46 protein-coding genes and 3 pseudogenes (1 of these 49 only partly in view) are annotated in these 57,671 nt (G+C 71.7%); 21 read left to right on the plus strand and 28 right to left on the minus strand.

Annotation, left to right across the window (positions count from 1 at the left end; translation table 11 throughout):
* From ACFYT4_RS12120 to ACFYT4_RS12155, 8 genes are all read left to right on the plus strand, one after another.
* A protein-coding gene (locus ACFYT4_RS12120) for a nitrate- and nitrite sensing domain-containing protein (RefSeq protein ID WP_389267456.1) crosses the window boundary here: on the plus strand, positions 1-3,007 show its 3' portion. It extends 866 nt beyond the left edge of the window; the window shows 3,007 of its 3,873 coding nt (coding positions 867-3,873); the start codon falls outside the window, past its left edge; the stop codon is at positions 3,005-3,007.
* Between the two features lie 9 nt (positions 3,008-3,016).
* Complete coding sequence (locus ACFYT4_RS12125) at positions 3,017-3,430, plus strand: roadblock/LC7 domain-containing protein (protein ID WP_389267536.1); 414 nt, start codon at positions 3,017-3,019, stop codon at positions 3,428-3,430.
* A 127-nt stretch (positions 3,431-3,557) separates the two neighbouring features.
* Positions 3,558-3,962 (plus strand): DUF742 domain-containing protein, encoded by a 405-nt coding sequence (locus ACFYT4_RS12130; RefSeq protein WP_389267457.1) that lies wholly within the window; start codon positions 3,558-3,560, stop codon positions 3,960-3,962.
* Positions 3,943-4,527, plus strand: a complete 585-nt coding sequence (locus tag ACFYT4_RS12135; protein ID WP_389267458.1) for an ATP/GTP-binding protein — start codon at positions 3,943-3,945, stop codon at positions 4,525-4,527. The genes ACFYT4_RS12130 and ACFYT4_RS12135 overlap by 20 nt, the downstream gene beginning before the upstream one ends.
* Before the next feature lie 337 nt (positions 4,528-4,864).
* Positions 4,865-8,161: a nitrate- and nitrite sensing domain-containing protein gene (locus tag ACFYT4_RS12140; RefSeq protein WP_389267459.1), complete on the plus strand. Its 3,297-nt coding sequence runs from the start codon at positions 4,865-4,867 to the stop codon at positions 8,159-8,161.
* A 10-nt stretch (positions 8,162-8,171) separates the two neighbouring features.
* Positions 8,172-8,585: a roadblock/LC7 domain-containing protein gene (locus ACFYT4_RS12145; RefSeq protein ID WP_026057603.1), complete on the plus strand. Its 414-nt coding sequence runs from the start codon at positions 8,172-8,174 to the stop codon at positions 8,583-8,585.
* Between the two features lie 96 nt (positions 8,586-8,681).
* Positions 8,682-9,260: a DUF742 domain-containing protein gene (locus tag ACFYT4_RS12150; RefSeq protein WP_389267460.1), complete on the plus strand. Its 579-nt coding sequence runs from the start codon at positions 8,682-8,684 to the stop codon at positions 9,258-9,260.
* Positions 9,241-9,822, plus strand: a complete 582-nt coding sequence (locus ACFYT4_RS12155; protein WP_050791473.1) for an ATP/GTP-binding protein — start codon at positions 9,241-9,243, stop codon at positions 9,820-9,822. Before ACFYT4_RS12150 ends, ACFYT4_RS12155 begins: the two co-directional genes overlap by 20 nt.
* Before the next feature lie 440 nt (positions 9,823-10,262).
* Here ACFYT4_RS12155 and ACFYT4_RS12160 read toward each other — a convergent pair whose 3' ends face one another.
* From ACFYT4_RS12160 to ACFYT4_RS12170, 3 genes are all read right to left on the minus strand, one after another.
* Positions 10,263-10,472 carry an acyl-CoA carboxylase subunit epsilon gene (locus ACFYT4_RS12160; RefSeq protein ID WP_389267461.1) on the minus strand — a complete coding sequence of 70 codons (210 nt, stop codon included), beginning with the start codon at positions 10,470-10,472 and terminating at the stop codon, positions 10,263-10,265.
* A gap of 29 nt (positions 10,473-10,501) precedes the next feature.
* Complete coding sequence (locus tag ACFYT4_RS12165; protein ID WP_389267462.1) at positions 10,502-12,085, minus strand: acyl-CoA carboxylase subunit beta; 1,584 nt, start codon at positions 12,083-12,085, stop codon at positions 10,502-10,504.
* 154 nt (positions 12,086-12,239) lie between these two features.
* Positions 12,240-13,088 carry a polysaccharide lyase beta-sandwich domain-containing protein gene (locus ACFYT4_RS12170; RefSeq protein ID WP_389267463.1) on the minus strand — a complete coding sequence of 283 codons (849 nt, stop codon included), beginning with the start codon at positions 13,086-13,088 and terminating at the stop codon, positions 12,240-12,242.
* Between the two features lie 395 nt (positions 13,089-13,483).
* On the opposite strand from ACFYT4_RS12170, the gene ACFYT4_RS12175 reads away from it, so the two are divergent.
* Positions 13,484-14,083 carry a YceI family protein gene (locus tag ACFYT4_RS12175; RefSeq protein ID WP_389267464.1) on the plus strand — a complete coding sequence of 200 codons (600 nt, stop codon included), beginning with the start codon at positions 13,484-13,486 and terminating at the stop codon, positions 14,081-14,083.
* A gap of 160 nt (positions 14,084-14,243) precedes the next feature.
* On the opposite strand, the gene ACFYT4_RS12180 is transcribed toward ACFYT4_RS12175, so the two are convergent.
* The 4 genes and pseudogenes from ACFYT4_RS12180 to ACFYT4_RS12195 form a co-directional block, all read right to left on the minus strand.
* Positions 14,244-15,614, minus strand: a complete 1,371-nt coding sequence (locus ACFYT4_RS12180; protein WP_389267465.1) for a hypothetical protein — start codon at positions 15,612-15,614, stop codon at positions 14,244-14,246.
* 49 nt (positions 15,615-15,663) lie between these two features.
* A complete protein-coding gene (gene cimA, locus ACFYT4_RS12185; protein ID WP_389267466.1) occupies positions 15,664-17,301 on the minus strand; it encodes a citramalate synthase in 1,638 nt (545 codons plus the stop codon).
* Between the two features lie 1,057 nt (positions 17,302-18,358).
* Positions 18,359-19,688, minus strand: a pseudogene (locus tag ACFYT4_RS12190) (MFS transporter).
* 123 nt (positions 19,689-19,811) lie between these two features.
* Positions 19,812-20,429 (minus strand): TetR/AcrR family transcriptional regulator, encoded by a 618-nt coding sequence (locus tag ACFYT4_RS12195; protein WP_389267467.1) that lies wholly within the window; start codon positions 20,427-20,429, stop codon positions 19,812-19,814.
* Positions 20,430-20,937: 508 nt separating this feature from the next.
* Between ACFYT4_RS12195 and ACFYT4_RS12200 the strand changes: the two genes are divergently transcribed.
* Positions 20,938-21,360, plus strand: coding sequence for a hypothetical protein (locus tag ACFYT4_RS12200; protein ID WP_389267468.1), 423 nt, complete (start codon positions 20,938-20,940; stop codon positions 21,358-21,360).
* Between the two features lie 70 nt (positions 21,361-21,430).
* Here ACFYT4_RS12200 and ACFYT4_RS12205 read toward each other — a convergent pair whose 3' ends face one another.
* From ACFYT4_RS12205 to ACFYT4_RS12245, 9 genes are all read right to left on the minus strand, one after another.
* Positions 21,431-22,483 carry an agmatine/peptidylarginine deiminase gene (locus ACFYT4_RS12205; protein WP_389267469.1) on the minus strand — a complete coding sequence of 351 codons (1,053 nt, stop codon included), beginning with the start codon at positions 22,481-22,483 and terminating at the stop codon, positions 21,431-21,433.
* 143 nt (positions 22,484-22,626) lie between these two features.
* Positions 22,627-24,318 (minus strand): urease subunit alpha, encoded by a 1,692-nt coding sequence (locus tag ACFYT4_RS12210; protein WP_389267470.1) that lies wholly within the window; start codon positions 24,316-24,318, stop codon positions 22,627-22,629.
* On the minus strand, positions 24,315-24,923 hold the full coding sequence (locus tag ACFYT4_RS12215; protein WP_389267472.1) for a hypothetical protein: 609 nt from the start codon (positions 24,921-24,923) through the stop codon (positions 24,315-24,317). The genes ACFYT4_RS12210 and ACFYT4_RS12215 overlap by 4 nt, the downstream gene beginning before the upstream one ends.
* Complete coding sequence (gene ureA, locus ACFYT4_RS12220; protein WP_389267473.1) at positions 24,920-25,603, minus strand: urease subunit gamma; 684 nt, start codon at positions 25,601-25,603, stop codon at positions 24,920-24,922. Before ureA ends, ACFYT4_RS12215 begins: the two co-directional genes overlap by 4 nt.
* Positions 25,604-25,698: 95 nt before the next feature.
* Entirely contained in the window at positions 25,699-26,211 is a 513-nt protein-coding gene (locus ACFYT4_RS12225) for a tetratricopeptide repeat protein (protein ID WP_389267474.1), read from the minus strand.
* Positions 26,212-26,264: 53 nt separating this feature from the next.
* On the minus strand, positions 26,265-27,353 hold the full coding sequence (locus tag ACFYT4_RS12230) for a branched-chain amino acid aminotransferase (protein WP_389267475.1): 1,089 nt from the start codon (positions 27,351-27,353) through the stop codon (positions 26,265-26,267).
* A 240-nt stretch (positions 27,354-27,593) separates the two neighbouring features.
* The gene (locus ACFYT4_RS12235; protein WP_389267476.1) at positions 27,594-28,634 is read right to left on the minus strand and encodes a 3-isopropylmalate dehydrogenase; all 1,041 of its coding nucleotides are present in this window, start codon (positions 28,632-28,634) and stop codon (positions 27,594-27,596) included.
* A 236-nt stretch (positions 28,635-28,870) separates the two neighbouring features.
* Complete coding sequence (locus ACFYT4_RS12240; protein ID WP_389267477.1) at positions 28,871-29,002, minus strand: hypothetical protein; 132 nt, start codon at positions 29,000-29,002, stop codon at positions 28,871-28,873.
* Positions 29,003-29,229: 227 nt separating this feature from the next.
* Entirely contained in the window at positions 29,230-30,060 is an 831-nt protein-coding gene (locus ACFYT4_RS12245; RefSeq protein ID WP_389267478.1) for a helix-turn-helix transcriptional regulator, read from the minus strand.
* 165 nt (positions 30,061-30,225) lie between these two features.
* Between ACFYT4_RS12245 and ACFYT4_RS12250 the strand changes: the two genes are divergently transcribed.
* Positions 30,226-31,095: an NAD-dependent epimerase/dehydratase family protein gene (locus ACFYT4_RS12250; RefSeq protein WP_389267479.1), complete on the plus strand. Its 870-nt coding sequence runs from the start codon at positions 30,226-30,228 to the stop codon at positions 31,093-31,095.
* A gap of 169 nt (positions 31,096-31,264) precedes the next feature.
* Here the strand turns inward: ACFYT4_RS12250 and ACFYT4_RS12255 are convergent, their stop codons facing one another.
* Complete coding sequence (locus ACFYT4_RS12255) at positions 31,265-31,828, minus strand: GNAT family N-acetyltransferase (protein WP_389267480.1); 564 nt, start codon at positions 31,826-31,828, stop codon at positions 31,265-31,267.
* Positions 31,829-31,903: 75 nt separating this feature from the next.
* Between ACFYT4_RS12255 and ACFYT4_RS12260 the strand changes: the two genes are divergently transcribed.
* The 3 genes from ACFYT4_RS12260 to ACFYT4_RS12270 all read left to right on the plus strand — a co-directional run bounded on the left by ACFYT4_RS12260 (position 31,904) and on the right by ACFYT4_RS12270 (position 34,844).
* Complete coding sequence (locus tag ACFYT4_RS12260; RefSeq protein ID WP_389267481.1) at positions 31,904-32,479, plus strand: CDP-alcohol phosphatidyltransferase family protein; 576 nt, start codon at positions 31,904-31,906, stop codon at positions 32,477-32,479.
* Complete coding sequence (locus ACFYT4_RS12265; protein WP_389267482.1) at positions 32,476-33,339, plus strand: phosphatidate cytidylyltransferase; 864 nt, start codon at positions 32,476-32,478, stop codon at positions 33,337-33,339. Before ACFYT4_RS12260 ends, ACFYT4_RS12265 begins: the two co-directional genes overlap by 4 nt.
* A gap of 389 nt (positions 33,340-33,728) precedes the next feature.
* Positions 33,729-34,844, plus strand: coding sequence for a lysophospholipid acyltransferase family protein (locus ACFYT4_RS12270; protein ID WP_389267483.1), 1,116 nt, complete (start codon positions 33,729-33,731; stop codon positions 34,842-34,844).
* Positions 34,845-35,115: 271 nt separating this feature from the next.
* Here ACFYT4_RS12270 and ACFYT4_RS12275 read toward each other — a convergent pair whose 3' ends face one another.
* Positions 35,116-35,565: a hypothetical protein gene (locus tag ACFYT4_RS12275; protein ID WP_389267484.1), complete on the minus strand. Its 450-nt coding sequence runs from the start codon at positions 35,563-35,565 to the stop codon at positions 35,116-35,118.
* Between the two features lie 173 nt (positions 35,566-35,738).
* Here ACFYT4_RS12275 and ACFYT4_RS12280 point away from each other — a divergent pair, with 173 nt between their 5' ends.
* Positions 35,739-36,209 (plus strand): SRPBCC family protein, encoded by a 471-nt coding sequence (locus ACFYT4_RS12280; RefSeq protein ID WP_389267485.1) that lies wholly within the window; start codon positions 35,739-35,741, stop codon positions 36,207-36,209.
* A gap of 326 nt (positions 36,210-36,535) precedes the next feature.
* Positions 36,536-36,826: pseudogene (locus ACFYT4_RS12285) on the plus strand (ArsR/SmtB family transcription factor); the annotation flags it as partial.
* A gap of 312 nt (positions 36,827-37,138) precedes the next feature.
* On the opposite strand, the gene pruA reads toward ACFYT4_RS12285, so the two are convergent.
* Together pruA and ACFYT4_RS12295 are read right to left on the minus strand one after the other, a co-directional pair.
* A complete protein-coding gene (gene pruA / locus ACFYT4_RS12290) occupies positions 37,139-38,779 on the minus strand; it encodes an L-glutamate gamma-semialdehyde dehydrogenase (RefSeq protein WP_389267486.1) in 1,641 nt (546 codons plus the stop codon).
* A 39-nt stretch (positions 38,780-38,818) separates the two neighbouring features.
* Positions 38,819-39,745, minus strand: a complete 927-nt coding sequence (locus tag ACFYT4_RS12295; protein ID WP_389267487.1) for a proline dehydrogenase family protein — start codon at positions 39,743-39,745, stop codon at positions 38,819-38,821.
* Positions 39,746-39,926: 181 nt separating this feature from the next.
* Here ACFYT4_RS12295 and ACFYT4_RS12300 point away from each other — a divergent pair.
* Both ACFYT4_RS12300 and ACFYT4_RS12305 read left to right on the plus strand, forming a co-directional pair.
* Positions 39,927-40,574 (plus strand): annotated as a pseudogene (locus ACFYT4_RS12300) (PucR family transcriptional regulator); the annotation flags it as partial.
* 846 nt (positions 40,575-41,420) lie between these two features.
* Positions 41,421-41,687 (plus strand): PucR family transcriptional regulator, encoded by a 267-nt coding sequence (locus ACFYT4_RS12305; RefSeq protein ID WP_389267537.1) that lies wholly within the window; start codon positions 41,421-41,423, stop codon positions 41,685-41,687.
* A gap of 85 nt (positions 41,688-41,772) precedes the next feature.
* Here the strand turns inward: ACFYT4_RS12305 and ACFYT4_RS12310 are convergent, their stop codons facing one another.
* Both ACFYT4_RS12310 and ACFYT4_RS12315 read right to left on the minus strand, forming a co-directional pair.
* Positions 41,773-42,426, minus strand: a complete 654-nt coding sequence (locus ACFYT4_RS12310; protein ID WP_389267488.1) for a response regulator — start codon at positions 42,424-42,426, stop codon at positions 41,773-41,775.
* On the minus strand, positions 42,423-43,787 hold the full coding sequence (locus tag ACFYT4_RS12315; RefSeq protein WP_389267489.1) for a sensor histidine kinase: 1,365 nt from the start codon (positions 43,785-43,787) through the stop codon (positions 42,423-42,425). The genes ACFYT4_RS12310 and ACFYT4_RS12315 overlap by 4 nt, the downstream gene beginning before the upstream one ends.
* A 135-nt stretch (positions 43,788-43,922) precedes the next feature.
* Here ACFYT4_RS12315 and ACFYT4_RS12320 point away from each other — a divergent pair, with 135 nt between their 5' ends.
* Both ACFYT4_RS12320 and ACFYT4_RS12325 read left to right on the plus strand, forming a co-directional pair.
* Entirely contained in the window at positions 43,923-44,831 is a 909-nt protein-coding gene (locus tag ACFYT4_RS12320; RefSeq protein ID WP_389267490.1) for an ABC transporter ATP-binding protein, read from the plus strand.
* A complete protein-coding gene (locus ACFYT4_RS12325; protein WP_389267491.1) occupies positions 44,828-45,658 on the plus strand; it encodes an ABC transporter permease in 831 nt (276 codons plus the stop codon). Before ACFYT4_RS12320 ends, ACFYT4_RS12325 begins: the two co-directional genes overlap by 4 nt.
* A gap of 279 nt (positions 45,659-45,937) precedes the next feature.
* Here ACFYT4_RS12325 and serA read toward each other — a convergent pair whose 3' ends face one another.
* The 6 genes from serA to ACFYT4_RS12355 all read right to left on the minus strand — a co-directional run bounded on the left by serA (position 45,938) and on the right by ACFYT4_RS12355 (position 56,023).
* On the minus strand, positions 45,938-47,542 hold the full coding sequence (serA, locus tag ACFYT4_RS12330) for a phosphoglycerate dehydrogenase (protein ID WP_389267492.1): 1,605 nt from the start codon (positions 47,540-47,542) through the stop codon (positions 45,938-45,940).
* Positions 47,543-47,814: 272 nt separating this feature from the next.
* Positions 47,815-48,816: a ketol-acid reductoisomerase gene (gene ilvC, locus ACFYT4_RS12335; RefSeq protein WP_389267493.1), complete on the minus strand. Its 1,002-nt coding sequence runs from the start codon at positions 48,814-48,816 to the stop codon at positions 47,815-47,817.
* A 294-nt stretch (positions 48,817-49,110) separates the two neighbouring features.
* Positions 49,111-49,635, minus strand: a complete 525-nt coding sequence (ilvN, locus tag ACFYT4_RS12340) for an acetolactate synthase small subunit (RefSeq protein WP_389267494.1) — start codon at positions 49,633-49,635, stop codon at positions 49,111-49,113.
* A gap of 29 nt (positions 49,636-49,664) precedes the next feature.
* Positions 49,665-51,524, minus strand: coding sequence for an acetolactate synthase large subunit (locus ACFYT4_RS12345; RefSeq protein ID WP_389267496.1), 1,860 nt, complete (start codon positions 51,522-51,524; stop codon positions 49,665-49,667).
* Positions 51,525-51,798: 274 nt separating this feature from the next.
* Positions 51,799-54,621 carry a putative bifunctional diguanylate cyclase/phosphodiesterase gene (locus ACFYT4_RS12350; protein WP_389267497.1) on the minus strand — a complete coding sequence of 941 codons (2,823 nt, stop codon included), beginning with the start codon at positions 54,619-54,621 and terminating at the stop codon, positions 51,799-51,801.
* 469 nt (positions 54,622-55,090) lie between these two features.
* A complete protein-coding gene (locus tag ACFYT4_RS12355) occupies positions 55,091-56,023 on the minus strand; it encodes a 2-hydroxyacid dehydrogenase (protein WP_389267539.1) in 933 nt (310 codons plus the stop codon).
* Between the two features lie 133 nt (positions 56,024-56,156).
* Here ACFYT4_RS12355 and ACFYT4_RS12360 point away from each other — a divergent pair, with 133 nt between their 5' ends.
* Positions 56,157-57,281: an aldo/keto reductase gene (locus ACFYT4_RS12360; protein ID WP_389267498.1), complete on the plus strand. Its 1,125-nt coding sequence runs from the start codon at positions 56,157-56,159 to the stop codon at positions 57,279-57,281.
* The last annotated feature ends 390 nt before the right edge of the window (positions 57,282-57,671 follow it).

A 57,671-nucleotide genomic window follows, 5' to 3' on the forward strand; every position in this document is an offset into this window, starting at 1 on the left:
CATGTCGCAGGCGATCATCGCCGCCGCCCTGCCGGGCGGCGGCGAGGGCAAGTCCCTCGGCAAGGGCCCCGGGCTCGCGGAGATCGACCGGCAGTACGGCGGCACCGCCCTGGAGAAGTACGCCAATGAGATGGACACGTTCGACGCCGTCTACGAGTCCTCCGGGGGCAACGCGACCGAGCTGACGGAGCCGCTGGAGAACGGCAACGCCACGATGGAGGCGGCCAAGGACTACTCCCTGCGGGTCCTCAGCACCCCGGGGGCCCTGGAGAAGCTGGAGAAGCGCTCCCACCTGGACTGGACCGACCAGTACGGCGTCCGGATCGACGCCATGGCCACCATCGAGGCCACCCTGCTGGACGAGATGGAGACCCGGGCCCGTCAGCTGCGCGAGGAGTCGCAGCAGGAAGCGATCATCAACGGCGCGCTGATCCTCATCGTGCTGGGTGTCTCGCTCATCGGCGCCTTCGTGGTGGCCCGCTCCATGATCCGCTCGCTGCGCCGGCTCCAGGACACGGCCACCAGGGTCGCCCAGGACCGGCTGCCCGAGCTGGTCAAGCAGCTCTCCGAGTCCGACCCCCAGGACGTGGACACCTCCGTCGAGTCCGTCGGTGTGCACTCCCGGGACGAGATCGGAAAGGTCGCCGCGGCCTTCGACGACGTCCACCGCGAGGCGGTCCGTCTCGCTGCCGAGCAGGCGCTGCTGCGCGGCAACGTCAACGCGATGTTCACCAACCTGTCCCGGCGCTCCCAGGGACTCATCCAGCGCCAGCTGTCGCTGATCTCGGAGCTGGAGTCCCGCGAGGCCGACCCGGACCAGCTGTCCTCCCTCTTCAAGCTGGACCACCTCGCGACCCGTATGCGCCGTAACGGCGAGAACCTCCTCGTCCTCGCGGGCGAGGAGCCCGGCCGCCGCTGGACCCGGCCCGTCCCGCTGGTCGACGTCCTGCGCGCCGCCGCCTCCGAGGTGGAGCAGTACGAGCGGATCGAACTGGCGGCGGTGCCCGCGACCGAGGTCGCCGGGCGCGTCGTCAACGACCTCGTGCACCTGCTCGCCGAGCTGCTGGAGAACGCGACCTCGTTCTCCTCCCCGCAGACCAAGGTCCGGGTGACCGGTCACGCCCTGCCGGACGGCCGGGTGCTCGTCGAGATCCACGACACGGGCATCGGTCTCTCCCCGGAGGACCTCGCCGCGATCAACGAGCGGCTGGCGTCGCCGCCCACCGTGGACGTCTCGGTCTCCCGCCGCATGGGTCTGTTCGTGGTCGGCCGGCTGTCCCTGCGGCACGGCATCAGGATCCAGCTGCGCCCCTCCGACTCCGGCGGCACGACCGCGCTGGTCATGCTCCCGGTGGATGTCGCCCACGGCGGCAAGAAGGCTCCCGGGGCACCCGGCGTCCCCGGCTCGGTTCCGCCGCCACCCGGCGGTGGGCCCGCGGGCCTCGGCGGCAACCGCCCCGGCGGCTCCGGCGCTCCCGGCTCCGGCCGCCCCGGCGGCCCGGGCGCTCCGTCCGGAGGACTGCTCGGTACGGGTGCCCCGCGCGACCAGGTCGGCGCGGGCGCGGGCTCCGGTCCGCGCGCCGCCCTTCCCACGCGCGACGGCGGGTCCGGCCAGGGCAGGCACGGCGGCGGCGGTCTCGCCGGCGCCTTCGGCAGCCGGGGCGCGAACAAGACCCCGGCCCACAACGGCGCCCCCTCCGGCGGTCTGCCGCCGCAGGACACCGCCGACCGCGGCCGTCAGCTGCCCCCGGGGCCCCTCGCGGAGCTGCCCGGCGGCGGTACACCGCGTCCCCAGCCCCCGGGCTGGGCCGGTGAGCGGCAGCCGGGCGTCCGCCCCGACGACTCGGCACGCGGTCACGACGAACGCGGCCACGAGGAGCGCGGCCGTGACGGGCGCGCTCAGGACGACCGGGGCACCACCCGCGGTCCGGGTGCGACGGAGGAGTTCCCCCGTCCGGACTTCGACGCGCCCCCGCCGCCGCCCAGGCGTCCCGCGGGCGCCGGTGCGCCGGCGGGTCAGTACGTACGGCCGGATGTCTTCGGACCCCCGGCTCCGGCACACAGCCCCGCCCATCCCGGCCCTTCGGGCCCGCCGTCGGACCGTTCCGGGCAGTCCGGTCCCACGGGAGGGCCCGGTCTGCCGGGCGAGTCGGGTCTGCCGGACCGGTCCGGTCTCCCGGAGCGGCCCGTCGTGCCCGACCGGGCTCCGGGGCAGTTCGCCCCGGAGCGCGACGGCGCACAGGAGCGGGGGCGGGACGTCGGCCATGACCCGGCCGCCACCCAGCCGTTCCCCCGTCCCGATCTGGTCGCTCCCGCCCCGCCCGCCCCGGGCCGGGCCCCCGCGCCGCGCGGCTACGAGGACGACGCGGACACGGGTACGCACCACGCGCTGCCGCCGCAGCCCCAGCCGGAGGCCCTGCCGCCGGCCGGGCCCGGTGACGGCCGCACCCCGCTGTACGACACCCTGGAGACGGACTGGTTCCACACCCAGGGCAGGGGCGGCCGGGTCGACCAGCCGGGCGCCGGCGACCGGCCGGAACAGGTCCGGCCCGCCGCCGGGCCGCAGCACGCCCAGCAGATCCCGCAGGTTCCGCAGCAGCCGGCGGAACGTCCGCTGCCACCGATGCCGAGGCGCTCCCCCGCCACCGCCCCGACCGCCGCACACGGCACCCACGGCGCCCATGGCTCACCCGGCCAGGGCACCAACGGCAACGGCTGGCGGAGCTCCCCCAACGACGAGCTGGTACGCCAGGCCGAGCGGGTCAGGAAGCCCGCCGCGGGCGGCGTCACCACCTCGGGTCTGCCCCGCCGTGTCCCGCGCGCCAACCTCGTCGCGGGTACGGCACAGGAGCAGAACGCCCAGTCCGGTCCCCAGGTCTCGCGTGCGCCCGACGACGTACGCGGCCGGCTGACCAACCTCCGTCGCGGCATCCAGCAAGGACGTGAGCAGAACAGCTCGACGACCGGCAGCTTCAACCTCGGCCCCACACACCAGCAGGAGCGTTAGTTGAGCCCGATGAGCCAGGCGGCGCAGAATCTGAACTGGTTGATCACCAACTTCGTGGACAACACCCCCGGGGTGTCCCACACGGTGGTGGTCTCCGCCGACGGACTCCTGCTGGCCATGTCCGACGGATTCCCACGCGACCGCGCGGACCAGCTCGCCGCGGTCGCGTCCGGCCTGACCTCGCTGACCGCGGGGGCCTCCCGGATCTTCGAAGGGGGTGCCGTCAGTCAGACCGTGGTGGAGATGGAACGCGGGTTCCTCTTCCTGATGTCCGTCTCCGACGGCTCCTCACTGGCCGTACTCGCCCACCCCGAGTGCGACATAGGTCTGGTGGGTTACGAAATGGCGCTTCTGGTCGACCGCGCGGGCAGTGTCCTCACCCCGGACCTCCGCGCAGAACTCCAGGGAAGCCTCTTGCACTGATCCACCCGGCCCCCACCCCTCATCCAGGTACGCGCTCACCGCGCCGTCCCCGTCAGGTCGCCACAGGCCCCCCCACCGGCCCACGCAGACGGCACGCCGACCACTTGCTGTCCCGCCCGGAGGACTCATGACCCCGCCAACCGCCTCTCACGACCCGTACGGTGCCCACGCCGACCCCTACGGAGACGAGGGCGACCAGCCGCTGGTACGTCCGTACGCCATGACAGGCGGCCGGACCCGGCCGCGCTACCAGCTCGCGATCGAGGCGCTCGTGAGCACCACGGCCGATCCCGCGCATCTCGCCGGGCTGCTCCCCGAGCACCAGCGGATCTGCCATCTGTGCCGTGAGGTGAAGTCGGTGGCGGAGGTGTCGGCCCTGCTGTCCATGCCGCTCGGTGTCGCCCGGATCCTCGTCGCCGACCTGGCGGAGGCCGGCATGGTGGCGATCCACCAGCCGGGCAACGGAGACGCCGGTGGCACGCCGGATGTGACACTGCTCGAAAGGGTGCTCAGTGGACTTCGCAAGCTCTAGCAGCGGTCCGGCCCCCCGCTCGACCACCAGCGCGAAGATCGTGGTGGCGGGCGGATTCGGCGTGGGCAAGACCACGTTCGTCGGCGCCGTCTCGGAGATCAACCCGCTGCGTACCGAGGCCGTGATGACGTCTGCGTCGGCGGGCATCGACGACCTCACGCACACCGGCGACAAAACCACCACCACGGTCGCCATGGACTTCGGCCGCATCACCCTGGACCAGGACCTGATCCTGTACCTCTTCGGCACACCCGGCCAGGACCGGTTCTGGTTCATGTGGGACGACCTCGTACGCGGCGCCATCGGCGCCGTCGTCCTCGTCGACACCCGCCGCCTCGCGGACTGCTTCCCCGCAGTCGACTACTTCGAGAACAGCGGACTGCCCTTCGTCATCGCCCTCAACGGCTTCGACGGACACCAGCCCTACAACCCCGAAGAAGTACGGGAAGCCCTCCAGATCGGCCCCGACACCCCCATCATCACCACCGACGCCCGCCACCGGGCAGACGCGAAGAGTGCCCTGATCACCCTGGTCGAACACGCACTCATGGCCCGGCTCAAGTAGACGACGAGATACGGCAGTTGTCGTAGTTGTGCGGGTGCGGACTGTGTCATGGGACACGGTCCGCCCGCATGTTCATAACGTTTCGACAGAGAATTAACGTGGTCCGGACACTCGACGCATGCGCACGGTGCCACTGTGCTCACATATCTCTCATCTTTTGAAGGGGCTCGCTCTTTATGCCCGTTTTATCTGTCGCTACCATGACTCGGAATGGCTGATTCCAACTGTTTGGAACGGACCCGCTCCGCATGCTGAAATTCGACGAACTTCTGAGTAGTACGGCTCTGAACGAAACACGGCACACCGCAGGTGCCGGCGCCGAGAGGTTGTTGGTCGAGTGAGGCGAAGCACATCGAGCTCCGCGGAACAGCAGGCGCGGGGCAACTTCACCCCGCCGTCGCGCGCGGCGGCATCGCCTGTGGACGAGCCGGGCCCGCCCACGCCCGGCGGCAGCAGCAGCCGGCTGTCCCCGCGCAACTGGCGCGTACCCACCAGGCTGAACGCGATCCTCCTGATACCCGTGCTCGTGGGCCTGGTCATGGGCGGTTTCCAGGTCAAGAGCTCCATCGACACCTGGGACGAGGCCCGGAACGCCGAGCGGACGGCGCTGATCGTGCGCGCCGCCGCCGAGTACGGCCAGGCGCTCCTCAACGAGCGCGACCTCACCGCCGCCCCGCTCCTGCGGGCCACCACCCCGGAGAGCCGCCGGCAGCCGTCCGTCCAGAAGGCCTACGCCACGACGGACGCGGCGAAGCGGAAGTTCGACCAGGCGGTCGCGGACATGCCTCCCGGGCAGGGTCTGGAGCGGCGGCTCGTCCTGTTCCGGAACGAGGAGCCCCGGCTCGCCGAGCTGCGCCAGACCGCGTACACCACGAGCATGGACCCCGTGACCACCGAAGAGGGTTACGTCAAGGTCCAGCACTCGCTCATGGAGTTCTCCAACGAGCTGGGGCTCGGCACCGGCAACGTCACCAGCTTCGGCCGCACCCTCTACGCGGTCCAGCTCGCCAAGGCCGCCGAGTCCCTCCAGCGCTCCATCGGCACCCACCTCCTGGTGCGGCCGAGCGAGAAGCCGGACATCCGCGCCAAGCAGACGATCGCGTTCAACTCCTACAACTACCTGGAGCAGATCGCGATCGCCGAGTTCGTCTCCGGCGGCACCCAGGCCGACACGGACCGGCTCCAGTCGGTCATGTCGCGCAAGGCCACGGCGGGGCAGGAGCGCCTCCAGGCGGCGGGCCTCAATCCGCCGAAGGGCGAGGACGGTTCCGTCTTCACGGGCATGGCGCTGCGGATCGGCACCGGCGTCAGTCCCTCGGCCCTGGCGAAGGAGGACATCACTCCCGAGACCTGGATGGGCGCCGCCACCGCCAAGTTCGAGGGCTACAGCGAGATCGAGAACGAGCTCGTCGACCGGGCCGTGAACGAGGCGGCGTCCATCTCCGACGACGCCCGCCGGGACGCCGTCGTCAACGGCGCCATCGTGGTGATCGCCCTGCTGGCCGCGTTCATCCTGGCCGGGGCGGTGGCGCGGCAGATGAGCCGCTCCATGCACCGGCTGCGCACCGCGGCCTTCGGTATCGCCGAGCAGCGCCTGCCGATGCTGGTCGACCAGCTCTCCCGTACGGAGCCCGGCCGCGTCGACACCCGGGTGCAGCCGATCCCCATCGACACCCAGGACGAGATCGGCGAGGTCGCACGCGCCTTCGACCAGGTCCACCGCGAGGCCGTGCGGCTCGCCGCCGAGCAGGCCATGCTCCGCGGCAACGTGAACGCGATCTTCACCAATCTCTCGCGCCGCAACCAGTCGCTGATCGAGGGCCAGCTGACCCTGATCACCGACCTGGAGAACAACGAGGCGGACCCGGACCAGCTCGCGACCCTCTTCCGGCTGGACCATCTCGCGACCCGGATGCGCCGCAACGGCGAGAACCTCCTCGTCCTCGCGGGCGAGGAGCCCGGCCGCCGCTGGAACCAGCCCGTGCCGCTCGTGGACGTCCTGCGCGCCGCCTCGTCCGAGGTGGAGTCGTACGAGCGCATCGAGCTCACCGGTGTCCCGGAGACGGAGATCCACGGCCAGGCCGTGACCGACCTCGTCCATCTCCTCGCCGAGCTGCTGGAGAACGCCACCACCTTCTCCTCGCCGCAGACCAAGGTCCGGGTGACGGCGACCCGGCTGCCCGACGGCCGGATCATGATCGAGATCCACGACAAGGGCATCGGCCTGACCGCCGAGGACTTCGCCGACATCAACCACAAGCTGGCCAACCCGCCGACGGTGGACGCCGCTGTCTCGCAGCGCATGGGCCTCTTCGTGGTCGGCCGGCTCGCCGACCGGCACGGCATCCGCGTCCAGCTGCGCCCCTCGGGCGAGCAGGCGGGCACGACCTCCCTGGTCATGCTGCCGGACGCCATCACCCACGGCGGCGGCGGCGAGCCCGCGCCCGAGAACGACTTCACGGTCTCGCAGATCATCCCGGAGCAGCCGTCGTACGACGGTGCCCCGGTGCGTACGGCCGAGGAACTCGGCTTCGACGACTCCCGGTACGGGGAAGGCGCGCACGCGTCCGGCGGCCCGGGGCAACTCGACTCCGTGGGGCGCTCACTGGCCCGTGAGGAGCGCCGTGCCGCGCTGGAGGCCCAGTCCGGCGGGGGCCGCCCGCAGATCTACCAGGAGGACGGCCGGCAGTACGGGCTGCAGGAGTACCCCGCGCAGCCCGTGGCACCCCTGCAGCCCGTACAGCAGGCACAGCCCGTGCAGCAGGGTCAGCAGTCCGTTCCGGAGCTGCAGCAGTACCCGGCCGGCTATGACCGGAACTACGCGCCCCAGGGGTACGCCCAGGACACGGCCGGGCAGGCGTACGACGCGTTCCCGGCGCACGGCGGCCATCTGGAGCCCCAGACACACCAGGAGCCCCAGCAACACTCCGAAACCTCATATCCGGAAGCCGGGTACCCGCTTCAGGGAGTCTCCGAGCCGCAGTACGACGGGCAGTTCGCCCCCCAGCCCCACCAGGGAGAGTGGCCGGATCAGAGCACTTACCCGAGTACGTATGAGCCGGAGTACCGCCCCGAATCGGAATCTGCGGGCAGCGCCCCCACAAAGGGCGCCGAGCGCGTAGGCTTCGAACGTCCGGGACCCTCTTCGAGCGGTGGTCACGAGCTGACCGAGGCCGGTCTGCCCAGGCGCGGCTCCCAGCAGAAGTCGCAGCCGCAGCAGTCGCCTCCGGCGCAGCTGTGGCAGCAGCCCGTGGAGCAGGTCCCGCAGGCGCCGGGGAGCACCCGGACCGAGGCCGCCGACGGCAGCGACGGAGCCGCCGGCGCCAAGGACGGGCGCTCGACCAACGACGAGCGCTGGCAGCGGGCGGAGAAGCTGCGCGAGCCGAAGGCGGGCGGGATCACCTCGTCCGGCCTTCCGCGGCGCGTGCCCAAGGCCAACCTCATCGAAGGGACCGCCGAGCAGACCCCCCAGGGAGGCCCGCAGATCTCACGCGCGCCCGAGGACGTGCGTGGCAGGCTGAGCAACCTGCGCCGCGGTGTCCAGCGGGGGCGCAGCGCGGGAGCGGACACGAACGGACCGGCCACCTACGATCCCAACGGTGGCCCGGGCAGTACCTACAACCAGGAGCGTTAGTGTGAGCCCGATGAGCCAGGCGGCGCAGAATCTGAACTGGTTGATCACCAACTTCGTGGACAACACCCCCGGGGTGTCCCACACCGTGGTGGTCTCCGCCGACGGACTCCTGCTGGCGATGTCCGAGGGATTCCCGCGCGACCGTGCCGACCAGTTGGCGGCCGTCGCGTCCGGCCTGACCTCGCTGACCGCGGGAGCCTCCCGGATCTTCGAAGGAGGCGCGGTCAACCAGACGGTGGTGGAGATGGAGCGCGGGTTCCTCTTCATCATGTCCATCTCCGACGGCTCCTCGCTGGCCGTACTCGCCCACCCGGAGGCCGACATCGGTCTGGTGGGCTACGAGATGGCCCTGCTGGTGGACAGGGCGGGCACGGTGCTCACTCCGGACCTCCGCGCCGAGCTCCAGGGCAGTCTTCTCAACTAACCGGCAGACAGTGCCTTTCACGCCACCGCACCATAGGGTGCGGTGGCGCGGATCCACAGGGACGGGAACCGGCTACTCGCAGTCGGAGGAGGAAACGTGGCAACACCCCCGGGCGGACGCCCGTACGACGACGGTGCTCATCAGGTGCCTGGTGAGACCTACTCCCACGACGGCTACGCCTTTCCCTCCCCACCGAGCGGACAGGGTTCCCAGGAGCCCTACCAGCAGCAGCCGCACCAGCAGCACCAGCCGTACGACCCCGCGTACGACCCCCAGCGCTACCAGCCCCCGGCGCAGCGCCGGGCCCCCGAGCCCTCGTACGGGCACAGTACGCACAACCCGCTGGTGCGCCCGTACGCGATGACAGGCGGCCGGACCCGGCCGCGCTACCAGCTCGCCATCGAGGCGCTGGTCAGTACCACGGCCGATCCCGCGAGGCTGCAAGGGCAGTTGCCCGAGCACCAGCGGATCTGCCGCCTGTGCTTCGAGATCAAGTCCATCGCGGAGATCTCGGCACTTCTCTCCATCCCCCTCGGCGTCGCCCGGATCCTCGTCGCCGACCTGGCGGAGGCCGGACTCGTCGCCATCCACCAGCCCGGCGGCGAAGAGTCCGCCGGTGGTCAGCCAGATGTGACACTGCTCGAAAGGGTGCTCAGTGGACTTCGCAAGCTCTAGCGGCGGTGCAGCCCGCTCAACCACCAGCGCGAAGATCGTGGTGGCGGGCGGATTCGGCGTGGGCAAGACCACGTTCGTCGGCGCCGTCTCGGAGATCAACCCGCTGCGTACCGAGGCCGTGATGACGTCTGCGTCGGCGGGCATCGACGACCTCACGCACACCGGCGACAAAACCACCACCACGGTCGCCATGGACTTCGGCCGCATCACCCTGGACCAGGACCTGATCCTGTACCTCTTCGGCACACCCGGCCAGGACCGGTTCTGGTTCATGTGGGACGACCTCGTACGCGGCGCCATCGGCGCCGTCGTCCTCGTCGACACCCGCCGCCTCGCGGACTGCTTCCCCGCAGTCGACTACTTCGAGAACAGCGGACTGCCCTTCGTCATCGCCCTCAACGGCTTCGACGGACACCAGCCCTACAACCCCGAAGAAGTACGGGAAGCCCTCCAGATCGGCCCCGACACCCCCATCATCACCACCGACGCCCGCCACCGGGCAGACGCGAAGAGTGCCCTGATCACCCTGGTCGAACACGCACTCATGGCCCGCCTGCGCTAGGGCGTGTATCGAAAGTAGCGCCGTCCGCCCGGAGGGCGGGGCCTGCGGCGTCCGGTGCGTGCAATCGCAAGGCGGAGGGTCGCCCTCGTACTGGACGTACTTGGGTGATTCCGACAACGCAGCGAGTGTGCGTGCTGGGCGTCGCAGGCCAGGCGGGACTTTCGATACACGCCCTAGTGCGGTGACCGCCGCCGTTGTGCGAGCCCCCGGCCCCTGGGTGCACCAGGGGTGCGGGGGCGGTTGTTTTGGTGCGCCTCCGTCGGCGCGGGCCCCTGAGACCGGGCCCGTCCTCGAACGCCGGAGGGCCGCCTGGAGCCTGCCGCCCCCGGCCTCACGCTCAACCCGCGCCGGTGCGCGCGTACGCCGGGTCGGGCTGGGCACGCGCGAAGGCCCCGGCACTCCCACGTGGTGCCGGGGCCGGGGGGGGGCAGGGGTGGTGGTCAGCCCTGCCAGCTGTGGGAGGGCTGGAAGCCCCGCTGACGCTCCAGGCGGCGCCAGCCGGCCGTGGAGCGGCCGCGGACGGGCTCGGCGGGCACGGCCGCGGCACGGGCCAGCAGAACCGCGGTGATGGCGGCCAGTTCCTCGGGCTCGCAGTGGCCCTTCTCCACGCGCAGCAGCGACGCGGCGGACTCGGCAGGACGGGTGCTCATGATGGTCGGGCTCCGTTTTCTCCGCAGGATCACTGCGGGGGGTTGCCGTGCTTGCGGGACGGCAGGTCGGCGTGTTTCGTGCGGAGCATCGCGAGAGAGGCGATCAGCACCTCGCGCGTCTCGGTGGGGTCGATGACGTCGTCGACCAGACCGCGCTCCGCCGCGTAGTACGGATGCATCAGCTCGGACTTGTACTCCTTGACCATGCGCGTCCGCATGACCTCGGGTTCCTCGGCCTCGGCGATCTGCCTGCGGAAGATGACGTTGGCGGCACCTTCGGCGCCCATCACCGCGATCTCGTTGGTGGGCCAGGCGTAGGTGAGGTCCGCACCGATGGACTGGGAGTCCATGACGATGTAGGCACCGCCGTACGCCTTGCGCAGGATCAGCGAGATCCTCGGCACCGTCGCGTTGCAGTACGCGTAGAGCAGCTTCGCGCCGTGCCGGATGATTCCACCGTGCTCCTGGTCGACGCCCGGGAGAAAGCCGGGGACGTCCAGGAGAGTGATGATCGGGATATTGAACGCATCGCACATCTGGACGAAGCGCGCCGCCTTCTCGGACGCCTCGATGTCCAGGACGCCGGCCAGCGACTGCGGCTGGTTGGCGACGATGCCGACCACCTGGCCGCCGAGGCGGGCGAGCGCGCAGATGATGTTGCGGGCCCAGCGCTCGTGGATCTCCAGGTAGTCGCCGTCGTCGACGAGTTCCTCGATGACCTTGTGCATGTCGTACGGGCGGTTGCCGTCGGCGGGAACGAGGTCCAGGAGCATGTCCGAGCGCCGGTCGGCGGGGTCGTCACCGGCGACGGCCGGCGGGTTCTCGCGGTTGTTGGAGGGCAGCATCGCCAGCAGATAGCGGACCTCGGCGATGCAGGTCTCCTCGTCGTCGTACGCGAAGTGCGCGACGCCCGAGGTCTCGGCGTGCACATCCGCGCCGCCGAGGCCGTTCTGGGTGATCTCCTCGCCGGTGACCGCCTTGACGACGTCCGGGCCGGTGATGAACATCTGCGAGGTCTCGCGGACCATGAAGACGAAGTCGGTGAGCGCCGGGGAGTAGGCGGCGCCGCCCGCGCACGGGCCGAGCATCACGCTGATCTGCGGGATGACACCGGACGCGCGGGTGTTGCGCTGGAAGATCCCGCCGTATCCGGCGAGCGCCGAGACGCCCTCCTGGATCCGCGCGCCCGCTCCGTCGTTCAGCGACACCAGGGGGGCGCCGGCCGAGATGGCCATGTCCATGATCTTGTGGATCTTGGTGGCGTGGGCCTCCCCCAGCGCGCCGCCGAAGATCCGGAAGTCGTGGGCGTAGACGAAGACCGTGCGGCCTTCGACCGTGCCCCAGCCGGTGATGACACCGTCGGTGTACGGCTTCTTCGTCTCCAGGCCGAATCCGCTGGCGCGGTGCCGGCGCAGCTGCTCGACCTCGTGGAAGGAGCCCTCGTCCAGGAGCAGCGCGATACGCTCGCGCGCGGTCAGCTTGCCCTTGGCGTGCTGCGCCTCGGTCGCGCGGTCGCTGGGCCCGCGCAGGGCCTGCTCGCGCAGATCGTGCAGCTCGGCCACGCGCCCTCGCGCGTCGGCCGGCTCGCTGGAGGTCTCTTCCACAACGGTCATGCATCGACCCTACGGATCGGAACAAGAAAACCCTGCCGTTGACTCCGTACAGTCTCCGGACGTTTCTCCTGTCAGCCTTGAACAGAACCGTCCGCCGCGGCAGCCCAACCACCAGCTCCGGACCATCGCTGTTTGTAGAGGATGAACAAGAAGTTCAGCGGAGGGTCACGTCACAGCGGTGGCTCGACCCCGCCGTGCCGCCACTGAGCCGCAGGCGCAGGGCCCGGCCTGTGTCGAGTACCTCAAGATCGGGGTCGTGGCCGGCGACCGCGCGGACGGGGTGCCGCCAGGTGATCTCGACGGCTTCTCCGGAGCGTGCCGGATCACTGAGATGGATCACCGCGGTGCTGCTCCGTTCGCGTACCAGGACGGCGGCCGGACGGGTCGCGGTGAGCGGTCCCACCGTACCCGGCTGCCAGAAGTTCGCCGCGACCAGGCCCAGCCGGGGGACGGCGACGGCCTGCCGGGCGGCGGTGTTGGCGAGGATCTCCGGCCCTCCGCGACCGATGGCGCGGGAGGCGACGGTGGCGCGGTCCGCTCCGGGCATCAGCAGATAGTCGTAGGTGCGGTCGACCGGATCGGTCCCGTGGTCCAGCCACAGGGTCTGGTAGCGGCGGGCGGCGCGGTCGGTGGCGCCCGCGGTGTTGATGTCGCTCCAGGCTCCGGTGCGGTCCTCGCGCAGGGCGCGCAGGTCCCGGGTACCGAGCGGGAAGCCGTAGCTCCGGGTGATCCCGGCGGGCCGGGTCCAGGGGCAGTCCGGCCACAGGGAGCCGGGGGCGGGTGCCATGGCGGCGAGATGGGCGCCGGCGAGCCGGGCCGTCTCGGCGATACGGGAGGCGTAGGGCTCGGCGGAGGGGTCGTATCCGGTGCCGAGGGTGATCTCCAGCCAGCGGGCGCGGAGGCTGTCGTACGGGTCGGGGGGCGCCGTCTCCGGGGTCCGCGCGGAGCCCGCGGCGCGAGCTACCGTGGACGGGGAGAGGGCGAGAGCGCTTGCTCCCGACACGGCGAGAAAGGCACGGCGGGACCGGGCCGACGACGGTGACACGGGAGCCTCCCGAAGAGAACTGCCGCGACGCGGCCGCCGCGGAGATCCGGCCCGGGTTCCCGTGGCGGTCCTCGAACTTCCGTACAGACCGGGTGTGCTGAGGACGGACGCGACCCCTGGGCCATTCGCCCGGCCCGGCGCCGGTGAGGGCGTCGCCGGGCGTGATGGCGCGAGGACGGAAAGCGCTTGCGCCGATCCGTCACCAGCATTCGATCCCTACCCCGCTCCGGAGGCGTCTTCCGGGTGAACTTCCCAGCCGATCCCCAGAAGATGTTGAACTTTAAACGGAACTGCTCTACAGTGACACTCGTTGAAGCTTAAACAACAATCTCGTCCCCGCCGAGGAGCTCGCCATGGGTCTGTTCAACCGCAGCAAGTCCGCCACCACCACCGCCGCCCCGGTCGACCCGGCGCTCACCGCGCTCACGGGTGAGTACACGATCGACTCCGCTCACAGCAGCATCGGCTTCACCGTGCGGCACGCGATGGTCACCAATGTGCGCGGCTCCTTCCACGAGTACGAGGGCAAGCTGGTCCTGAACGGCTCCGACCCGGCCACCTCCCAGGCTTCGCTCGACATCAAGGTCGCGAGCGTCGACACCGGCATCGCCGACCGCGACAACCACCTGCGCAGCGCCGACTTCTTCGACGCCGAGCAGTACCCCCTGATGACGTTCCGCTCCACGCACGCCGAGCAGCTCGGCGGCGACAAGTACCGCGTCACCGGCGATCTCACGATCAAGGACGTGACCCGCCCGATCGCCATCGACCTGGAGTTCAACGGCTCCGCCACGGACCCCTACGGCAACGAGCGCGTCGGCTTCGAGGGCGGCGCCGAGCTGCTGCGCTCGGAGTGGGGCCTGACCTGGAACGCGGCGCTGGAGACCGGCGGTGTGATGGTCAGCGACAAGGTGAAGCTGAACCTGGACATCTCCGCGATCAAGTCCGCCTGACACCGGGCTCCACCCGCCGGGCCTTCCCCGTGCCCGGCCGGGCACCCAGAGCGCGCCCGCCCTGCCGCACTCCCCCCAGCGGCCGGGCGGGCGCTCTGCTGCCCGGGGCCGTCAGGGGGCCCGGGGCACACTCACCCGGGACCGGGACCGGGCCCCGGCGTCAGAAGCCGCCGCCGTCGAAGCCCCCGCCACCGCCGAAGTCCCCGCCGCCTCCGAAGTCGGAGGGGTTGAAGTCCGCTCCGGAGTGGTCGCCGCCCCCGAAGTCACCGGTGCCGAAGTCCCCGCCTCCGTACTCCGCCGCGTACGCCGGAGTGGACAGCATGGTGCCCAGCAGCGTGCCCGCCAGCAGGCCGGGGAGGAGGCCGCCGCCGAAGTAGCCGCCCGCCCAGGGGCCGTAGGCCGGGCCCGCCTCCCAGTACGGGCGGCGGCCGGTCTCCGTCTCGACCGTGCGGGCGGCCGGGTCCAGTCCGTCCTCCAGCCGGGTCGCGTCCGCCCGGCAGACCGGGACCTCGCGCGGGATCCCGCCGGGCGGGGTCCAGGTGGCGTCGGAGACCGAGGGGCCGTGGCGCGGGTCGAAGAAGCAGGGGGCCCGGCGTTCGGGCACGGGCGCGCCGGTGCGGCGGGCCTCCAGCACGGCCAGGCTGAAGCGGCCGTCCTCCAGGGCCCGGGTGACTCCCCGTACGTCGGAGGGGTGCAGGGCGGCGCCCATCCGGGACTTCGCCGTCTCGTAGGAGTCCAGCGCGCGCTCGTAGTCGGCGCGCATGGCGTCGTCGGCGCCCTTCTCCGAGGGGCGGAAGTCGAGACGGTCCAGTTCCTCGCCGTACGCGGTGATGTCCTCATCCACGACGACCCGCAGCTTTCCGAGTGCCGCCCGCTCCTCCTCGGCCTTCCTGGTGCGGTTGCGGCGCACCACGGCGTACGCGCCCGTGCCACCGGCCACCAGCAGGGCGCCGAAGGTGATCAGCGCGCCGGTGTTCATACTGCCGCCGTCCCCGGAGACACCCCAGGAGGCGGGGGCGCTGCCGCGCAGCTGGGGCAGGGCCTGGTCGGCGAAGTTGTTCAGCTGGGTGGCGGCGTCGGCGCCCGGGGGCGTCTTGACCGCGGTGACCAGGTTGCGCACCGCCGGGCCGGACATGACCGCGCGGTCCGCGCCCGCGTTGAAGCCGTCGCCGAGCCGGACGGCGTACAGGCCCGTGACACCGGTCTCGGTGCGGATGTTGCGCAGCACGGTGTCCGGGGAGAACGCGGGGGCGTTCGGCAGTACCGCGACAAACAGCGGCTTGTCCGCGTCCTCGATCTTCTTCGCGAGGGCGTCCGCGTCTGCCCGGGAGAGCTGCCCCGAGGCGCGCGGATCGACATAGACCGGGCCGTTCTTGAACGCCTGCGCCACATCGGCGGGGCCGGCGGCCGCGGGTGCGGCGGTCACCGTGACGGCACCGGTGGCCGCCTGCGCTCCCGGAGCCGTGACCAGAGCGGTCGCCGAGAGCGCCAGCAGCAGACCGGACAGTGCGGAACGCAGCCTGGTCCTCATCCTTCGACGCTACCCGAAAGGGGTAGTTTTCGGACAAGCGTCGTCGGTGCTATTCGGCCGGTTCGACACCCGCGCGCAGCAGCCCGTAGGTGTACGCGTCCTCCAGCGCCTGCCAGGAGGCGGCGATGACGTTGTCCGCGACGCCGACCGTGGACCACTCGCCGGTGCCGTCCCCGGTGGTGATCAGGACCCGCGTGGTGGACTCGGTGCCATGGCGGCCTTCGAGGATACGGACCTTGTAGTCGACCAGCTCCAGCTTGGCGAGCTGCGGGTAGAAGCGCTCCAGCCCGACCCGCATGGCGCGGTCGAGGGCGTTGACCGGGCCGTTGCCCTCCGCGGTGGCGACGATCCGCTCGCCCTTGGCCCACAGCTTCACCGTGGCCTCGTTGGCGTGGGTGCCGTCGGGGCGGTCCTCGACGATGGCCCGCCAGGACTCCGTACGGAAGTAGCGGTGCGCCCCGCCGGCGTCGTCCCCGCGCAGTTCACCGCGGAGCAGCAGCTCGAACGAGGCGTCGGCGGCCTCGTACGTGTAGCCCTGGGCCTCGCGCTCCTTGACCCGCTCGACGACCCGGCCGACCAGCTCGCGGTCACCGCCGAGGTCGATGCCGAGTTCCTTGCCCTTCAGCTCGATGGAGGCGCGGCCGGCCATGTCGGAGACCAGCATCCGCATGGTGTTGCCGACCTGCTCCGGGTCGATGTGCTGGTAGAGGTCCGGGTCGACCTTGATCGCGGAGGCGTGCAGTCCGGCCTTGTGGGCGAAGGCGGAGACACCGACGTACGGCTGGTGGGTCGAGGGGGTGAGGTTGACGACCTCGGCGATCGCGTGCGAGATCCGGGTCATCTCGGTCAGCGAACCCTCGGGCAGCACCTTCTTGCCGTACTTCAGCTCCAGCGCGGCGACGACGGGGAACAGGTTGGCGTTGCCGACGCGCTCGCCGTAGCCGTTCGCCGTGCACTGGACGTGGGTGGCGCCCGCGTCGACCGCGGCGAGGGTGTTGGCGACGGCGCAGCCGGTGTCGTCCTGGGCGTGGATGCCGAGGCGCGCGCCGGTGTCGGCGAGCACGGTGGAGACGACGGCCTGGATCTGCGCGGGCAGCATGCCGCCGTTGGTGTCGCAGAGGACCACGACGTCCGCCCCGGCGTCGGAGGCGGCCCGGACGACGGCCTTGGCGTACTCCGGATTGGCGCGGTAGCCGTCGAAGAAGTGCTCGCAGTCCACGAAGACCCTGCGGCCCTGCTCACACAGGTGGGAGACGGTGTCCCGGACCATCTCCAGGTTCTCCTCCAGGGTGGTGCGCAGGGCCAGCTCCACATGCCGGTCGTGCGACTTGGCCACCAGCGTGATCACCGGGGCGCCGGACTCCAGGAGCGCCCGTACCTGGGGGTCCTCGGCGGCCTTCCCGCCGGCGCGGCGGGTGGCGCCGAAGGCCACGAGCCGCGCGTTCCGGAAGGTGATCTCCTGGCGAGCACGCGCGAAGAACTCCGTGTCCCGCGGGTTGGCTCCGGGCCAGCCGCCCTCGATGAAGCCCACGCCGAAGTCGTCCAGGTGCCGGGCGATGGTCAGCTTGTCCGCGACGGTGAGGTTGATCCCCTCGCGCTGGGCGCCGTCACGGAGGGTCGTGTCGAAGACATGGAACCCGTCGCCGGTCTTCGCGTCCGCGCCCTTGTCCGTGGACTGTGTGGTCATGGCTGTGTTGCTCCTGTCGGATGAGTGGCTCCCGGAATTTCTGGCTCCACTTGCCCCCATCTTCGCGTGCGGTTCGCTCTCGGCCGGGGTCGGGGCCGGAAAACGAAAAAACCCCTCGCGGGTGCGAGAGGTCTGCGCGCGGGTCTGGGGCACGGTGAGCGCGTCGTACGGGGTGGTACGAGGCGGTCACTGCGGACCGGCGCGCCTGCTGCCGATAATCATGGCGAACGAAAGCACCCTGGCAGTTTGCCATACGCCCCCGGCATCCGGGCAACCGGTCTCACGATCCGGTCACCCGGATGCGGGTGTCGGTGTCCCCGGGACCGCGTGGGTCCCTGCGGGTGCGGGTGCGGGTGCTTCTGCGACCGGGGGCGGGGGCGGGTGCCTGTGTCCCCGGGCCGCCCGCCGCGCGGGACCTTGCACTACCCGCGCCCCTTGCGGGGCTCCGCCCCGGACCCCGCTCCTCAATCGCCGGAGGGGCTGATTTTGCCCGGCCCGCGAGTGAGCCGTAGGGGGTCGGTGGGTGTCGAGCCCGCCTTCCCGCCCCGGTTCTGGCTGTCTCACCCTCGTTCACCCGGTACTCCTGGCCAGTGACCTGCTCTCCTCCCCCCATGCGCCTGGTGCGTGAGTCACCTCTTGGGGGGTGAGTGAGCTGAAGGGGGCCGTGGGTGTCGAAAGGGAGAACGCGCGGAGGCCGCGAGGAACGAGCGGTCGAGCACGATCGACCGTCGACACACACTGAAGGCCCCCGGTGGGGGTCCCCCCGGGGGGAGTCTGGGGGAGAACCGAGCCACAAAAAAATACAGCGCGTCGGTCACCGTCCGGACCACGTTCCCACGGCCCACCCACCCAGCACCATCGACCACCACCCCCACCAAACGCCCCCCGGCGGGGGTCCCCGGGACGGAGTCTCCGGAACAACCGAGCCGCACAACAACCCTCGCCCCGCTCACCGCACACCCATCCCTCACCGAACCCACTGAACCCACCGCCACCCCACACCCCGACGACCCCGCCCTCCCCCACCACCACCAAACGCCCCCAACAACACCACCCCCTACGGAGCCGGAACCTCGTTCTTGGAGAGGGCCGGAGCGGAGGCCACGGGCGGCGTGGCGGAAACACGGGCCAGATCGATGTCCCGCGTCTCACGCATCGAGAGGTACACGACCAGCGACACCGCCGCGCACCCCGCCACGTACCAGGAGAAGCCCGACTCCATCCCCGCGTCCTTGAACCACAGCGCGACGTACTCCGCCGTGCCGCCGAAGAGCGCGTTGGCGATGGCGTACGGCAGGGCGACCCCCAGCGCCCGTACCCCCGTGGGGAAGAGTTCCGCCTTCACACACGCGTTGATGGAGGTGTAGCCCGTGATGACGACGAGCGCGAGGAGCGAGAGGCCCAGCGCGGGCCAGAAGGACCCGGCGTGCCGGAGCATCGACATGATCGGAACGGTCAGGAACGTCGAGCCGAGCGCAAACGTGATGAGCAGCGGACGGCGGCCGACGCGGTCGGAGAGCCGGCCCGCGAGGGGCTGGAGACAGGCGAAGACGATCAGCGCGCAGAAGGAGACGAGCGTCGCCGTCTGCTTCGGCAGCCCCGCGGAGTTGGACAGGTACTTCGTGAGGTACGTGGTGTACGTGTAGTACGCGACCGTCCCGCCCATCGTCAGCGCGATGACCAGGAACGCCTCCCGCTTGTGCGCCAGCAGGGCCCTGATGGTGCCCCTCCCCCGCCGGGGTGCCCGCGCCCGACTCCTCGTACACGTCCGTCTCCAGCATGTTGCGCCGCAGGTAGAAGACGACCGCCGCGCCGAGGGCGCCGACGATGAACGGAATGCGCCAGCCCCAGCTGTGCAGCGCGTCGTCGGACATCGTGCGCTGAAGAATGATCTGGATGCCGAGCCCGAGGATCTGCCCCGCGGTCATCGACACGTACTGAAAGCTGGAGGCGAACCCCCGGTGTCCCGGCGCGGACGCCTCGGTGAGATAGGTCGCGCTGGCCGCGTACTCACCGCCGACGGACAGCCCCTGGAGCAGACGGGCGATCAGCAGCACGGCCGCGCCGCCGTATCCGGCGACCGAGTACGTCGGAGCGACGGCGATGAGGATCGCGGCGGCGGACATCAGGGTGACGGTGAGGGTCAGCGCGGCCTTGCGGCCCTTGCGGTCGCCGACCCGCCCGAGGAGCCAGCCGCCGACCGGGCGCATGAAGAAGCCGACGGCGAAGATGCCCGCGGTGTTCATGAGCTTGGCGGTGTCGTTCCCTTCGGGGAAGAACGCGCCCGCGAAGTACGTGGCGAAGCTCGCGTAGACGAACCAGTCGAACCACTCGACCATGTTCCCGGCGGAGCCGACCCAGATCTTCTTCCAGTGCTCTCGTCCCATGGGCGGAACCGTGCCGGAGGGCCGATGAGCGGACAAGGGTTGCCATGGCAACGATCGGGATTACTTGCGTTCTTTGCGTTCCCGCCCTGGCAAGGGGCCTCTGAGCACGGCAGGCGTATTCCGTCAGACATTCGGCAGCAGGAGCGAATCGGCCAGAAATTCGCTTACGTGATCGAGTACCTGGGAACGTCCCGTACCGGGAATCCCGACGGCTACGTGGACGCTGAACCCGTCGAGGAGCGCGCGGAGCCGGGCGGCGAACCGGGCGGGGTCGACCGGCCGGAACTCCCCGTGCGAGATCCCCTCGGCGAGCAGCGCCACCAGGTCCCGGTGCCAGGCCGCCTCGATCGCCGCCTGCCGGGCGCGGGCGTCGTCGTCCATGTTCTGCGAGCGGTTCCAGACCTCCAGCCAGAGCGACCAGTGCGGGTCGCGGGGCCCCTCGGGGATGTACAGCTCCACATATCCGCGGAGGCGTTCGGCCGCCGGGGTCCGCCGGGACAGCAGCGAGCCGCGTTCCGCGCCCAGGCGGCCCTCGCTCCACTCCAGGGTCCGCAGCAGCAGTTCGTCCTTGGTGCGGAAGTAGTAGAGGAGATGGCCGCTGCTCATGCCGACGTCCCGTCCGAGCCCGGCCATGGTGAGCCCGTCGAGCCCGTGTTCGGCGATGGTGGCCATGGCGGCGGCGAGGACGGACTCGCGGGGCGGCGCGATGTTCCGCCGCCGGGAGCCCTCCCGGCGGGTCATCCGCCCGCCTCCCCGCGACCGGTCCGACCGGCCTCGTCACGACCGTACGAGTGACGGCGGCCCGAATCCGGACCAGCCGGGCCCCCACCCACCACGTCCCCACCGTTCGAGTTCCAACCGGTCGCGTCCGGAACAGCCGAGCCCCCACCCACCAAGCCCCAACCGTTCAAGTCCCAACCGTTCAAGGTCCAACCGGTCGAGTCCGGGCCGGCCGGGTTCGGCCGCCGAAAGCCGTCTCGTGGCAACAGATTCACCCGTACGTTCTACCGGATCGCGCCCCTCGCCTCGCGACGGTTTTCCCTGCGACCGCGAGACGGGGCACATGGCAAGTGCGCCGAGAGGCGGCGGGGGCGGCACGGCCCCGGACCGCGGGACCGCACGGCCTGCGGGCGGAGCTGGCACGGAATGCGTCATGGCCTGTCACCCAGCGGTAAGGACACCCTTCCTGGGGCCTCCTAGCCTCTGAGTGCGGAAAAAACCCGCACCTCACCTCTCTCTTGGAGGAACCTTGCCCCGTCGCTCCCATGCCATCAGAGTCGGTGCTCTCGCGACAGCGCTGCTGGGCTCCCTGCTCATCGCGGCCCCCGCGGCGAGCGCGGCCGAGAGCGCGCCCGGCGCACCGAGCGCGGCCCGTGGCCCCTTGCACTGCCCCGCTATCACCCCGTGGGACGACTACGACGCCAACGGCACCGGAGTGACCATCGGCGGCTCGCACCCCATCCGCCACGAGCCCACGTCCAGCTGCGCCGGCCACCGCACCCTGCCGAGCGGCACGCACTTCAGCATCCACTGCTCGCACGTGAACGAGGCGGGCAACCGCTGGTACCACATCGCCGTGAAGATCAGCGGCGTGACGTACTACGGCTGGATCTACTCCGGCAATGTCAGCGTCTCCCACCACAACCCGGCCACCGAGCACTGCCACAACTGATCGGGCGACGCGGAGGGCCGCCCCTGCACACCCGGCACCACGGGCCCTCCGCGTCCTCACCCCCACGACGTCAGTGGCCCACCGCGGGCTGCTGCTGGGTGATGCAGTGAATGCCTCCGCCGCCCGCGAAGATCGTCCGGGCGTCGACGAGGGTCACCTCACGGTCCGGATACAGACGGCGGAAGAGCGCCGCGGCCTGTTCGTCGCGCGGGTCGTCGAAGGCGCAGAGCACCACTCCGCCGTTGCAGACGTAGTGGTTGATGTACGAGTAGTCGGCCCAGCCGCCCTCCTCGTTGCGTACGGCCGTCGGCGCCGGGACCTCGATCACCTCGATCGGGCGGCCCCGGGCGTCGGTCTGCGTACGGAGGAAGGCCACGTTCCCGCGGCAGAGTTCATGGTCCGGGTGGGCCGGGTCGGGCTGGGTGTGGGCGACGATCACTCCCGGCCCTGCGAAGGCGGCGACGATGTCGACATGGCCGAGAGTGCCGTAGCCGCTGGGGGCGCCCGCATGCCGTTCCGCCGGTGTCGGAGGGTAGTCGGCCGTCAGACCGCGCTCCAGCCAGATCGCCTTGCTCGTGCCGAGCCTGGCGTGGATCTCCTCCTCCACCCCGGCCCTGGTCCAGCCGGGGTTGCGCTCCGGGCCGAGTTGCACGGTCTCCGTCAGCAGGACCGTGCCCTCGCCGTCCACATGGATACCGCCGCCCTCGTTGACCAGGGGCGAGCTGTGGACGGGCACGCCCACGAGGTCCGCGATCTCGCGGGCGATCCGGGAGTCGTGGTCCCAGCGGGCCCACTCCTGGGCACCCCAGCCGTTGAACACCCAGTCCACGGCGGCCAGCCGGGTGCCGTCGGTGACGAAGGTGGGGCCGATGTCCCGCATCCAGGCGTCGTCGAGGTCGCGTTCGACGAGGTCGATGTCCAGGCCGAGGAGCGCCCGCGCGTCCTCGCTCTGACCGGGACCCACGACCATGGTGACCGGCTCGAACCGGCGTACGGCACGGGCGACCCCGGCCCAGGCGCGGCGCGAGGCGGCGAGGTCCTCACCGCTGAAGGTGGTGTTGGGGACCGGCCAGGCCATCCAGGTGCGCTCGTGCGGGGCCCATTCGGGCGGCATACGGAACATGCTGTGTCGTCCTTGAGGGGAAACGACCCGGGAGAGGCCGGGCCGGGGGTCGGGGCGTTCGGGTCGGGGAGTTTCGGTCCGAGGCTCAGGAGGAGATTCCGGCCGGGGGTCACAGGAAATTCAGGCGGAAGCTCAGAGAAAATTCAGAGGAAGTAGAGCCGGTTGAGGGAGATCGACTCCGCCGGTCCGGAGCGGATCGGATCTCCGTCGAGGGTGACCAGTCCGGTCCGGCCGTCCACGCCCACATCGCCGATCCGGGAGTTGAGGCGGAGGTCGGCCGGCCCGATCCCGCGGGTGCCGCGGACGGCGACCCGGCGGCGGCGCGTCGGCATGAGGTCCGCGCCCAGGTCCACGGCGGCGCGGGCGACGAAGGCGACCGAGATGTCGGCGGGTGTGGCGCCGTACGCCCCGAACTGCGGCCCCAGGACGAGCGGTTCACAGGTGTCCGTGGCCGCGTTGGGGTCGCCCGTCACTCCGTAGGCCGGGAAGCCCGACTTCAGTACGAGCTGGGGCTTCGCGCCGAAGAACCGCGGCTGCCACAGCACGATGTCCGCGAGTTTGCCCACTTCGATCGAGCCGATCTCGTGCGCGAGGCCGTGGGCGACGGCGGGGTTGATCGTCAGCTTGGCGAGATAGCGCAGGACGCGTCCGTTGTCGTCGTGGGGGCCGTCGCCGTCCAGGGGGCCCAGCTCGGCCTTCATCTTCCCGGCCATGGCGAAGGTGCGGCGTACGGTCTCGCCCGCCCGGCCCATGCCCTGGGCGTCGGACGAGGTGATCCCGATCGCCCCGAGGTCGTGCAGGACGTCCTCCGCCCCCATCGTCCCGGCGCGGATGCGGTCCCGTGCCATCGCGGCGTCGCCGGGGAGGTCGGTCTTGAGGTCGTGTACGGAGACGATCATCCCGTAGTGCTCGGCGACGGCGTCCCGGCCGAAGGGGAGGGTCGGGTTGGTGGAGGAGCCGATGACGTTCGGCACGCCCGCCATCCTGAGCACATTGGGCACATGCCCGCCGCCGCAGCCCTCGATGTGGAAGGCGTGGATCGTACGGCCGTCCAGGACCCGCAGGGTGTCCTCGACGGACAGGCACTCGTTCAGGCCGTCGCTGTGGAGGGCGACCTGCACATCGTGGTCCTCGGCGACCCTCAACGCCGTGTCCAGCGCGCGGGTGTGGGCGCCCATGTCCTCGTGGACCTTGAAACCGGACGCGCCGCCCTCGGCGAGGGCCTCCACCAGCGGGGCCGGGTCGGAGGACGAGCCCCGGGCGAGGAAGCCGATGTTGACGGGCCAGGCGTCGAACGCGCCGAAGGCGTGCCTCAGGGCCCAGGGCGAATTGACCCCCACGCCCCACACCGGGCCGAACTCCTGGCCGATGACCGTGGTCACTCCGGAGGCGAGCGACGCCTCCATGATGCGCGGCGACAGCAGGTGGACATGGGTGTCGACGGCCCCGGCGGTGGCGATCAGGCCCTCGCCGGAGACGATGGTCGTCCCTGTGCCGGTGACGACGTCCACACCGTCGAGCGTGTCGGGATTGCCCGCGCGTCCGATGCCGGAGATACGGCCCTCGCGGATGCCGATGGAGACCTTGCGGATGCCCTGGACGGCGTCGATGACGAGGACGTTGCTGATGACGATGTCGCAGGTCTCGCGCACGGCGGCCGCCTTGAGGTGCAGTCCGTCGCGCGCGGTCTTGCCGAAACCTGCCAGGAACTCGTCGCCGGGCCGCTGGGAGTCGGACTCGACCCGGACGACCAGCCCGGAGTCCCCGAGGACCACCCGGTCCCCGGCGCGGGGGCCGTGCACGGCCGCGTACTCATGGGGGTCGATGCCGGTCATCGGTGGGTCTCCACGGGGGTGTCAAGGGGCACGGTCGCCTCCGGCGTCGCGGTCGCCTCGGACTCGTCGGTCACGGATACGCCCGACGGGGACACGGCGGTCGCGGACAGGCCGTTCACGGACACAGCCGTCGCGGGCACGGGGATCGAGGACGCTGCGGGCAGGGTCACATCCGGCGCGGACGCTGCCATCGCGGGCGCGGCAGCCGCGCGCACCGCATTCACGGACACGGCATTCACGGGCACGGCCGACGCAGGCGCGGCAGCCGCGGGCACGGCCGCCGCCGCCCTGGCAGTCACGGCCGCCGCCCAGGCGGGCGCCGGGAAGCCGGTACGCCGAGCCAGGGACCCGGGGCTCAGGCACGCCGACCGGGGCCCGGCCGGCGCCGGGTGGTCCAGGAGCCGCGGACGCATCCGGGTCTCCGTCCCGGCCCGGGGTGAGAGCAGCCCGGTCGCCGCGACCACCGCCACCACCCCGAACACCAGGAGCAGCAACGGCACCAGGGGCAGCTCCGGCACCGGGAGCGACGCGGGAACCGACAGTACGGCCGAGTCGGGGCCCGAAGGCCGTTCGGCCACCGCGACCAGGGCGACGAGCGGAATCACCGGCCGGCCCCGAGATATCCGCAGGCCGCCGCCCGCCGCAGGGCCTCCTCCTTCGCACCGGGGGCGTCCAGCGGGCCGTCCACCAGGCCCGCGAAGCCGATCGCCACCCGCGCACCGCCGATGGGGACGAGCCCGACCTCCGACACACCGCCCGGGTCGAAGCGGACCGAGGAGCCCGCGGGGACGGACAGTCGCATGCCGTACGCCGCCGAGCGGTCGAAGTCGAGGCGGGGGTTGGCCTCGAAGAAGTGGAAGTGGGAGGTGACGCTCACGGGGACGGGCGCGGTGTTGCGGACGGTCAGCCGTACCGCGGGCTCCGGCTCGGGCCGGGCGGGTCCGGGGAGGACCGCGCCGGGAGCCGCGGCACCCAGTCCGCCGCCGCCGATCGGGTCGGAGACCACGGCGAGGCGGGAGCCGTCGTCGAAGACCGCCTCCACATGGACCTCGGTCACCACATCGGCGACACCGGGCAGGACGTCGTCGGGCCCGAGCACGGACCGCGCCGCCTCGATCGCCTCCGCCAGTCTCCGCCCGTCGCGGGCGGCCTCGCAGACCGTGTCCGCGATCAGCGCGGTCGCCTCGGGCACATTGAGCCGCAGGCCCCTGGCCCGGCGCGCCCGCGCCAGCTCGGCCGCGCCGAACAGCAGCAGCCGGTCCCGCTCCGTGGGGGTCAGTCGCATCCCGCCACACCTCCTTTAGAGCGTCACTCTAACGTGAGGCGTACCGAAGAGAAGGATCGGATCAGTACATTTCGAGCGATGCTCGACCATCGGCGCTAGGAAACGGTCCGGTGCAGGTCCGCCGCGTATGCCTCGATCGCCCCGCGGAACGCCCGCACGGACGGGTCCTCGCCGGTCTCCGCGACCAGTTCGAGCAGCAGCCGTACGGACTCCTCGTACCGGCCGGTGTTGTAGAGCGCCATGCCCAGGAACGCCCGCAGCCCGCCGTGCCCGGGGAACTCCGCGACCGCGTCCCGCAGCGTCCGTTCGGCCTCCTCGTACCGCCCGAGGACGCGGTAGGTACTGCCGAGGCCGAGCAGCGCCTCGCTCCGGTCGGCCCCGGTGAGCCCGTCGCCCGCCAGCGCGCGCCGGTAGAACGGCACGGCCTCGGCCTCCCGTTCGAGGACGTCGTGCGCCCAGGCGGTCTGGTACGCCACCTCGGCGTCGTCGGGCCACCGCTCCGACAGCGCGACCAGCCGCCGCCGGGCCTCTTCCCTCGTGCCCTCGTCCCCCGACTCCCGCAGCCGTACCGCCTCGGCCAGTTCGCGATCCCGCTCCGATACCGTCATGCCCCCATCCTCACCGATGCGGGGACGGGGGCACGGGCGACGGCGGGTCGGCGTCAGCCCAGTTCGTGCATCCAGCCGTGCTCGTCGGCCGCGACTCCGGTCTGGATGTCCAGCAGGGCCTTGCGCAGCTTCATGGTCACCTCGCCGGGCTCCCCGTCGCTCTGGGTCCACTCGCCGCCCGCGGACTTGACCAGTCCGACGGGGGTGATCACCGCGGCCGTACCGCAGGCGAAGACCTCCGTGAGGGTGCCGTTCCCGGTGTCGCGCCTCCACTGGTCGGTGGAGATACGCCCCTCCTCGGACTCGTAACCGAGGTCCTTGGCGAGCTTGAGCAGCGAGTCGCGGGTGATGCCCGCGAGCAGGGAGCCGGTCAGTTCCGGGGTGACGATGCGGTCCCCGTACACGAAGTACAGGTTCATGCCGCCCATTTCCTCGACCCACTTGTGCTCCAGCGCGTCCAGCCAGACGACCTGGTCGCAGCCCTTGTCGGCGGCTTCGGCCTGGGCGAGGAGGGAGGCCGCGTAGTTGCCGCCGGTCTTGGCGAAGCCCATGCCGCCGGGGACCGCGCGGACGTAGTTCTCGGAGAGCCAGACGGAGACCGGGCGGACGCCGCCGGGGAAGTACGCGGAGGCCGGGGAGGCGATGACGATGAAGAGGTACTCGTTGGCCGGGCGGACCCCCAGGCCGACCTCGGTCGCGATCATGAACGGGCGCAGATAGAGCGACGCCTCGCCACCGTGGGCCGGGACCCAGTCCCTGTCCTGCCGGACCAGGGCGTCACAGGCCGCGATGAACGTTTCGGCAGGAAGCTCGGGCATGGCGAGCCGGCGGGCGGAGCGCTGGAAGCGCTCGGCGTTGGCGTCGGGGCGGAAGGTGGCGACCGAGCCGTCGGGGCGGCGGTACGCCTTCAGCCCCTCGAAGATCTCCTGCGCGTAGTGCAGGGTCATGTTGGCGGGGTCGATGGACAGCGGCGCGTATGGCGTGAGCTGGGCGTCGTGCCAGCCGCGGCCCTCCGTCCACTTGACCGTCACCATGTGGTCGGTGAAGTGGCGGCCGAATCCGGGGTCGGCCAGGATCGCCTCGCGTTCCGCGTCGGACAGCGGGTTCGCGGACGGCTTCAGCTCGATCGTGGGCGTCGTCATGAGTGCAATGTCCTTCACCGTTGGATTGACGGACCGCGCTCACGCCACTGGTGGTGCTAGGACGTCCAAGCATTCCCGCATGCCACGGCCCGGTTCGATTATCGCTTGGCCGGGTCGGTGCGAGAAACGGGGTGCAGCGTGCTGACAGCGGTCCTGGGTTTGATGGTGCACCCGGCGGCCGCACAGAAGAAGCCGCCGGACGCGGAATGCGACCCGGCGGCTTCTGTGGGAATCGTCGGGTCAGCTCGCTACTCGTACCGCGAGCGCGTCGCCGATCTGCTCCGTGGTACGGACGGTGTCACCGCGCTCCGCGAGATCGGCGGAGACGGCTTCCTCGATCCGCGCCGCCTCGGTCTCGTAGCCGAGGTGCCGCAGAAGGAGGGCGACGGACAGGATCGTGGCCGTCGGGTCGGCCTTTCCGGTGCCGGCGATGTCGGGCGCCGAACCGTGGACGGGCTCGAACATCGACGGGAAGGCGCCGCTCGGGTTGATGTTCCCGGACGCGGCCAGACCGATTCCGCCGGTCACGGCGGCGGCGAGGTCGGTGAGGATGTCACCGAAGAGGTTGTCGGTGACGATGACGTCGAAGCGCTCGGGCTGGGTGACGAAGAAGATCGTCGCGGCGTCGACGTGCAGATAGTCGGTGGTGACCTCGGGGTACTCCCGGCCGACGGCGTCGAAGATGTTCTTCCACAGGTGGCCCGCGTGGACGAGCACGTTGTTCTTGTGGACGAGCGTCAGCTTCTTGCGGGGGCGGGCGTCGGCGCGCGCATACGCGTCACGGACGACCCGCTCCACTCCGTACGCCGTGTTCAGGCTGACCTCGGTGGCGACCTCGGCGGGCGTGCCGGTGCGCAGCGAGCCGCCGTTGCCCGTGTACGGGCCCTCGGTGCCCTCGCGGACGACGACGAAGTCGATGTCGGGGCGGCCGGCGAGGGGAGTGGCGGTGTTCGGGAACAGCTTCGACGGACGCAGATTCACGTAGTGGTCGAAGGCGAAGCGCAGCTTCAGCAGCAGGCCGCGCTCCAGCACACCGGAGGGCACGGTGGGGTCGCCGATGGCACCGAGCAGAAGGGCGTCATGCCCCTTGAGGGCTTCCAGTTCCGCGTCGGGGAGGGTCTCCCCGGTGCGGTGCCAACGCTGGGCGCCGAGGTCGTACTCCTTGGTCTCCAGCTTCACGTCCTGCGGAAGGACGGAGGTCAGGACCTTCAGGCCCTGGGCCACGACCTCCCGGCCGATGCCGTCACCGGGGATCACTGCGATGTTGAGGCTGCGAGACATGAGGGCACCCTACTCGTCGTCCCAGCCCATGACATCGCACGTCCACGTTGTGGACAGCGGCAGGCCGTCACGGCGGTTGTCACGGCAGGTGGTCACGGCCGGTCGTCATGGCGGATCGTCGCGGGGCTCCGCGGTGGCCGGAGCGTTCCCGCGGGCGGGTACGGCGTCCGGGTGCTCGGCCCCCGGAGGCAGGGCCTGCGGCCCACGGGCCGGCATGCCGGGGAACGGTTCGGGGGTCAGTGACCCGTGGCGCCGCCGTTGTCACGGCGGTCGAGCGCGCGCTGCAGCGCCGCCGCGGCGTTCTTGCGGTCGGACTCGTTCGGACGGCGGGCGGCGTGTCGGACACGGCGGACGGTCTCGGCGGACATGGTGATCGACTCCTTGAGATCACGGGGATTTCGAGGCGCCGGATGGGGCGGGGAGCGTGCCGCAGGGGTTGCCTGCCGGGGGCACTGGCTCACGACCGCCCTTCGCTGGATCGAGCGAGACGTTCGGCTCCTACAAAAGTAGGGCAGGCACGCGCTTCTGTCTCTACAAATAGTCGGACTTCCTACTATCTGAGACGGAGATCATGGAACCCACTGGTCAGCGGTCTCTACGGCGTCAGGCTCTGGAGGCCCACCACCCGCAGCAGCCGGAGCCGCTCATACGCCTCGGTGCCCGGCCGCGCGCTGTGCACGATCAGCAGCTGACCCCGGTCCGCCCCGATCAGGACCTCGCAGTCCAGCTCCAGCAGTCCGACGACGGGATGGACGAACCGTTTGACCGACGCGCGGCGGACCGCCACCTCGTGACGCTCCCAGAGCGCGGCGAACTCCGCGCTCCCGGCGAGCAGTTCGGCGACCAGCCCCGCCGGCCCGGGGTCGGCGGGCCGGGAGGCGAGCACCGCCCGGAGCTGGGCCACATGCAGGCGCGTGTGCCGCTCGTGGTCCTCGGGCGGGAACAGTTCCCGCACCGGCGGGTCGGTGAACCACTGCCGGATGATGTTGCGGCCCGGCCACCACTCCCCCGCCAGCGCGTCGGCCATCGCGTTCTGCGCCAGCACCTCGCCCCAGTCGCTCATCACCTGCGCGGGCGCGTCGTACAGCCGGTCGAGCACCAGCAGCAGACCGGGCCGCACATGCCCGACCGGGCCCTGCGGGGCGCGCGGCGGCTCCTGACCGGCGAGATGGAAGAGGTGATCCCGCTCGTCGTCGCTCAGGCGCAGCGCCCTGGCCAGGGCGGACAGCATCTGGCGGGAGGGGCAGGAGCCGCGGGACTGTTCGAGCCGGGTGTAGTAGTCGGCGGACATTCCGGTCAGCCGGGCGACCTCCTCCCGCCGCAGTCCGGGCGTACGGCGGCGGGCGCCCTCCGCCAGGCCCACATCGGCGGGGGCCAGCCGCGCACGGCGGCGGCGCAGGAAGTCGGCGAGTCCGGTCCGGTCCACCGCTCCAGCATGATCGGGCGGCCCGTCCGTATCCAGTGCGCAGCCTGGGAGTGCCGGTCCCCGGATACGCGCGTCTCTCCCGCCCCGCGGCCCGGCGGCCCACGGTGGGGACGGACGCCCCGCGGTGGTGACCCCCGCGGCGGCGACGGACGAGAGGAGAACACGATGCTGACTCTGGTGACCGGCTCCACGGGCGAGGTCGGGCGGCGCTTCGTCCCCCGGCTGCTGCAACGCGTGACCGTACGGACCGGTGACACCGTCCGGGTCCTGGTGCGGGACGAGGAGCGGGCCGCGCCGTTCGCCGCGCTCGGCGCGGAGGTCGCGGTGGGGGATCTGCGGGACGGGGCGAGCGTGCGCAAGGCGCTGTCGGGGGCGGACGCGGTGGTGAACATCGCGGCGGCCTTCCGGGGGGTGCCGGACGAGGAGGCGTGGGAGGTGAACCGGGACGCGGCGCTCGCGCTCGGACGGGCGGCCCTGGACGCGGGCGCCCTCCGCTTCGTCCAGGTGAGCACGAATCTCGCGTACGGCGCGGGGCGCGGCCGGCCGCTGCTGGAGGACGACGCGACCGTGCCCGGCGGCTCGCTCTGGGGCGCGTATCCGGCGGCGAAGGCGGAGGCGGGCGCCGGGCTGCTGGCGCTGCACCGCGAGCGCGGCCTCGACGTCCGGATCGGGAGCCTCTCCTTCGTGTACGGGGAGGGTGATCCGCATCTGGCGCAGTCGCTGATGTGGGCGAAGGACTGGGCCGCGCACAAGCGGCTCCAGATGGTGCATCACGCGGATGTGGCGCAGGGGCTGATGCGGCTGCTGTACGCGCCGGGAGCGGCCGGGCGGATGTACAACATCGCGGACGACGCCCCCGTGTCCGCCGCCGAGCTGCACCTGCTGAACGGGGTGCCGCTGCCGGAGGGCGCGTCGGAGCGCGACGACCCGGACCCCTGGCACGGGATGGTGTCGAACCTGCGGATCAGGGAGGAGCTGGGATTCAGGCCGCTGTACCCGTCGGTGTGGACGGCGCGGGACGCGGGGGCGCTCTGACGTTCATACGCGGGGGCGGGGCGGGCCCGGTGTTCGTGTACGGGTGCCGGTGAGGCCGGCCGCCCGGTACGGGGCGGAGGGGGCCGCCCGTCATGGCCCCGCCGGCCTGCCCGCCCTGACGGCCCGCCCGCCCCGCCCGCCATGCAGGCCTGCTCGCCCTGATGCAACGTCAGAAAACATCCCCGTCACGCCAGTCGAAGGCCAGCGCGCCCGGCTCCCCCGAGCCCGGAACCGTGCCCCACAGATACGTGGTGTCCTCCTCGTCGGGGAACGGCACCGCGCCGTCGGGCCCCAGCGCTTCGAGCCGCCCGGGCCACAGCCGCCAGCCGCGTGACATATACAGACCCGCGCCCTCGGGCGACGCCGACAGCGCCCCGAACACATAGGCGCGCTCGACGATCTGCTCCAGCGCCTCCATCAGCCCGCCGCCGATGCCCCGGCGCCGGTGGCCGGAGTGGACCGCCACGCCCTCGACGTATCCCACGCGGTACGAGCGCCCCCGGTGCCGCGCCCGCCGCATGACGACGGAGCCGTGGCCCACCAGAAGGCCGTCGGGGTCACGGACGAGGGCGTGGACTCCACCCAGCGTGTGCTCCCAGTCCTCCTCGGCGAAGTCGCCGTCGAAGGCATGGTCCAGCAGCGCGCGGATCTCGGCGAGTTCGGCGGGAGTGAGGAGATGGGTGTGGGCGGTGCGCGGCGACTCGTACATACGCAGCAGCCTCGCAGGCCCCATGCCTACCAGCTACTCATTTCCACCTGAGTATCTGCTCCGTGGTGAGGGGTCCGTCACACGGCCAGAGTTGGCCCTATGAACGGCCTCTACGCTCTCAAGCCCTGGTACGCGGCCCGGCTCGCCGGAGTGCGCGGCGCGCTGGTCCGCCGTGAGGTGTCTCCCGACACGCTGACGGCGCTGGGTGTGCTGAGCGCGGGCGGTGCGGCGGCGGCGCTCGCCTGGCTGCCCGCCCCGCTCGCCGCGCTCCCCGTAGCCGTTCTCCTCGCGGCGCGGCTCGCCTTCGCCAATCTCGACGGTGCGCTCGCCCGCGACACCGGCCGCACCACCCGGCGCGGGGCGGTGCTCAACGAACTCGGCGACCGGGCGGCCGATCTGCTGGTCCTGGCCGGGTTTCTGACCCTGGCACCGCTGTGGCTGGTGGCGGTCGCCGCGCTCGGCGCGACGCTGCCGTCCTGGGTGTCGCTGGCCGGCGCGGCGGCCGGTGCCCCGCGCCGCAACGGCGGCCCGGTCGGCAAGACCGAGCGCTGTCTGCTGGTGGCGGTCGCCGCGGCGACGGGCTGGGCGGTACCGGTCCTGGCCGTGATCGCGGCCGGCTCCGCGCTGACCGCGGTCATCCGCCTCGGACAGCTCTGGAAGGAGCTGGGCTCATGAGCGGGGCACTGGTGGCGGGCGAGGCGGTCGGACGCGCGATCCCGCTGGTCGCGGGCGCACTGGGGGCGGGCGGTATCGCCGTCGCCGCGCTGCCCTCACGGGTGCGGATGCGGGCGGAGCTGCGCAGGCGCTGGCGCACCTGGGCGATCGCCGCGCCGCTCTTCCTCGGCGCGCTGTACCTGGGCGCGGGCGGTGCGTTCGCGCTGGCGGCGGCGCTCGGCGCGGTCGCGGTGGGCGAGTACGTACGGATGGCGGGGCTGCGGTCCGTGGACCACGCCGTGCTGACGGTGGCGGCGGTCGGGCTGCCGGGCCTCGCCTGGCTCGCCCCCGGGACGCTGGACCTGCGCACGGCCGGAGCACTGCTGCTCGTGGCCGTGCTGCCGCCGCTGCTGTCCGGCGACGGCTCGGCCGGGTTCACCCGGGCCGCCCGCACGGTCTTCGCCCTCCTGTGGATCCCCGTCCCGCTGACCGGTCTGGTGACGCTCGGGGACACGGCGGTCGCGGTGGGGCTCGCGGTGGCGCTGGGCGATGTCGGCGCGTGGTGCGGCGGTACGGCACTGGGTCGGCGCGGCCCGCTCGCCCGGCCGCTGTCCCCGCTGTCGCCCAACAAGACCTGGGCGGGAGTCGCGGGTGCCGTGGCGGCGACGGGCACGGTACTCCTCGTCCTCGGGGTCTTCTCGTTCGCGCTGTGGGCGGCGGTGCTGGCCGGCTGCGTCCTGGGCGACCTGCTGGAGTCCATGGTCAAACGGGAGGCGGGAGTCAAGGACGCGGGCAACTGGCTGCCGGGGTTCGGCGGCCTGCTCGACCGTATCGACTCCCTGCTGCCCGCACTGCTTCTGGCGACGGTGGTGAGCCCATGACGAGCAATGGAGCCGAGTCACCACGCCGCACCTGGCGAGCAACCCCAAGGGTGCTGTGGACCTGGCGAGTGAGCCGAAGGGGGCCGTGGGTGTCGAAAGGGAGAACGCGCGGAGGCCGCGAGGAACGAGCGGTCGAGCACGATCGACCGTCGACACACACTGAAGGCCCCCCGGTGGGGGTCCCCCCGGACGGAGTCTGGGGGAGAACCAAGTCACAAAACAAAGGCGAGCGGCCCCACACCCCACCCACCCAGCACAACCCACCGCCACCACCCACCAAAAACCCCCGAAGCCGAACCCAGCCACAAAACAAAACCGAGCCACAAGAAACACACCCCCCCGCCCGCTCCCGTACCGCCTCCCTGCTCCGGCGCGCGCTGTGGTGGTGTGTGCTCACCCTCACCGGCGGGATCGAACGGCGGGGAAGGCTGCCCCGCGGCGGCTGTGTCGTCGTCGCCAATCACTCCTCGCACGCCGACACGGCCGCGCTGCTGGCCGCGCTGGACGCCCGGCACACCCCCGCGATCGGCGCGGCGGCCGACTACTGGTTCGCCTCGCCGTGGCGCAGCCGGGTCTGCCGACGGCTCGCGGCCGGCTTTCCCGTCCGCCGTACCGGCGGCGGCCTGGACGATCTGCTGGCCGTGGCGGGCGAGCTGGAGGCCGGGCGCGCGGTCGTCCTCTTTCCCGAGGGCACGCGCGGCGGCGACGGCTCGGTGGGCTCTTTCCACCGGGGGGCGCTGGTGCTGGCCGAGCGGGCGGGCGTGCCGGTGGTGCCGGTGGGCATCGCGGGTACGGACCGGCTGCTGCCCAAGCACGGGCGGCTGCGGTCCTCCCTCGTACGGGTGCGGATCGGCGCGCCGCTGCCGTCGTCGGTCACTCCTGAGGAGGCGCGTTCCGCGGTGGCCGCGCTGCACGGCCGCACCAACGCGGAGTCCCTGCGCGACTCGCGGGCCCGGCGCGCGGTCGCGGCGGTGGCCGCGTCGCGCGCGGGCCTGCTGATCGCCTTCGTCTGGGCGTTCGCGGAGGCGCTGAGCTGGCCGCTGATGCCGGAGCTGCTGCTGGGCATCGCCTGCGCGGCGGCCCCGTACGCGGCCCTGCGGCTCTCGCTGACCGCCCTCGCGGGCAGCCTGGCCGGTTCGCTGCTGGCCCTTCAGCTCGCGGGCGCGGGGGTGGGGCTGCCCGCACCGCTGACGACGGACCGGATGCGGGCGCAGGTGCGGCACGAGCTGTCGCTCACGCAGGCGGACGCGGTACGGAACCAGCCGTGGAACGGCATCCCGTTCAAGGTGTACGCGGCCGAGGCGGGCCGGGCGGACGTCCCCGCGGGCGACTGGCTGATGTCGGCGGCGGCGGCACGCGGCTCACGGACCCTGACGGTGGGTCTGGCGTTCGCCGCCCTGGGGGTGCTGCTGCGCCGGTACCGGAGGTTCTACCGGGCCTATCTGGTCCTGCTGGGCGGTGGATTCACGCTCGGTCTGACGCTGATCGTGTCCGGCTGGCAGTAGCGGCGGTCCGGCGACGTCCGGGCACGGCCACCCACGGCGTCCGGGCCGGCGCGACCCCGGTCCGTACGATTCACCACCCCAGTCCGTACGCGGCACTACCCCGGTCCGTACGCGGCACTACCCCGGTCCGTACGCGGGGGATGCTCGCTCACCGGGACGCGACGCACCTGCGCCCGGCCGCATACCGACCGCACCCCTCCGCACCCCCGCCGCACACCGGGCGGCGCCCCCGTCCGCACCCCGGACGCCCCCTGCACACCGGGTTGGGCGCTCAGGAGTACCGGAACTCCCACAGCGGGCTGCGGAGCCCGATCGACTGCACATAGCCCCCGGGGCGCCCGGTGCCGTGGTTCACCCGGGCGCTGGCCGGGAGGAAGTCGGCCACCTCGTCCCGGGGATGGCCGAAGAGGTCGACGCCGTTGTGGACCACGGGGGCCAGCGAGGGGTAGACCGGCTCGGCGCCCGTGCCGTCCTGGGGGATGCGGGCGAGTTCCACATAGCCGACACCGTTGGTGTGCGGGCCGTCCGACGCACCCCAGACCTGGAGGGTGAGGCCCAGATACTCGCCGGAGAAGGCCCATGCCGCCCCGAGGGCATGCATCGGACGGGGTTCGCAGAGCATGGAGACGGCCCACTGGGCGGCGTACGCGCTCATGCCGAATCTCAGCGTGCCTACCTGGTGCGGCAGGAGCAGTCCGGTTCCGGGCAGGAGTTCGAACACGGCCCAAGTCTCGCACCGGTCCGGCCGGTTCTTCCCGGATCATCGATCCGATGTTCAGTTCGTCACAGGCCCGGTTCCACTCAGCGGAACACCCTCTCGCGCAACCGAACAGTTGCACCTCATTTCCTGACGTGCAACCATTGGGTAGCACGTCAATCGAGGAGGCAGTCACCATGAACAAGGAGCACGTCGAGAAGGACCGCGTCGAGAAGGAGATCACCATCGCGGCCCCCGTGGAGCGCGTCTGGGCGGTGCTCACCGAGCCCGAGCATGTGGGCTCCTGGTTCGGCCAGGGCGAGCCGACCCCGGTCGATCTGCGTCCCGGCGGGACGATGATCCTGGACCACGGGGAGTACGGCCTGTTCCGGACGACGATCGTGGAGGTGGACCCACCACACCGCTTCTCGTACCGCTGGGCGTCCGCGTACCCCGGCGAACAGGCCGTGGACGGCAACTCGACCCTGGTGGAGTTCACCCTCGTCCCGGAGGGCGACGGCACCCGCCTGAAGGTCGTGGAGGCCGGATTCGCGTCGATCGCGATTCCCGAGGAGCGCAGGGACACGGCGTCGTACGAGAGTCACGAGGGCGGCTGGACCGATCAGGTCGTCAACATCCGGAAGTACGCGGAACAGCTGCCGGCATGACGGACGCCACCGACGGCACGGGCCGCCCGGGGACGGACCCCCGGGGCGGTCCGGACCGCCCGGAAGCGGCCACGAAGGGCACGGGCCTCCCGGAGACGCGCCGGACGGATACGGGACCGCCCCCGGACCGGGACGGATACACGAACACAGACACAAACGCGAACCCGGAGCCGGAGGCGAACTGGAACACGGAAAGCACCGCAGACGAAGACGGCCCCCCGGACACGCGCCCGGCCCCGGACATACGCGCGGCCCCGGCCACCGGCGCCTCGGCCGCCGGCTCGCGCAGGACCGACGGCTCCCCGGAGACCGCGGCCTCCGAGGTCCTGTCCGCGCTCGCCGACCCGACCCGCCGCCGGATACTCGACGCGCTCGCCGCGCGCGGCCGCGCCACCGCCACCGTCCTGGCCACCGAAGTGCCCGTGAGCCGCCAGGCGATCGTCAAACACCTCGCGGTCCTCACCCGCGCCGGCCTCGTCGAGGGCACCCGCGAGGGCCGCGAGGCGCGCTACACGGTCCTGCCCGAACGGCTCGGCACCACCGCGCACTGGATGCTCCGGGTGGCGTCCGACTGGGACGCGCGCCTGGCGTCGATCAAGCGCCTGGCGGAGGCGGCCCCCGAGGGCCCGCGACCGGCCCCGGCCCACGACGGCCCCGCCCCGGACGCCCACCGGGCACCCGACGCCGACCAGGCACCCGACGCCGACCGGGCGGGGAACCAGCACGGGACACGGGACGCGGATACGGAAGCGGACACAGCCGCAAACCAGACCCCGACCCCGGACCCGGACAATGACCCGACCCCGGACAAGGCCCAGGCCCCAGCCCCAACCCCGCGGGAGTAACCGGGCATGGAGCCGCCCCCGGTCCGGTGTGGGGACCGGAACGGGGGCGGGATCAGGGGGCGGCACCGGCGGGGCCGGCCGGGCTCAGCCCATGTGGGGGTACGCGTAGTCGGTCGGCGCGACCAGCGTCTCCTTGATCGCGCGGGTCAGCGTCCAGCGCATCAGGTTCTGCGGCGCACCCGCCTTGTCGTTGGTGCCCGAGGCCCGGCCGCCGCCGAAGGGCTGCTGGCCGACCACGGCACCGGTCGACTTGTCGTTGATGTAGAAGTTGCCCGCGGCGTACCGCAGCTTCTCCATCGTGTGCGCGGCGGCGGCGCGGTCGTTCGCGATGACCGAGCCGGTCAGGGCGTACGCCGACACCGACTCCATCTGCTCCAGCATGGCGTCGTACCCGGCGGGCGTCTCGTCCTCGTACACGTGCACCGCGAGGAACGGGCCGAAGTACTCGGTCGTGAACACCTCGCCGGCCGGGTCCGAGCACACGACGACCGTCGGGCGGACGAAGTAGCCGACCGAGTCGTCGTACGTACCGCCGGCGACGATCTCGCAGGCCGGGTCGGACTTCGCCCGGTCGATCGCGGCCTTGTTCTTCGCGAACGCGCGGTCGTCGATCACGGCACCGATGAAGTTCGACAGATCGGTGACGTCACCCATCGCGATCCCGTCGACCTCGGCCGCGAACTCCTCCCTGAAGCCGGAGTTCCAGATCGAGGCGGGGATGTACGCGCGGGAGGTGGCCGAGCACTTCTGGCCCTGGTACTCGAAGGCACCGCGGGTCAGCGCGGTCTTCAGCACCGCACGGTCGGCGCTCGGGTGGGCGACGACGAAGTCCTTGCCGCCCGTCTCGCCGACGATGCGCGGGTACGAGCGGTACTTCTCGATGTTGGCGCCGACCGTCTTCCACAGGTGCTGGAAGGTCCGGGTCGAGCCGGTGAAGTGGATACCGGCCAGCTCGGGGTGGTTGAGCGCGACCTCGGAGACGGCGATCCCGTCGCCCGTCACCAGATTGATGACGCCCTTGGGCAGGCCCGCCTCCTCCAGGAGCCGCATCAGCAGCACGGCGGCGTGCGTCTGCGTCGGGGACGGCTTCCACACCACGACATTGCCCATGAGGGCCGGGGCGGTCGGCAGATTGCCCGCGATCGCGGTGAAGTTGAAGGGCGTGATCGCGTAGACGAAGCCTTCGAGCGGACGGTGGTCGAGCCGGTTCCACACGCCCGGGGAGTTCGCCGGGGGCTGCTCCGCCAGCAGATCGCGGGCGTACTTCACATTGAAGCGCCAGAAGTCGACCAGCTCGCAGGGGGTGTCGATCTCCGCCTGCTGCACGGTCTTGGACTGCCCCAGCATGGTGGAGGCGGCGAGCGTCTCCCGCCAGGGACCGGCCAGCAGCTCGGCCGCGCGCAGAATGATCGCGGCGCGGTCGTCGAAGGACATCGCGCGCCACGCGGGCGCGGCGGCCAGCGCGGCGTCGATCGCGTCCTGCGCGTCCTGCTGCGTGGCTCCGGCGAAGGTGCCGATGACGGCCCCGTGGTTGTGCGGCTGGACGACGTCGACCCGCTCGCCGCCGCCCATCCGCCGTACCCCGCCGATGGTCATCGGAAGGTCGATCGGGTTCTCGGCCAGCTCCTTGAGCCTGGCCTCCAGGCGGGCGCGCTCGGGGCTGCCCGGAGCGTAGGAACGGACCGGCTCGTTGACCGGCGCGGGAACCTGGGTCACTGCGTCCATGACTGCCGAATCTCCTTAATCAGTAGGTCAGTGGGGGGTTCAGCCGCGGCTGACCAGCGAACGGAGGAAGAACGCCAGATTGGCGGGGCGCTCCGCGAGGCGGCGCATGAAGTATCCGTACCAGTCGGTGCCGTACGCGATGTAGACACGCACCCGGTGGCCCTCGGCGGCCAGCCGGTGCTGCTCGGCCTCGCGGATGCCGTAGAGCATCTGGAACTCGTAGTCGTCGAGCTTGCGGCCGGCGCGACGGGCGAGTTCCTGGCTGATGGAGATGATGCGCGGGTCGTGGGACCCGATCATCGGGTACCCCTCGCCGTCCATCAGGATCCGCAGACAGCGGATGTACGCCTTGTCGACCTCGGCCCGGTCCTGGTGCGCCACGGACGCGGGCTCCTTGTAGGCACCCTTGACCAGCCGCACCCGCGCGCCCGCCTCGGCGAGCATCCGGCAGTCGTCCTCGGTGCGGAAGAGATACGACTGGACGACCGCGCCCGTCTGGGGGAAGCGCTCCCGCAGATCGGCGTGGATCGCGAGGGTCGAGTCGACGGTGGTGTGGTCCTCCATGTCGAGGGTGACCGTGGTGCCGATCTCGGCGGCGGCCTCGACGACGGGGGTGACGTTCCTGAGGGCGAGGTCGTGCCCGCCGGGCAGCGCCTGCCCGAAGGACGACAGCTTCACCGACATCTCGGCGCGGGTGCCGAGGCCGAGGGGCCTGAGCGCCTCGGTCAGCTCCAGATACGCGTCACGGGCGCGCAGGGCCTCCGCCGGGTCGGTGACGTCCTCGCCGAGGACGTCGAGCGTGATCTCCAGACCACGGGCGGCGGTCTCCCGGACGACGGGAACCGTCTCCTCGACCGACTCACCGGCGATGAAACGGTTCACCACGGGCTTGGTGACCGGCGCTGCCGACACGGCACGGCGCATCCTGTCGCTGCGGGACGCGGCGAGGATCACGGGACCCAGCACGGGGACCTCCATGGAGACGTACGACCGGAACCGCCGCGGACCCGGGAGACCGGAACCGGAACGGCACGAAGAACCACCGTGAAATCTAAGGATCGCTCCGATCCTCGGCCATCGACAGCTGTCACGCATCCGTGGCCGGGATCTCAGACATATGTCTGAAGGGCGTGCCAGAATGGTCGGGGTGAAGGGCGATTACCAGGACCTGGTGGACGAGATCTCGACGCTGCTGACGGCCCCGGCGACGCTGGAGAACCGCGATTTCGGGCTGATCGCCTTCGGCGCCCACGACAGCGACAGCGCCTTCGACGAAACCACGCTGGACCCGGTCAGGACCCGGTCGATCCTGACCAGGAAGTCCACACCCGCCGTGCGCGCCTGGTTCGAGGGCTTCGGCATCGCCCGGGCGACGGGCCCGGTGCGCATTCCGGCGGCGCCGGACGCGGGTGTGTTCCGGGACCGGATCTGCCTCCCGGTACGCCACCGGGGCATCGTCCTCGGGTATGTCTGGCTCCTGGACACCAGCCCGGGCCCCACGGACGCGCAGCTGACAGCCGCGATGGAGGTCGCCTCCCGTATCGGCACACTCCTCGCGGACGAGGAGCGCGCGGGCGCGGATCTCTCCCGGGAGCTGCGCGCGGCGCTGACGGCGGAGCGCGGCTGGCAGTACGACATGGCGGTCGCCGCCCTCCACACGGCCCTCGGCGGCGCGGACCGGGGCGCGGACGGCCCCCACACGGTGGTGTGCGTGATGCCCTGGCCTTCGCAGGACGCCCCCTCGGCGCGGTCCCTTCCGGGTGCGGCGGCGGTGTGCACCGTACGGGTGACCTGGCCCGGCTCCGTGCCGGTGGCCGCAGCCGGTGGCCCGGGCCCGGTGCGGACGGTGCCGGGCGGCGCCGGGGCCGGGCGGACCGTGGCGGGTGTGCCCGGCGCGGGGCGAGCGATGCCGGGCGGGACCGGGCCGGCAGCCGGAACCGTGACAGGGACAGAAGCGGGAGCAGGAGCCGGGACGAGGACGGGAGCCGGGACAGGAGCGGAAGCGGAGGCCGGGATGAGGGCAGGAGCGGGAGCCGGGGCAGGAACGGAAGCGGAGGCCGGGGCCGGGCCTTCCGGGACCGGGACGGATCCGGACACCCCGGCGGGTACGGCGTCCGGCGCCTCCCGCCCCTCGGCACCCGGCGCCTCCCCCGCTCCCCCGCCCGGCTCCCCCGCCGGCGCGCTCGGACGGGGAGCGGCCGAACCCGGCGGCGACGGCGCACCGCACGGGCCCGCCACACCCGCGCCCGCCACTCCCGGAACGGCCCCGCCGACGGCGGAGCCCGTAGCGCCACGAGCCCGCTCGCTGTCGGCGACGTCCCGGGCGGGCCACCCCGAGGTCACCGGTCGCGCCACAGCCGGGGCTCCGGGGGCGGCGCCCGCCGCTCCCGGCCCCGGCGCCCATGCCCTGGCCGTACTCGTCCGGCTGCGGGCACCGGACTCCCTCACCCCGGCCCTGGCCGCCGCCGAACGGCTGCTGCCCTCCGGGGACCGCACCGCCACCGGCGGGGTCGCGGCGGCACGGCAGGGCCTCGCGGGACTGAACACCGCGTGGCAGGAGGCGACGTCCGCGGCGCGGGCCGCGCGGGCCGAGTCACGGCTCGGCCCGGTGGCACGGTGGGCGGACATCGGCCCCTACCGCATGCTGACGGCTCTGCCCGGCCGTCCCCCGGGTGACGACCCCGCCGTACGGCCCCTGCTCGACGCCGCGCACACCGAACTGGCCCGCACCGCCGAGGTCTTCCTCGATCTGGCGGGCCAGGCGGGCCGCACGGCGTCCGCGCTCGGCATCCACCGGCAGACCCTCTACTACCGTCTCTCGCGCGTCGAACAGCTCACCGGACTCGACCTGGCGGACGGCGAGGACCGCCTCCTGCTGCACATGGCCCTCAAGACGGCACGCCTGTAGGCGCGGCCGGACCACCCCTCGCTCCCCTTCGCGGTACCGGACCGCTCCCCTCGCGGGTACCGGGCCCGTCGGAAGCGGACGGGCGTCAGCGGGGCGGTGCGACCAGGCCCGACTCATAGGCGATGATGACGAGTTGCACCCGGTCGCGGGCGTCGAGCTTGGCGAGCAGTCTGGTCAGATAGGTCTTGGCGGTGGCGACGCTGATGTGCAGCCGCTCCGCGATCTCGGTGTTCGACAGCCCGCTGCCGACGAGCGTCAGCACCTCGCGCTCCCGTTCGGTGATCCCGGGAAGTTCCCGCCGGGGCGGTGCGGCCGGACGCTCGGCGAACTCCCTGATGAGACGCCGGGTGACGCTCGGGGCGATCAGCCCGTCCCCGGTGGCGACGACCCGGACCGCCGCGAGGATGTCGTCCAGGGCCATGTCCTTGACGAGAAACCCGGACGCGCCCGCGCGCAGCGCGCCGTACACGTAATCGTCGTCGTCGAAGGTGGTCAGGACGATGACATGGGATCCGGCGGATCCGTTGGTGATCCGGCGGGTGGCCTCGATGCCGTCCATGCCGGGCATCCGGATGTCCATCACGACGACATCGGGATCGAGTGTCTCGGCGAGCCGGACCGCGTCGGCGCCGTCCCCGGCCTCGCCGACGAGTTCGAGGTCGGGGGCGTCGGTGATGACCATCTGGAGAGCGGCGCGGATCAGCGGCTGGTCGTCGGCGAGGACGACGCGGACGGTCACCGGACTCCCGCCGGTACGGGCAGCCGGGCCGCGACCCGGAAGCCGCCCTCGGGGCGTGGCCGCGCGGAGAACTCCCCGTGCAGCAGACCGACCCGCTCGCGCATGCCGATCAGCCCGTATCCGCCTCCCGCTCCGCCGTCGTGCCCACGTCTGCCGTCGTGCCGGGGCCCCCGGTCGTGCCCACGTCCGCAGCCGTGCCAGGGCACCCTGCCGTTCCCGCGTCCGCCCTCATCCCCGCGTCCACCGTCATTCCCCTGTCCACCGTCGAGCCCGCGTCCGCCGTCGAGGACCTCGATGGACAGTTCTTCGTCGCGGCGGTCGAGGACCACCCGGCAGGAGGGGGTGCCGGCATGGCGTACGACATTGGTGACCGCCTCCTGGACGATCCGGTAGGCCGACATGTCGATGTCCGGGGGCAGCGGGCGCCGTTCACCCCGCCACTCCACATCGACGCGCACGCCCGCCGCTGTGGTCGCCGCCGCCAGCCGCTCGACGTCCGCGAGGCCGAGACCGAGGCCCGTGTCGGAGCCGGCCTCGGGGCGGGGTCCGGGGGTCGCCGCCGCGTCCGTGGTCTGCCCGGGCTCGGGTGTGCGGAGCGCGCCGAGCACACGGCGCAGCCCCGACAACGACTCCCGGCCGGTGAGCTCGATGGTGCTCAGCGCCTCGCGCGCCCGCGCCGGCTGGGTGTCGATGACCCGGCTCGCCGCACCGGCCTGGAGGGCGATGATGCCGATGCTGTGCGCGACCATGTCGTGCAGCTCGCGCGCGATCCTGAGCCGTTCGGCGGTGACGGCCTGGGCGGCGGCCTGGGCGCCCAGCTTCTCGGCGTACTCACGGGCCTGATAGGTGGAGCGGCCGATGAGCCAGGCGATGCCCGTGGCCAGGGACACGATCAGGGTCACGGACGTGCCGACGCTCCAGCCGGACAGCAGTCGCACGGTGATGAATCCGGTCGGGACCGTGAGTGCCAGGGCGAGCGCGACGATCCCGGTCCGGCGCGAACTGGTGGCCGCGATCGCGCAGAGTCCGACATCGACCGCCAGGAACTGTGCCGGCGGAATCTCCATGGCCCCCACCGGAGTCGTCCCGAGCGCGGCTCCGGCGAGCAGCAGCGCGATGGCGGCGAGCGGCCGGCGGACCAGCAGCACGCAGCCGCCCAGCGTCATGGCGGTGGCCAGCGCGAGCGCCAGCAGGCCGTCCCACCGGAAGATGAGCACCCCGGGAGCCACGGTGGGCGATGCCTCCCCCGGCAGTTCGAAGCGCATGAGGAACGTGAACACCAGACCCACGGCCCAGGCCAGGGCCGTCCAGACGCTCGGGGACACGCGCTTCAGGAGGGGCGGTGACGGTAGGGCGGACATGCTCCCTGATCGTAGGCGCGTGACCGGGAACGTGCATCGGACCAGGGGTGTACAACCGTGGCCGACAGGCGGGTCCGGCGTTTGTCACCGGTGGCCCGATGACGCGCGGGGCCGGTCGGCGGCACGGTTGACGGTGTGATCGAAGTCGACGAACTGACCAAGAAGTACGGAAAGACCACCGCGGTCAACCGCCTGAGTTTCACCGTCCGGCCCGGACATGTCACCGGGTTCCTCGGCCCCAACGGCGCGGGGAAGAGCACGACCCTGCGCCTGCTCCTCGGGCTGAACGAGCCCACCGGCGGCTCCGTCACCATCGACGGCCGCCCCTTCCGGGACCGCCCTCGCGGACTGCGTCATGTGGGGGCGCTGCTGGACGCGGGCGATGTGCACGGCGGGCGCACGGCCGGGGCGCATCTCGCCGCCCTGGCGCGCGGGAACCGCATCCCGCGCGCCCGGGTGGGAGAGGTGCTGGAGGAGGTCGGCCTCGCCGAGGTGGCGCGGCGCCGCATCGGCGGGTTCTCCCTCGGGATGAGGCAGCGTCTCGGTATCGCCGCCGCCCTGCTCGGCGATCCTCCGGTGCTGCTGTTCGACGAGCCGCTCAACGGTCTGGACCCGGAGGGCGTGAAATGGGTCCGCGGACTGTTCCGGGGGCTGGCCGCCGAGGGGCGCACCGTCTTCGTCTCCAGCCACCTCATGTCCGAGATGGAGCACACCGCCGATCAGCTCGTCGTGGTCGGCCGGGGCGAGCTCATCGCGGCGGAGAGCCTGGCGGAGTTCTCGGCGCGCGGCACCCGGCTGAGTGTGACGGTGCGCACGCCCGAGGCGGAGCGGCTGGCGGCGGTGCTGACCGCCGAAGGGGCGTATGTGGTCCGGAGCGGCGATGTGCTCACGGTGACCGGCCTGGACGCGCCCCGGATCAGTGAGATCGCCGTCGGCCACCGCGTCCCGGTGCACGAACTGACCACCCGCACCTCGTCCTTGGAGGACGCCTTCATGGAACTCACCGCCGGCAGTGTCGAGTACGTCGCGGGGGAGGGCCGATGACCACGGCGACGATGCCTCTGCGGGAGCCTCGCGCCCGGTTCGCGGACCTGGTCGCCGCCGAGTGGATGAAGCTGTGGTCCCTGCGCTCGACCGCGTGGTCCCTGCTGGTCTGCGCGCTGGCCGTGGTGGCGTTCAACGCGGGTACCGCGTACGACACCTATCGCTACTGGCCACGGCAGGACGCGGGTTTCGGCGAGCGGTTCCTCCGGGACGGGATGCCGCTGATGTCCGCCTTCACCGCGAACGGCGCCATGGTCCTGATACTCGGTACGGGCGCCATCGGTGCCCTCACGGTGGTCGGCGAGTACAGCACCGGAATGATCCGTACGACCTTCGCTGCCGTCCCGGCCCGACGCTCGGTGATGGCGGCCAAGGCGGTCGTGGTCTCCGCGGTCATGACGGCCTTCGGCGCGGTGGTCGCCTGGGGCTCGTTCGCGCTGACCCAGGCGATTTTGTCCGGGCGGGACGCCGGTGTCCCGATCGATCACCCGGGGGCGCTGCGTCTCGTGGTGGCGTCCGCGCTGCTCGCTCCGGTGTGCGCGCTCACCGGTATGGCCCTGGGCGTGATCATCCGGCACTCGGCGGGCACGATGTCGGCGATCGTGGTGGTGCTTCTGCTGCTGCCGATCGCCGTCACCGAAGGCCGCCACTGGTCGGCCGTCCTCAACCACACACTGGTCTACAGCGCGTGGCACCGCCTGACCAGCGTGCACGACACCGGGGGTGATTTCCCGTGGACGACCACGGGGGCGTGGACGGTCTACGCGGCCTGGGCGCTCGTCGCCACCATGCTGACCGTGACCGTCGTCCACCGGCGGGACCAGTGACCCCGGGCCCGACCGGACCACATCTGCTCCGGCGGCGGGATACGGCTCACCGACCCGGAACGGCGAGCCGGACGGGGACACCAGAGGCCCCGCCGGAAGAGAACGTCCCGGCCGCGTACGCGAACGGCGCCGAGATGATCATTGCCGCCCGCGCGGGTCCGAGCGCCGCCCGGCCCCTGGGGCGAGGCTGCGCGCGGGCGTACGCGGAAGGCCCGGCTCACCGATCGAGCCGGGCCCTTCCCCTGCCACCTGGACGATGCCGGTTGCTCCCGGACGGTGTCAGTCCGACAGATTCACCGAGCGCGCCGACGCCGCGCCGATCTCCTCGGCGATCTCCGCCACCACCGGCGGCGGAACGGTGTCGTCCACCGTCAGCACGACGAGGGCCTCGCCGCCCTCCTCGGCGCGGGAGACCTGCATGCCCGCGATGTTCAGACCGGCCTCGCCGAGGATCCGGCCGACGGTGCCGACGACACCGGGACGGTCCTCGTAGCGCAGGACGAGCATGTGGTCGGCGAGCGCCAGATCCACATCGTGCTCACCGATGCCGACGATCTTCTGGAGGTTCTTCGGGCCGGCCAGCGTGCCGGAGACCGAGATCTCCTCGCCGCCCGACAGCGTGCCGCGCACGGTGACGACATTGCGGTGGTCCGGGGACTCCGAGCTGGTCGTCAGCCTCACCTCGACACCGCGCTCCTGCGCGAACAGCGGGGCGTTGACATACGACACGGTCTCGTCGACGACGTCCTCGAAGACGCCCTTGAGCGCGGACAGTTCGAGCACCTTGACATCGTGCTGGGTGATCTCGCCGTACACCTCGACGTCGAGCCGGACCGCGACCTCGCCCGCGAGCGCGGTGAAGATCCGGCCGAGGCGCTCGGCGAGCGGCAGACCCGGCTTGACGTCCTCGGCGATCACACCGCCCTGGACGTTGACCGCGTCCGGGACCAGCTCACCGGCGAGCGCGAGCCGCACGGAACGGGCGACGGCGATGCCCGCCTTCTCCTGCGCCTCGTCGGTGGACGCGCCGAGGTGCGGGGTGCAGACGACCTGGTCGAACTGGAAGAGCGGGGAGTCCGTGCATGGCTCCTTCGCGTACACGTCAAGGCCCGCGCCCGCGACCCGGCCCTCCTTGAGCGCCGAGTACAGCGCCTCCTCGTCGACGATCCCGCCGCGCGCGGCGTTGACGATCCGGACGGTCGGCTTCACCTTGTGCAGTGCCTCGTCACCGATCAGACCGAGCGTCTCGGGCGTCTTGGGCAGATGCACGGTGATGAAGTCGGAGGCCTCCAGCAGCTCGTCGAGCGAGAGCAGCTTGACGCCCATCTGCGCGGCGCGCGCCGGCTGGACGTAGGGGTCGTACGCCACGATCTTCATGCCGAAGGCGGACATCCGCTGGGCGACGAGCACTCCGATACGGCCGAGGCCGACGACGCCGAGCGTCTTCTCGGCCAGCTCGACGCCGGTGTACTTGGAGCGCTTCCACTCGCCGTTCTTCAGGGCGGTGTTGGCCTGCGGGATATTGCGCGCGGTGGCGACCAGCAGACCGCAGGCCAGCTCGGCCGCGGTGACGATGTTCGACGTCGGGGCGTTGACCACCATCACGCCGGCCTTGGTGGCGGCGGAGACATCGACGTTGTCCAGGCCGACTCCGGCGCGGGCGACGACCCTGAGCTTCTTCGCGGCGGCGATGGCCTCGGCGTCGACCTTGGTGGCGGAGCGGACGAGGATCGCGTCCACATCGGCGATCGCGGGGATCAGCTCGGCGCGGTCGGCGCCGTTGCAGTGCCGGATCTCGAAGTCCGGACCGAGCGCGTCCACGGTGGCGGGCGACAGCTCTTCGGCGATCAGTACGACAGGTTTACGAGCAAGCTCAGCGCTCACAGGAGTCCTCACATGTCCAGTGCGGACGGCCGTCCCGACGGCCGCAGGCGGTGGAGGGGGCTAGCCGCGTGGAAGACGCACGACACTGTGGGCCTGACGCGTGTTGTTGAGAAGTGTAGTGGTGCGTCGGGTCGTGTCCTGCGCCTTCGCGGCAGGATCACCCGTCCGTGGCTGGACGAAGTGGCGCAGCGGAGCCCCCGGGGCTGGGGGTACTGGGGGTGGTCGCACGGCGAAGGGCCGGGACACCGCTGTCCCGGCCCCGCGCCCACGGCTCACGCCTCGTCGTTGTCGACCCAGCTCATGAGCTTGCGCAGCTCCTTGCCGGTGGTCTCCAGCAGGTGGTTCTCGTCCTGCGTCTTGTACTCGTTGTACTTCTTCAGACCGCCGTGGTACTCGTCCATCCAGTTCTTGGCGAAGGTGCCGTCCTGGATCTCGGCGAGGATCTTCTTCATCTCGGCCTTGGTCTGGTCCGTGATGATGCGGGGGCCGGTGACGTAGTCGCCCCACTCGGCGGTCTCGGAGACCGACCAGCGCATCTTCTCCAGGCCGCCCTCGTACATCAGGTCCACGATCAGCTTCAGCTCGTGGAGGCACTCGAAGTACGCGATCTCGGGCTGGTAACCGGCCTCGACCAGAGTCTCGAAGCCCGCCTTGACCAGCGCGGACGTACCCCCGCACAGCACGGCCTGCTCGCCGAAGAGGTCGGTCTCGGTCTCCTCGGTGAAGGTCGTCTTGATGACGCCGGCGCGGGTGCCGCCGATGCCCTTGGCGTACGAGAGGGCCAGCGCGAAGGCCTTGCCGGTGGCGTCCTGCTCGACGGCGGCGATGCACGGAACGCCGCGGCCCTCCTCGTACTGGCGGCGGACCAGGTGGCCCGGGCCCTTCGGCGCGACCATGGCGACGTCGACACCGGCCGGGGGCTTGATGAAGCCGAAGCGGATGTTGAGGCCGTGCCCGAAGAACAGCGCGTCGCCGTCCTTGAGGTTCGGGGCGATGGACTCCTCGTAGACCTGGGCCTGGATCGGGTCCGGGACCAGGATCATGATGACGTCGGCCTCGGCGGACGCCTCGGCGGGCGTCACCACGCGCAGCCCCTGCTCCTCGGCCTTGGCCTTGGACTTGGAGCCCTCGTGCAGACCGACCCGCACGTCGACGCCCGAGTCACGGAGCGACAGCGCGTGGGCGTGGCCCTGGCTGCCGTAGCCGATGACCGCGACCTTGCGGTTCTGGATGATGGACAGGTCGGCATCGTCGTCGTAGAACAGCTCGGCCACTGGGATATCTCCTTGGGGTGCAGATGTTGCGTCCCACCGTACGGCGGGGGGAGGCGGGAAAGTTTTCGGGTCTCGCTATGCGAGCAATGTGACGGTCGTGGTGCGGGCGGTGCCGGCGGCCCCGGTGCGGGCGATACGGCGCCGCGGGGCGCTTCCACGGGGCGGGCGGTGGCCGGCCGACCGTGCGGACGGGGTCCCGCCGCCGCCCGGGCGAGCCGCGGGCGGCGGGTGCGCGTCACCGGCGGGCGCCTGCCGCCGCCGCGGTCCACGGGGACCGCGACGGTGCCCGCCCGCTCAGGCGCTGCGGTCGAGAGCCCGCAGGGAGCGGTCCGTGATGGACCGCGAGCCGCGCCCTATGGCGATGGTGCCGGACTGGACGAGTTCCTTGATGCCGAACTGCTCCAGCATCTTGAGCATGGCGTCCAGCTTGTCACTCGAACCGGTGGCCTCGATGGTGACCGCCTCGGGTGACACGTCCACGGTCTTGGCGCGGAAGAGCTGGACGATCTCGACGATCTGGGAGCGGGTCTCGTTGTCCGCGCGGACCTTCACCAGGACCAGTTCGCGCTGGATCGCGCCACCCGGCTCCAGCTCGACGATCTTCAGTACGCTGACCAGCTTGTTGAGCTGCTTGGTCACCTGCTCCAGCGGCAGGTCCTCGACATTGACCACGATGGTGATGCGGGAGATGTCGGGGTGCTCGGTGACGCCGACGGCGAGCGAGTCGATGTTGAAGCCGCGGCGGGAGAACAGTGCGGCGATCCGGGCGAGGATGCCCGGGGTGTTCTCCACCAGGACGGAGAGCGTGTGCTTGGACATGGGGTGGGTCTCTCGTCTCTCTCTTCGCTTCAGTCGTCTTCGTTGTCGCCGAAGTCGGGACGGACGCCGCGCGCGGCCATGACCTCGTCGTTGGAGGTGCCGGCGGCGACCATGGGCCACACCATGGCGTCCTCGTGGACGATGAAGTCGATCACGACGGGCCGGTCGTTGATCGCGTTGGCCTCGGCGATGACCTTGTCCAGCTCGTCCGGGGACTCGCAGCGGATCGCGTGGCAGCCCATGGCCTCCGACAGCTTGACGAAGTCCGGGACGCGGGTGCCGGCGCTGGGCTCCCTGCCGTCGGCCTCGGGGCCGGAGTGCAGCACGGTGTTGGAGTAGCGCTGGTTGTAGAAGAGGGTCTGCCACTGGCGGACCATCCCGAGCGCGCCGTTGTTGATGATGGCGATCTTGACCGGGATGTTGTTGAGCGCGCAGGTGGTGAGTTCCTGGTTGGTCATCTGGAAGCAGCCGTCGCCGTCGATCGCCCAGACGGTGCGGTCCGGGACGCCTGCCTTGGCGCCCATCGCGGCCGGGACCGCGTACCCCATCGTCCCGGCGCCGCCGGAGTTCAGCCAGGTGGCGGGCTTCTCGTACTGGATGAAGTGCGCGGCCCACATCTGGTGCTGGCCGACGCCGGCCGCGAAGATCGTGCCCTCGGGGGCCAGCTCGCCGATCCGCTGGATGACCTGCTGCGGGGAGAGGCTGCCGTCGTCGGGCTGGTCGTAGCCCAGCGGGTAGGTCTCGCGCCAGCGGTTCAGATCGCTCCACCAGGCGGTGTAGTCGCCGGTGTGGCCCTCGCTGTGCTCGGCCTGGACTGCCTGGACGAGATCGGCGATGACCTCGCGGGCGTCACCCACGATCGGGACGTCCGCGGTGCGGTTCTTGCCGATCTCGGCCGGGTCGATGTCGGCGTGCACGATCTTGGCGTACGGGGCGAAGCTGTCCAGCTTGCCGGTGACGCGGTCGTCGAAGCGGGCTCCGAGGGCGACGATCAGGTCGGCCTTCTGCAGCGCGGTGACGGCGGTGACCGAACCGTGCATGCCCGGCATTCCCACGTGCAGCGGGTGGCTGTCGGGGAAGGAGCCCAGCGCCATCAGGGTGGTGGTGACGGGGGCTCCGGTCAGCTCGGCGAGGACCTTCAGCTCGGCGGTGGCCCCGGCCTTCATGACGCCGCCGCCGACGTACAGCACCGGGCGCCGGGCCTGGACGATCAGTTTCGCCGCCTCGCGGATCTGCTTGGCGTGCGGCTTGGTGACCGGACGGTAGCCGGGCAGGTCCTGCGTCGGCGGCCAGCTGAAGGTCGTCTGCGCCTGGAGCGCGTCCTTGGCGATGTCGACGAGGACGGGCCCGGGACGGCCGGTGGAGGCGATGTGGAACGCCTCGGCGATCGTCCGCGGGATGTCCTCCGCCTTGGTGACCAGGTAGTTGTGCTTGGTGATCGGCATGGTGATGCCGACGATGTCCGCCTCCTGGAAGGCGTCCGTGCCGATGGCCTTGGACGCCACCTGGCCGGTGATCGCGACCAGCGGGACGGAGTCCATGTGCGCGTCGGCGATCGGGGTCACCAGATTGGTCGCGCCCGGACCCGAGGTGGCCATGCAGACCCCGACCTTGCCCGTGGCCTGCGCGTATCCGGTGGCCGCGTGTCCGGCGCCCTGCTCATGACGGACCAGGATGTGACGGACCCGGGTCGAGTCCATCATCGGGTCGTACGCGGGAAGGATGGCGCCGCCGGGAATGCCGAATACGGTGTCGGCACCCACTTCCTCGAGAGAGCGGATGAGGGACTGCGCGCCCGTGACGTGCTCAACGGCGGCGGTCTGCTGTCCGCCAGTACGGGCCCGCGGCTGGGGATGGTGGGCCCCGGTGGCCTGCTCGGTCATCGGCATTCTCTTCTCGAAGCTGAGGGTTGACGCTGAGGGGTTCTGCGGAGGTGCTGCCGGTCGTGGTACGGGGGTGATGCTGGGGGTTTTGCCTGGTGTTTCTCTGTTTGGCACAGGTGCCGGTGCAACAAAAAACCCCTCGTGCCGGGAGGCAAGCGAGGGGAGCGCGTCGGGAGGGGTCTGCGGGTTCCTTGCGGAGTCCCGCTCAGCCGACGCGCTTTCCAAGTACGAGAATTCGGGTGCGCATGGCAAAGACCCTCTCCCTCACGCGGCATCACTGTCAAGCCGGTGGGACGCGCGTCTCACTATTCGAGCCGTTGTGGATACTGAACGCGCCACCTTTCGAGCCCCCCGCGAGCACGGGCAACGCTCCCCCTCGCGGAACCGGGACATGGTCTCTGACCAGGGCCCTTCGCAGCCGGTACTCGTCCAGGGCGCCGGAGAACGCCATGCCCTGGCCATGCGTACAGCCCATGGTCCGCAGGGCGGTCACCTGCTCCGGAACGTCGACGCCCTCGGCCACGGACTGCATACCGAGGTCATTGGCGATCCGCAGCAGCCCGCTGGTGATCTTGTGGAGCCGGGCGGACTCGACGATGCCCTCGACCAGTCCCCTGTCCAGCTTCAGCACGTCCACGGGCAGTCTGCGCAGGGCGTTGATCGCGGCGTAGCCGCTGCCGAAGCCGTCGAGCGCGATCCTCACACCGAGCCTGCGCAGGGCGACCAGACGCTGTTCCAGCTCGTCGAAGGAGATCCGGGGGTCGCTGTCCGCCAGCTCGATGACCAGCGCCCCGGACGGCAGCCCGTGCCGGGTGAGAAGGGCCTCCACACTGCCGAGCGGCAGCGATCTGTCCAGAAGTCTGCGGGCGGAGAGCCGGACGGAGACCGGCACCGGGTGGCCGTGTCTGCCACGATCGGCGGCCTGCTCCACGGCCTCCTCCAGCAGCCAGCGGCCCAGCTCCGCCGTGCGGTCGCTGTCCTCGGCGACGCGCAGGAACTCGGCGGGGGTGAAGAGGATGCCCTGGGCCGAGCGCCAGCGCGCCTGGGCGGCGACGGCCTCGATACGACCGGTGGCGAGGCTCACCACGGGCTGGTGCAGCAGCGCGAACTCGCCCTCGTGGAGAGCGCTGCGCAGCCGGGCGGCCAGTTCGGTGCGGCGGACCACCTCGGCCTGCATCTGGGGGGCGTACAGCTCGACGCGGTCCTTGCCGCCCGCCTTGGCCCGGTACATGGCGAGATCGGCGTTGCGCATGAGGTCGGTGGGGGTGAGGGACGGCTCGGCGAACGCGACCCCGATGGAGGCGGCGACCCGTACGTCGGTGCCGTCGATGCGGTACGGCTGGGACAGGGTCAGGCGCAGCCGGTCGGCGATCTCGGCGACCTGGGCCTCGCGGGCGGCCCGGTCACGCGTGCCGTCGCCGAGGATGAGGGCCGCGAACTCGTCCCCGCCGAGGCGCGCGGCGGTGTCCCCGGTCCGTACGGAATCGGCGAGCCGCCCGGCTGCCATGACCAGCAGCTCGTCGCCGGCCTGATGGCCGAGCCGGTCGTTGACCGCCTTGAAGCCGTCGAGGTCGATGAAGAGCACGGCGGTGCCCGGGTCGCCGGAGCGCCGGCCGCCGAGGGCCTGGCGGACACGCTTGGTGAACAGGGCGCGGTTGGGCAGGTCGGTGAGCGGGTCGTGCTCGGCGTTGTGCTGCAGCTGGGCCTGGAGCCGGACCCGTTCGGTGACATCGCGGCTGTTGAAGATCAGGCCGCCCTGGTGGCGGTTGACGGTGGACTCCACATTGAGCCAGTCGCCGCCCCCGGATCTGAACCGGCACTCGATACGGGTGGTGGGTTCGTCGGCGGGGGGCGCGGCCAGAAACCGCCGTACCTCGTGGACGACCCGTCCGAGGTCTTCGGGGTGGATCAGACTGGCCAGCTCGGAGCCGATCAGATCCTCGGCCTCCCGCCCGTAGACCCCGGAGGCGGCCGGGCTCACATAGCGCAGCACCCCGGTGGGGGCCGCGATCATGATGACATCGCTGGAGCCCTGCACCAGCGAGCGGAAATGGTTCTCCTTCTGCGCCAGCTCATGGGTGAGGGCGATGTTGTCCAGGAGCATGATCCCCTGCCGGACGACCAGGGCGAGCACGACCGTACAGCCGGTGAGGACGACCACCCGGTCGACGCGGCGGCCCTCGACAACGTTGTAGAGGATGCCGAGCGTGCAGACCGCGGCGGCCAGGTACGGGGTGAGGGCGGCGAGCGAGCCGGCGACCGGGCGGGTGGGGTGGCGCTGTCCCCGCGGAGGTCTCGCCGTCTCCGTCTGACGGCGCGCGCCCCAGGGCGCGTACGCCAGCAGCAGGGAGCCGGCGAACCAGCCCGCGTCCAGGAGCTGTCCCGAGCGATAGCTCTCCCGCAGCAGCGGGGAGGTGAACAGGGCGTCGCACAGGACGGTCAGGGCGAGGGCCGCGACGGCGGTGTTGATGGCCGAGCGGTTGCCGCCCGAGCGGCGGAAGTGCAGGGCGAGCACCATGCTGACGAGGACGATGTCCAGCAGCGGATAGGCGAGGGAGAGCGCCGCCGGAGCCACTTCCTCCCCCCGGGCCTGTGCGGTGTGGGCGAGCGCGAGACTCCACGAGATGGTCAGCAAGGAGCCGCCGATCAGCCAGGCGTCGAGCCCGAGGCAGACCCAGCCGGCCTTGGTGACCGGCCTTTTCGCCAGCACGAGGAGGCCGACGATGGCGGGCGGCGCGAAACAGAGGAAGAACAGATCGGCGATGGAGGGGCTCGGTACCTCACGGCCGAGAACGACCTCGTACCACCCCCAGACCGCGTTCCCCGCCGACGCCATGGCGGAGGAGAGCGCGAACAGCAGCCAGGCGGGCCGCAGCCGGCGGGGGCCCTTCCTGGCGTAGAGGAAGCAGGAGACGGCGGCGACGAGGGCACCGGCGCTGAGGCCGAAGTCGCCCATGATCAGCGCGAGTTCGGGGGAACCCCAGCCGAGGCCCGCGCCGACGGCGTACCCGGCGCAGATGAGCGCCAGTGCGAGCTGGGAGAACAGGCCGACGGCGCTGCCGGAGGCCGACCGGCGGGCCGTGAGCGCCTCCGGGGCGCTCACCGGGCCGCTCCTCGCGGTGCCGTCACCGTCGTGTCGGCTGGCGTCCGCGACCCACGGGATGGTGTGATCGCGTCCGGACCGCGCCTGCGAGCGGTGCCGCGCCCGCGCGCACCGACGGATGTCCGTGCGGGGCCGCGCTCCGGTGCGTGCGAGGGTCGTCGTCGGCGTCCCCGCCGCGTCGGATCGGTGGTCCATTGGCCGTGCATCGCCCGTCGCCCCCCTCGAAGTCTGATCGGCAGTCAGGTCGCGTCACCGCACCGCCGCATGCCCGGTGCAGCCCCCAAGTCGGGACGATACACCAGGACGGTCACTCAGGGACATAGTCCCTCTACTCTCAGTGACCATCTTTTCGGGTGCAGGCGCGCGGAGCGATCGGATGACTTCGCAGAGTTTTCGGCTGTGACGGAGTGGGACGCGTCCGGATCACTCCCTTCCGCCGCCGGACGGGAGACCGACTGTGACGGCGGGCCTATTCGGTTGTACGTACGAGATTGACGAGGGGTTCCCCGGCGGCGAACCGGGTGAGCTGCCGGGCGAGCAGCTTCGTGGCGCGGGGCATGAACGCCGAGGTGGAGCCGCCCACATGGGGGCTGATCAGCACACCCGGCGCGTGCCACAGCGGATGGCCCGCGGGCAGCGGCTCGGGGTCGGTGACGTCGAGCGCCGCCGTGATGCGCCCGCTCGCCACCTCCGCGAGGAGGGCCCCGGTGTCGACGACCGCACCGCGTGCCACGTTCACCAGCAGCGCGCCGTCCTTCATTCCGGCCAGGAAGTCCGCGTTCACCATGCCCCTCGTCTGCTCGGTGAGCGGGGTGGAGAGGATCACCACATCAGCCTCCGGGACCAGGACCGGCAGTTCGGTGAATGCGCGCACTTCCCCGCGCGCGGTAGCGCGGGGGGAGCGCGCGACGCGCGCCACCCGCGCGCATTCAAAGGGCGCGAGCCGGTCCTCGATGGCCGCGCCGATCGATCCGTATCCCACGATGAGGACCGATTTGTCCGCCAGGGCCGGGTAGAAGCCCGCCTGCCACTCCTCCCGGTCCTGGCCGCGGGTGAAACCGGGGATTCCGCGCAGGGACGCGAGGGTGAGGGCGAGGGCGAGTTCGGCGGTGGACGCCTCGTGGACCCCCTTGGCATTGCAGAGGCGTACACCGCCGTGCAGCGATGCGAGGCCCGGCTCGACATGGTCGGTTCCCGCGGAGAGTGTCTGTACGGCCCGCACCGAGGTCATCCCGGGCAGCGGGCGGACCGCGATCTCGGGCCTCGTGTACGGGACGGTGTAGAAGACACACGCGGCCGGGTCGGCGGGGAACTCGTCGCCGTTCCAGAAGCGGTACCGGAAGCCCGACTCCTCGGGCGCCGGCAGCCCCTCGATCTCGTCGGCGGGAATGGGAAGCCATATGTCAGAGGTCATGGTCAGGAGGTTAGAGCCTGTCCCGGGCCGGGACCCGGTGTGCCGGTGCGCACCGGGCGGGGGCGGGAGGCCGGCGGCCATTGGCTAGGTTGGTGGGCGGCCGAAGGAGGGGTACGGGCGGGTGGAGCGCAGGGCGATCGGCGCGGCGGCACTGCGGGTGGGCGCGGTGGGGCTTGGCTGCATGCCGATGAGCTGGGGGTACACCACCTCCCAGCAGCACGGTGACCGCTCCCTGCGCGCCGTCCACGCGGCCCTGGACGCGGGCTGCACCCTGCTGGACACGGCCGACATGTACGGCCCCTTCACCAATGAACTGCTCATCGGCCGTGCCCTGAAGGGGCGCCGGCGGGACGCCTTCGTCTCGACGAAGGTCGGGCTGCTCGTCGGCGACCAGCATGTCGTCGCCAACGGCCGTCCCGGCTATGTGAAGCGGGCCTGTGACGCCTCACTGCGGCGGCTGGGAACCGACGTGATCGATCTGTACCAGCTGCACCGCGCCGATCCGGAGGTCCCGGTCGAGGAGACCTGGGGCGCGATGGCCGAGCTGGTCGGCGCGGGAAAGGTACGGGCACTGGGGGTGTGTGCGGTGGGGGCGCACGGAACTGCGGCGCGCGCGGGGAGCGCGCGCGGTGGCGCGGGGCAGGGTGCTCCGGGGCCCGACCGTGCGGTACCCGGCGGTACGGGGAACGGCGAGCCGTTCCGGGTGGCGCGGGGGTTCCGGCGCTCCGGCGCTCGCGCGTCCGAAGATCCGTACGAGGGAACGATTCGTCGGCTGGAACGGCTCCAGCAGGTGTTCCCGGTGAGCGCGGTCCAGGCGGAGCTGTCGGTCTGGTCGCCCGAGGCGCTGGAGCGGCTGCTTCCGTGGTGCGGGGCACGGGGTGTGGGGTTCCTGGCCGCGATGCCCCTCGGGAACGGGTTCCTCACCGGGACGCTGACGCCGGGCCAGGGCTTCGAGCCGGACGACCTCCGGGCCCGCCACCCCCGCTTCACGGCCGAGATGATGGCGGCCAACCAGCCGCTGGTCGCGGCTCTCCGCCGCGTCGCCGCCCGCCACGGCCCGGCCACCACCCCCGCCCAGGTGGCCCTGGCATGGGTTCTGCGCCAGGGCCCGCAGGTGATCGCCCTGCCCGGCACGAAGCGCGTGGAATGGACGCGGGAGAACGCGGCCGCGGTGGAGGTCGACCTGTCGGAGCACGACGTGTCGGAGATCGCCCGCCTCCCGGACGCGCTGGGCTCCTGGGACTGACCGGGGGCCGGATCTCCCTGGGGCGGGGCCCCCGGCCCCGATCCGGGCCGGGCCCGCGGAAGGCGGGCGTGCGGAGGGTCGCCGCAGGAGCCCGTGGGGACGGTGGAGGGGCCGAGGAAGACAGGGGGCCGGTGGCCCCGGAGGCACCGGCGGGCGGGGCGGGAACTCCGAGCCGACCCGGCGTACGAGCGCGGCACGGGCACGCGGTCGCTGCGCGGTCACGGCACGCGGCCCGCGGCACAGAGGCCACGGTACTCACGCCCCGGAACGCCCTCGCGCGGCGAACCCGCCCGGCGAACCGGGCGCCGGCCCGGGAGTCCGGTGCGGGAGTCCGGTGCGGGAGTCCGGTGCGGGAGTCCGGTGCGGAATCGGTGCTGGAACAGGCGCTGG

Source organism: Streptomyces sp. NPDC004609, assembly GCF_042873655.1.
Taxonomy (GTDB): domain Bacteria; phylum Actinomycetota; class Actinomycetes; order Streptomycetales; family Streptomycetaceae; genus Streptomyces.

What these genes read in the sequence shown, in the direction of transcription:
- ACFYT4_RS12125 (WP_389267536.1), top strand. Translation starts at nt 3,017, where the DNA reads ATGAGCCAGGCGGCGCAGAATCTGAACTGGTTGATCACCAACTTCGTG.
- ACFYT4_RS12130 (WP_389267457.1), top strand. Translation starts at nt 3,558, where the DNA reads ATGACCCCGCCAACCGCCTCTCACGACCCGTACGGTGCCCACGCCGAC.
- ACFYT4_RS12145 (WP_026057603.1), top strand. Translation starts at nt 8,172, where the DNA reads ATGAGCCAGGCGGCGCAGAATCTGAACTGGTTGATCACCAACTTCGTG.
- ACFYT4_RS12160 (WP_389267461.1), bottom strand. Translation starts at nt 10,472, where the DNA reads ATGAGCACCCGTCCTGCCGAGTCCGCCGCGTCGCTGCTGCGCGTGGAG.
- ACFYT4_RS12165 (WP_389267462.1), bottom strand. Translation starts at nt 12,085, where the DNA reads ATGACCGTTGTGGAAGAGACCTCCAGCGAGCCGGCCGACGCGCGAGGG.
- ACFYT4_RS12175 (WP_389267464.1), top strand. Translation starts at nt 13,484, where the DNA reads ATGGGTCTGTTCAACCGCAGCAAGTCCGCCACCACCACCGCCGCCCCG.
- ACFYT4_RS12180 (WP_389267465.1), bottom strand. Translation starts at nt 15,614, where the DNA reads ATGAGGACCAGGCTGCGTTCCGCACTGTCCGGTCTGCTGCTGGCGCTC.
- cimA (WP_389267466.1), bottom strand. Translation starts at nt 17,301, where the DNA reads ATGACCACACAGTCCACGGACAAGGGCGCGGACGCGAAGACCGGCGAC.
- ACFYT4_RS12195 (WP_389267467.1), bottom strand. Translation starts at nt 20,429, where the DNA reads ATGACCCGCCGGGAGGGCTCCCGGCGGCGGAACATCGCGCCGCCCCGC.
- ACFYT4_RS12205 (WP_389267469.1), bottom strand. Translation starts at nt 22,483, where the DNA reads ATGTTCCGTATGCCGCCCGAATGGGCCCCGCACGAGCGCACCTGGATG.
- ACFYT4_RS12210 (WP_389267470.1), bottom strand. Translation starts at nt 24,318, where the DNA reads ATGACCGGCATCGACCCCCATGAGTACGCGGCCGTGCACGGCCCCCGC.
- ureA (WP_389267473.1), bottom strand. Translation starts at nt 25,603, where the DNA reads ATGCGACTGACCCCCACGGAGCGGGACCGGCTGCTGCTGTTCGGCGCG.
- ACFYT4_RS12225 (WP_389267474.1), bottom strand. Translation starts at nt 26,211, where the DNA reads ATGACGGTATCGGAGCGGGATCGCGAACTGGCCGAGGCGGTACGGCTG.
- ACFYT4_RS12230 (WP_389267475.1), bottom strand. Translation starts at nt 27,353, where the DNA reads ATGACGACGCCCACGATCGAGCTGAAGCCGTCCGCGAACCCGCTGTCC.
- ACFYT4_RS12235 (WP_389267476.1), bottom strand. Translation starts at nt 28,634, where the DNA reads ATGTCTCGCAGCCTCAACATCGCAGTGATCCCCGGTGACGGCATCGGC.
- ACFYT4_RS12240 (WP_389267477.1), bottom strand. Translation starts at nt 29,002, where the DNA reads ATGTCCGCCGAGACCGTCCGCCGTGTCCGACACGCCGCCCGCCGTCCG.
- ACFYT4_RS12250 (WP_389267479.1), top strand. Translation starts at nt 30,226, where the DNA reads ATGCTGACTCTGGTGACCGGCTCCACGGGCGAGGTCGGGCGGCGCTTC.
- ACFYT4_RS12255 (WP_389267480.1), bottom strand. Translation starts at nt 31,828, where the DNA reads ATGGGGCCTGCGAGGCTGCTGCGTATGTACGAGTCGCCGCGCACCGCC.
- ACFYT4_RS12260 (WP_389267481.1), top strand. Translation starts at nt 31,904, where the DNA reads ATGAACGGCCTCTACGCTCTCAAGCCCTGGTACGCGGCCCGGCTCGCC.
- ACFYT4_RS12265 (WP_389267482.1), top strand. Translation starts at nt 32,476, where the DNA reads ATGAGCGGGGCACTGGTGGCGGGCGAGGCGGTCGGACGCGCGATCCCG.
- ACFYT4_RS12280 (WP_389267485.1), top strand. Translation starts at nt 35,739, where the DNA reads ATGAACAAGGAGCACGTCGAGAAGGACCGCGTCGAGAAGGAGATCACC.
- pruA (WP_389267486.1), bottom strand. Translation starts at nt 38,779, where the DNA reads ATGGACGCAGTGACCCAGGTTCCCGCGCCGGTCAACGAGCCGGTCCGT.
- ACFYT4_RS12305 (WP_389267537.1), top strand. Translation starts at nt 41,421, where the DNA reads ATGCTGACGGCTCTGCCCGGCCGTCCCCCGGGTGACGACCCCGCCGTA.
- ACFYT4_RS12315 (WP_389267489.1), bottom strand. Translation starts at nt 43,787, where the DNA reads ATGTCCGCCCTACCGTCACCGCCCCTCCTGAAGCGCGTGTCCCCGAGC.
- ACFYT4_RS12325 (WP_389267491.1), top strand. Translation starts at nt 44,828, where the DNA reads ATGACCACGGCGACGATGCCTCTGCGGGAGCCTCGCGCCCGGTTCGCG.
- ilvN (WP_389267494.1), bottom strand. Translation starts at nt 49,635, where the DNA reads ATGTCCAAGCACACGCTCTCCGTCCTGGTGGAGAACACCCCGGGCATC.
- ACFYT4_RS12345 (WP_389267496.1), bottom strand. Translation starts at nt 51,524, where the DNA reads ATGCCGATGACCGAGCAGGCCACCGGGGCCCACCATCCCCAGCCGCGG.